At 66.0% G+C, this 55,803-nt stretch carries 53 protein-coding genes and 1 tRNA gene (2 of these 54 running past the window's edge); 25 read left to right on the top strand and 29 right to left on the bottom strand.

Going from position 1 to position 55,803, the window contains the following annotated elements; genetic code table 11:
* The 3 genes from hemN to aspT form a co-directional block, all read right to left on the bottom strand.
* A protein-coding gene (gene hemN, locus VGN82_RS23545; protein WP_327529508.1) for an oxygen-independent coproporphyrinogen III oxidase crosses the window boundary here: on the bottom strand, nt 1-63 show its 5' end (the start). Its footprint begins 1,287 nt before the window's first position; 63 of the gene's 1,350 nt are visible here — the first part of the coding sequence; the start codon lies at nt 61-63; its stop codon lies beyond the left edge, outside the window.
* A gap of 169 nt (nt 64-232) precedes the next feature.
* Complete coding sequence (locus VGN82_RS23540; RefSeq protein WP_327529507.1) at nt 233-1,885, bottom strand: bifunctional aspartate transaminase/aspartate 4-decarboxylase; 1,653 nt, start codon at nt 1,883-1,885, stop codon at nt 233-235.
* A 20-nt stretch (nt 1,886-1,905) separates the two neighbouring features.
* Complete coding sequence (gene aspT / locus VGN82_RS23535; RefSeq protein WP_327529506.1) at nt 1,906-3,594, bottom strand: aspartate-alanine antiporter; 1,689 nt, start codon at nt 3,592-3,594, stop codon at nt 1,906-1,908.
* 485 nt (nt 3,595-4,079) lie between these two features.
* Between aspT and VGN82_RS23530 the strand changes: the two genes are divergently transcribed.
* Complete coding sequence (locus tag VGN82_RS23530) at nt 4,080-5,240, top strand: efflux RND transporter periplasmic adaptor subunit (RefSeq protein ID WP_327529505.1); 1,161 nt, start codon at nt 4,080-4,082, stop codon at nt 5,238-5,240.
* Between the two features lie 6 nt (nt 5,241-5,246).
* On the top strand, nt 5,247-8,381 hold the full coding sequence (locus VGN82_RS23525) for an efflux RND transporter permease subunit (RefSeq protein WP_327529504.1): 3,135 nt from the start codon (nt 5,247-5,249) through the stop codon (nt 8,379-8,381).
* Between the two features lie 50 nt (nt 8,382-8,431).
* On the opposite strand, the gene fabI is transcribed toward VGN82_RS23525, so the two are convergent.
* The 5 genes from fabI to VGN82_RS23500 form a co-directional block, all read right to left on the bottom strand.
* Nucleotides 8,432-9,217, bottom strand: coding sequence for an enoyl-ACP reductase FabI (fabI, locus tag VGN82_RS23520; RefSeq protein ID WP_327529503.1), 786 nt, complete (start codon nt 9,215-9,217; stop codon nt 8,432-8,434).
* A 57-nt stretch (nt 9,218-9,274) separates the two neighbouring features.
* Nucleotides 9,275-11,479 (bottom strand): DUF3141 domain-containing protein, encoded by a 2,205-nt coding sequence (locus tag VGN82_RS23515; RefSeq protein ID WP_327529502.1) that lies wholly within the window; start codon nt 11,477-11,479, stop codon nt 9,275-9,277.
* A gap of 436 nt (nt 11,480-11,915) precedes the next feature.
* A tRNA-Ile gene (locus tag VGN82_RS23510) sits at nt 11,916-11,991 on the bottom strand.
* A gap of 130 nt (nt 11,992-12,121) precedes the next feature.
* Nucleotides 12,122-14,521, bottom strand: a complete 2,400-nt coding sequence (locus VGN82_RS23505) for a methyl-accepting chemotaxis protein (protein WP_327529501.1) — start codon at nt 14,519-14,521, stop codon at nt 12,122-12,124.
* A gap of 303 nt (nt 14,522-14,824) precedes the next feature.
* Nucleotides 14,825-15,235, bottom strand: a complete 411-nt coding sequence (locus VGN82_RS23500) for an acyl-CoA thioesterase (RefSeq protein WP_327529938.1) — start codon at nt 15,233-15,235, stop codon at nt 14,825-14,827.
* Between the two features lie 126 nt (nt 15,236-15,361).
* Here VGN82_RS23500 and VGN82_RS23495 point away from each other — a divergent pair, with 126 nt between their 5' ends.
* Nucleotides 15,362-15,790, top strand: a complete 429-nt coding sequence (locus VGN82_RS23495; protein ID WP_327529500.1) for a VOC family protein — start codon at nt 15,362-15,364, stop codon at nt 15,788-15,790.
* Nucleotides 15,791-15,850: 60 nt separating this feature from the next.
* Here the strand turns inward: VGN82_RS23495 and VGN82_RS23490 are convergent, their stop codons facing one another.
* Together VGN82_RS23490 and VGN82_RS23485 are read right to left on the bottom strand one after the other, a co-directional pair.
* Entirely contained in the window at nt 15,851-17,095 is a 1,245-nt protein-coding gene (locus VGN82_RS23490) for an MFS transporter (RefSeq protein WP_327529499.1), read from the bottom strand.
* A gap of 173 nt (nt 17,096-17,268) precedes the next feature.
* Nucleotides 17,269-17,556 (bottom strand): HlyU family transcriptional regulator, encoded by a 288-nt coding sequence (locus tag VGN82_RS23485; RefSeq protein ID WP_327529498.1) that lies wholly within the window; start codon nt 17,554-17,556, stop codon nt 17,269-17,271.
* A gap of 196 nt (nt 17,557-17,752) precedes the next feature.
* Between VGN82_RS23485 and VGN82_RS23480 the strand changes: the two genes are divergently transcribed.
* On the top strand, nt 17,753-18,070 hold the full coding sequence (locus VGN82_RS23480) for a hypothetical protein (RefSeq protein ID WP_327529497.1): 318 nt from the start codon (nt 17,753-17,755) through the stop codon (nt 18,068-18,070).
* An 18-nt stretch (nt 18,071-18,088) separates the two neighbouring features.
* Here the strand turns inward: VGN82_RS23480 and VGN82_RS23475 are convergent, their stop codons facing one another.
* Both VGN82_RS23475 and VGN82_RS23470 read right to left on the bottom strand, forming a co-directional pair.
* Entirely contained in the window at nt 18,089-18,514 is a 426-nt protein-coding gene (locus VGN82_RS23475) for a secondary thiamine-phosphate synthase enzyme YjbQ (RefSeq protein WP_327529496.1), read from the bottom strand.
* A gap of 10 nt (nt 18,515-18,524) precedes the next feature.
* Entirely contained in the window at nt 18,525-19,136 is a 612-nt protein-coding gene (locus VGN82_RS23470; RefSeq protein ID WP_327529495.1) for a LysE family translocator, read from the bottom strand.
* 143 nt (nt 19,137-19,279) lie between these two features.
* Here VGN82_RS23470 and VGN82_RS23465 point away from each other — a divergent pair, with 143 nt between their 5' ends.
* Both VGN82_RS23465 and VGN82_RS23460 read left to right on the top strand, forming a co-directional pair.
* Complete coding sequence (locus tag VGN82_RS23465; protein WP_327529494.1) at nt 19,280-19,624, top strand: ArsR/SmtB family transcription factor; 345 nt, start codon at nt 19,280-19,282, stop codon at nt 19,622-19,624.
* Nucleotides 19,621-20,103 carry an SRPBCC family protein gene (locus tag VGN82_RS23460; RefSeq protein WP_327529493.1) on the top strand — a complete coding sequence of 161 codons (483 nt, stop codon included), beginning with the start codon at nt 19,621-19,623 and terminating at the stop codon, nt 20,101-20,103. Before VGN82_RS23465 ends, VGN82_RS23460 begins: the two co-directional genes overlap by 4 nt.
* Nucleotides 20,104-20,187: 84 nt before the next feature.
* Here the strand turns inward: VGN82_RS23460 and VGN82_RS23455 are convergent, their stop codons facing one another.
* From VGN82_RS23455 to VGN82_RS23440, 4 genes are all read right to left on the bottom strand, one after another.
* A complete protein-coding gene (locus tag VGN82_RS23455) occupies nt 20,188-20,754 on the bottom strand; it encodes a T6SS effector amidase Tae4 family protein (RefSeq protein ID WP_327529492.1) in 567 nt (188 codons plus the stop codon).
* A gap of 227 nt (nt 20,755-20,981) precedes the next feature.
* The gene (rpoD, locus tag VGN82_RS23450; RefSeq protein ID WP_327529491.1) at nt 20,982-23,000 is read right to left on the bottom strand and encodes an RNA polymerase sigma factor RpoD; all 2,019 of its coding nucleotides are present in this window, start codon (nt 22,998-23,000) and stop codon (nt 20,982-20,984) included.
* A 203-nt stretch (nt 23,001-23,203) separates the two neighbouring features.
* On the bottom strand, nt 23,204-25,108 hold the full coding sequence (gene dnaG / locus VGN82_RS23445; protein ID WP_327529490.1) for a DNA primase: 1,905 nt from the start codon (nt 25,106-25,108) through the stop codon (nt 23,204-23,206).
* A gap of 111 nt (nt 25,109-25,219) precedes the next feature.
* Entirely contained in the window at nt 25,220-25,681 is a 462-nt protein-coding gene (locus VGN82_RS23440; RefSeq protein WP_327529489.1) for a GatB/YqeY domain-containing protein, read from the bottom strand.
* A 153-nt stretch (nt 25,682-25,834) separates the two neighbouring features.
* On the opposite strand from VGN82_RS23440, the gene carA reads away from it, so the two are divergent.
* From carA to VGN82_RS23415, 5 genes are all read left to right on the top strand, one after another.
* Nucleotides 25,835-27,043: a glutamine-hydrolyzing carbamoyl-phosphate synthase small subunit gene (gene carA / locus VGN82_RS23435; RefSeq protein WP_327529488.1), complete on the top strand. Its 1,209-nt coding sequence runs from the start codon at nt 25,835-25,837 to the stop codon at nt 27,041-27,043.
* Between the two features lie 41 nt (nt 27,044-27,084).
* Complete coding sequence (locus VGN82_RS23430) at nt 27,085-27,417, top strand: NIPSNAP family protein (RefSeq protein WP_327529487.1); 333 nt, start codon at nt 27,085-27,087, stop codon at nt 27,415-27,417.
* Nucleotides 27,418-27,589: 172 nt separating this feature from the next.
* Nucleotides 27,590-28,450 (top strand): prephenate dehydrogenase, encoded by an 861-nt coding sequence (locus tag VGN82_RS23425; protein ID WP_327529486.1) that lies wholly within the window; start codon nt 27,590-27,592, stop codon nt 28,448-28,450.
* Entirely contained in the window at nt 28,447-30,069 is a 1,623-nt protein-coding gene (locus tag VGN82_RS23420) for an ABC-F family ATP-binding cassette domain-containing protein (protein WP_327529485.1), read from the top strand. The genes VGN82_RS23425 and VGN82_RS23420 overlap by 4 nt, the downstream gene beginning before the upstream one ends.
* 113 nt (nt 30,070-30,182) lie before the next feature.
* Complete coding sequence (locus VGN82_RS23415; protein ID WP_327529484.1) at nt 30,183-30,611, top strand: group III truncated hemoglobin; 429 nt, start codon at nt 30,183-30,185, stop codon at nt 30,609-30,611.
* Nucleotides 30,612-30,614: 3 nt separating this feature from the next.
* Here VGN82_RS23415 and VGN82_RS23410 read toward each other — a convergent pair whose 3' ends face one another.
* Complete coding sequence (locus VGN82_RS23410; protein WP_327529483.1) at nt 30,615-31,547, bottom strand: LysR substrate-binding domain-containing protein; 933 nt, start codon at nt 31,545-31,547, stop codon at nt 30,615-30,617.
* An 89-nt stretch (nt 31,548-31,636) separates the two neighbouring features.
* Here VGN82_RS23410 and VGN82_RS23405 point away from each other — a divergent pair, with 89 nt between their 5' ends.
* Nucleotides 31,637-32,548 carry a DMT family transporter gene (locus VGN82_RS23405; protein WP_327529482.1) on the top strand — a complete coding sequence of 304 codons (912 nt, stop codon included), beginning with the start codon at nt 31,637-31,639 and terminating at the stop codon, nt 32,546-32,548.
* Between the two features lie 45 nt (nt 32,549-32,593).
* Nucleotides 32,594-33,148, top strand: a complete 555-nt coding sequence (locus VGN82_RS23400) for a DUF1697 domain-containing protein (protein WP_327529481.1) — start codon at nt 32,594-32,596, stop codon at nt 33,146-33,148.
* A gap of 25 nt (nt 33,149-33,173) precedes the next feature.
* On the opposite strand, the gene VGN82_RS23395 is transcribed toward VGN82_RS23400, so the two are convergent.
* Nucleotides 33,174-34,427, bottom strand: coding sequence for a cyclopropane-fatty-acyl-phospholipid synthase family protein (locus tag VGN82_RS23395; protein ID WP_327529480.1), 1,254 nt, complete (start codon nt 34,425-34,427; stop codon nt 33,174-33,176).
* 141 nt (nt 34,428-34,568) lie between these two features.
* On the opposite strand from VGN82_RS23395, the gene VGN82_RS23390 reads away from it, so the two are divergent.
* From VGN82_RS23390 to VGN82_RS23370, 5 genes are all read left to right on the top strand, one after another.
* Nucleotides 34,569-34,835, top strand: a complete 267-nt coding sequence (locus tag VGN82_RS23390; RefSeq protein ID WP_327529479.1) for a PilZ domain-containing protein — start codon at nt 34,569-34,571, stop codon at nt 34,833-34,835.
* A gap of 109 nt (nt 34,836-34,944) precedes the next feature.
* Nucleotides 34,945-35,178 (top strand): hypothetical protein, encoded by a 234-nt coding sequence (locus VGN82_RS23385; protein ID WP_327529478.1) that lies wholly within the window; start codon nt 34,945-34,947, stop codon nt 35,176-35,178.
* A 90-nt stretch (nt 35,179-35,268) separates the two neighbouring features.
* A complete protein-coding gene (locus VGN82_RS23380) occupies nt 35,269-35,961 on the top strand; it encodes a class I SAM-dependent methyltransferase (protein WP_327529477.1) in 693 nt (230 codons plus the stop codon).
* Between the two features lie 39 nt (nt 35,962-36,000).
* Nucleotides 36,001-36,696, top strand: coding sequence for an aspartate/glutamate racemase family protein (locus VGN82_RS23375; protein ID WP_327529476.1), 696 nt, complete (start codon nt 36,001-36,003; stop codon nt 36,694-36,696).
* A gap of 117 nt (nt 36,697-36,813) precedes the next feature.
* Entirely contained in the window at nt 36,814-37,698 is an 885-nt protein-coding gene (locus VGN82_RS23370; protein ID WP_327529475.1) for an Ivy family c-type lysozyme inhibitor, read from the top strand.
* 15 nt (nt 37,699-37,713) lie between these two features.
* Here the strand turns inward: VGN82_RS23370 and VGN82_RS23365 are convergent, their stop codons facing one another.
* The 4 genes from VGN82_RS23365 to VGN82_RS23350 form a co-directional block, all read right to left on the bottom strand.
* Nucleotides 37,714-38,121, bottom strand: a complete 408-nt coding sequence (locus VGN82_RS23365; RefSeq protein ID WP_327529474.1) for a GtrA family protein — start codon at nt 38,119-38,121, stop codon at nt 37,714-37,716.
* Between the two features lie 66 nt (nt 38,122-38,187).
* Complete coding sequence (locus tag VGN82_RS23360) at nt 38,188-39,363, bottom strand: hypothetical protein (protein ID WP_327529473.1); 1,176 nt, start codon at nt 39,361-39,363, stop codon at nt 38,188-38,190.
* A gap of 338 nt (nt 39,364-39,701) precedes the next feature.
* The gene (locus VGN82_RS23355) at nt 39,702-40,763 is read right to left on the bottom strand and encodes a class I SAM-dependent methyltransferase (protein WP_327529472.1); all 1,062 of its coding nucleotides are present in this window, start codon (nt 40,761-40,763) and stop codon (nt 39,702-39,704) included.
* 142 nt (nt 40,764-40,905) lie between these two features.
* A complete protein-coding gene (locus tag VGN82_RS23350) occupies nt 40,906-41,262 on the bottom strand; it encodes an ArsR/SmtB family transcription factor (RefSeq protein WP_327529937.1) in 357 nt (118 codons plus the stop codon).
* A gap of 158 nt (nt 41,263-41,420) precedes the next feature.
* Here VGN82_RS23350 and VGN82_RS23345 point away from each other — a divergent pair, with 158 nt between their 5' ends.
* The 3 genes from VGN82_RS23345 (at nt 41,421) to greA (ending at nt 46,727) form a co-directional block, all read left to right on the top strand.
* Nucleotides 41,421-42,638 (top strand): MFS transporter, encoded by a 1,218-nt coding sequence (locus tag VGN82_RS23345; RefSeq protein ID WP_327529471.1) that lies wholly within the window; start codon nt 41,421-41,423, stop codon nt 42,636-42,638.
* A gap of 148 nt (nt 42,639-42,786) precedes the next feature.
* Nucleotides 42,787-46,149, top strand: coding sequence for a carbamoyl-phosphate synthase large subunit (gene carB / locus VGN82_RS23340; RefSeq protein WP_327529470.1), 3,363 nt, complete (start codon nt 42,787-42,789; stop codon nt 46,147-46,149).
* A 101-nt stretch (nt 46,150-46,250) separates the two neighbouring features.
* On the top strand, nt 46,251-46,727 hold the full coding sequence (gene greA / locus VGN82_RS23335; RefSeq protein ID WP_327529469.1) for a transcription elongation factor GreA: 477 nt from the start codon (nt 46,251-46,253) through the stop codon (nt 46,725-46,727).
* 55 nt (nt 46,728-46,782) lie between these two features.
* Here greA and VGN82_RS23330 read toward each other — a convergent pair whose 3' ends face one another.
* Entirely contained in the window at nt 46,783-47,385 is a 603-nt protein-coding gene (locus VGN82_RS23330; RefSeq protein WP_327529468.1) for a MarC family protein, read from the bottom strand.
* 129 nt (nt 47,386-47,514) lie between these two features.
* Here VGN82_RS23330 and VGN82_RS23325 point away from each other — a divergent pair, with 129 nt between their 5' ends.
* Nucleotides 47,515-48,018, top strand: coding sequence for a hypothetical protein (locus VGN82_RS23325; protein ID WP_327529467.1), 504 nt, complete (start codon nt 47,515-47,517; stop codon nt 48,016-48,018).
* Here the strand turns inward: VGN82_RS23325 and VGN82_RS23320 are convergent.
* Nucleotides 48,003-48,479, bottom strand: coding sequence for a GNAT family N-acetyltransferase (locus VGN82_RS23320; RefSeq protein ID WP_327529466.1), 477 nt, complete (start codon nt 48,477-48,479; stop codon nt 48,003-48,005). The genes VGN82_RS23325 and VGN82_RS23320 overlap by 16 nt on opposite strands.
* A gap of 9 nt (nt 48,480-48,488) precedes the next feature.
* Nucleotides 48,489-48,953 carry an Lrp/AsnC family transcriptional regulator gene (locus tag VGN82_RS23315; RefSeq protein WP_327529465.1) on the bottom strand — a complete coding sequence of 155 codons (465 nt, stop codon included), beginning with the start codon at nt 48,951-48,953 and terminating at the stop codon, nt 48,489-48,491.
* A 104-nt stretch (nt 48,954-49,057) separates the two neighbouring features.
* Here VGN82_RS23315 and VGN82_RS23310 point away from each other — a divergent pair, with 104 nt between their 5' ends.
* From VGN82_RS23310 to VGN82_RS23300, 3 genes are all read left to right on the top strand, one after another.
* The gene (locus VGN82_RS23310; protein WP_327529464.1) at nt 49,058-50,047 is read left to right on the top strand and encodes a mitochondrial fission ELM1 family protein; all 990 of its coding nucleotides are present in this window, start codon (nt 49,058-49,060) and stop codon (nt 50,045-50,047) included.
* Nucleotides 50,048-50,117: 70 nt separating this feature from the next.
* Nucleotides 50,118-51,083 carry a thioredoxin-disulfide reductase gene (gene trxB, locus VGN82_RS23305; RefSeq protein WP_327529463.1) on the top strand — a complete coding sequence of 322 codons (966 nt, stop codon included), beginning with the start codon at nt 50,118-50,120 and terminating at the stop codon, nt 51,081-51,083.
* A gap of 144 nt (nt 51,084-51,227) precedes the next feature.
* Nucleotides 51,228-52,118, top strand: a complete 891-nt coding sequence (locus VGN82_RS23300) for a LysR family transcriptional regulator (RefSeq protein ID WP_327529462.1) — start codon at nt 51,228-51,230, stop codon at nt 52,116-52,118.
* Between the two features lie 496 nt (nt 52,119-52,614).
* Here the strand turns inward: VGN82_RS23300 and VGN82_RS23295 are convergent, their stop codons facing one another.
* From VGN82_RS23295 to leuB, 4 genes are all read right to left on the bottom strand, one after another.
* Complete coding sequence (locus VGN82_RS23295; RefSeq protein WP_327529461.1) at nt 52,615-53,172, bottom strand: NADPH-dependent FMN reductase; 558 nt, start codon at nt 53,170-53,172, stop codon at nt 52,615-52,617.
* A gap of 119 nt (nt 53,173-53,291) precedes the next feature.
* Nucleotides 53,292-53,861 (bottom strand): methylated-DNA--[protein]-cysteine S-methyltransferase, encoded by a 570-nt coding sequence (locus VGN82_RS23290; RefSeq protein WP_327529460.1) that lies wholly within the window; start codon nt 53,859-53,861, stop codon nt 53,292-53,294.
* A gap of 148 nt (nt 53,862-54,009) precedes the next feature.
* Nucleotides 54,010-54,966, bottom strand: coding sequence for a protein-methionine-sulfoxide reductase catalytic subunit MsrP (gene msrP, locus VGN82_RS23285; RefSeq protein WP_327529459.1), 957 nt, complete (start codon nt 54,964-54,966; stop codon nt 54,010-54,012).
* Between the two features lie 168 nt (nt 54,967-55,134).
* On the bottom strand, nt 55,135-55,803 hold the 3' portion of the coding sequence (gene leuB, locus VGN82_RS23280) for a 3-isopropylmalate dehydrogenase (protein WP_327529458.1). Its footprint extends 441 nt past the window's final position; 669 of the gene's 1,110 nt are visible here — the last part of the coding sequence; its start codon lies beyond the right edge, outside the window; it ends in the stop codon at nt 55,135-55,137.

The following is a 55,803-nucleotide window of genomic DNA, read 5'->3' as shown; positions in this document are numbered from 1 at the left end:
CGTCGGATAGCTCGTATAGCGCGGCAGGCGTTCGTCCAGATAAGGCGTCCTCTCGGCTTCCACGACCGATCCTCTCCACCGCCGGAACCCGGCTTTCGGTGGCAGCATAGGTGGGTAGCCGATAGCGTCTTTGAGCTAGAACAAGTCGCGGCAGCGCGATTGCGCGCGTGGCGGCAGCAGCATGGCTGGATCGTACGGCGCCGCCCGAACCCTGCCGAGCGGCGCCAGAGGGTCAGCCGCGCGGCTTCTTGCGTGCAGGTTTTCCGTTGCCCTTCTTGTCCTTCGGCGCCTTCGGTGCGCCGCCCTTCTCGAAGGTGCGATGGAACTCCTCGGCCATCCCGCGCAGCGACCGGCCGATATTGGCATATTGATACTCGTTCAGATTGGCGAGCGAGGCGCGCCCGGCCGGCTGGTGGGTACCGAAACCCCGACCGGGCAGCAGGACGATGCCGGTCTCGTCGGCGATCCGGAAGAGCAGCTCGTCCGGGTTGACGTTCTTCTTCACCCAGGCTGCAAACTCCGGTCCGTAGAGATCCCTGGCCACGGCCTCGAGATCGAGCAGCGTGTAGTAGTCGACCGAGTTCGGATCATCCTCCTGCGCCACGCCGAGTTCGCGATAGAGCGCAGCCTCGCGGCGGCGGATCAACTTCTTCAGCTCGGCCTTGTAGCCATCGGCCTCGTCCATCAGCGCAAACAGCGAGAACAGGACCATCTGGACCTGCTGAGGCGTCGAAAGCCCGGCGGTGTGGTTGAGCGCGACGGTGCGGCTGTCGGCGACCAGCCGGTCGATGAAGCGCAGCGAACTGACATCGGGCAGCAGCGAGCCATAGCGCTTGTCCAGCGCCGCCTTGGCGCTCTTAGGCAGATCGGCCAGCGCCTTGTCGAAGACGGAATGGTGATGCGTCGCGACGACGCCGAGGCGCCAGCCGGTGGCGCCGAAATATTTCGAGAAGGAGTAGACCAGCATCGTGTTGTGCGGGCAGATCGCGAACAGCGAGCGGAAATCGTCCGCGAAGGTGCCGTAGACGTCGTCGGTCAGGATGAAGAGGTCCGGGCGATGATCGCGGACGATGGCCGCGACCTTGTCCAGGCTGCGGTCATCCATCTTCACCGAAGGCGGATTGCTCGGATTGATGCAGAAGAAGATCTTGATCGCCGGATCCTTGAGCTTCTCAAGTTCGGAATCCGGATATTGCCAGCCCTTCTCGGGATCGGCATCGATCTTGACCTCGACCAGCCCGTATTCGTCGAGTTCCGGAATCTCGATATAGGGCGTGAACACGGGCATGCCGATCGCGACCTTGTCGCCGCGCTTGACCAGCCCGTTCTGCTTCAGAGTGTTGAAGATGTAGGTCATCGCGGCGGTGCCGCCCTCGACCGCGAAGAGATCGACGCTGCCCGGCGGAATGAAGCCGCCGATCATCTCCTTGACGATGTAGTGCCGGACGATCTCCTCGCTCAGCTTCAGCATCCGGGGCGGCACCGGGTAGTTACAGCCAAGGATGCCCTCGACCATCTCATGCAGGAATTCGGAGGCCGAGAGACCGAGCTGATCCCGGACATAGCTCAGGGCGCGTCCAAGGAAGACGACGCCCGGCATGCCCTGGTTCTCGGCGACGAACCGCTCGAACCGGCCCTCGATGCCCTCGATCTGCGGCAGGCCGCCGATGCCGTTGGGCATGTAGGAATAGGATAGCTCGGCCTCCGCCGTCGCGAACAGCCCGAGTCGGAAGAAGGCGCGGCGCGGCAGCGTCGCCAGGAAATTGGGGTTGCCGCGCCCGGCGTTCAGCATCAGGCGATTCTCGCGGCTCGAAGCGAGCTTGATCAGTTCGTCCTTGAGCTCGAACGGGCTGAGCTTCGCGTATCTGCTGTAGTCGGTCGCCATTATGCGTCTCCTCGATCAGATCAGGCAAAGGCCACGACGAGCGGGCCGAGCAGCGTCAGGAACACGTTCGCCAGGGCGTAAGTGATGGCGAAAGGGGTGGTCGGAATGGAGTTGCCGGCCTTGTCGAGCACCTCGCCGAAGGCGGGATTGGCACTGCGCGACCCGGAAAGAGCGCCTGCGAAGATGGCCGTGTTGTCGTAGTGCAGGATGTAGCGCCCCACGAGCATGGTAATGATCATCGGCAGGATCGTCACGACGACGCCGATCAGGAAGATCGACAGCCCGTGCTCGACGATGGTGGCGACGGCCTGGTGCCCGGACTGCAGGCCGACCACAGCGACGAAGCCTGCGAGACCGAGATCGCGCAGCAGGGTCGAGGCCGCAGTCGGCATGTTGCCGATGGCGAGGTTGCGGCTGCGGTACCAGCCGAAGGCCAAGCCCGAGAGCAGCGCGCCGCCGCCGGCGCCGAGCGTCAGCGGGATCGCGCCGATGCGCACGACCAGCAGGCCGATCAGCAGGCCGACGACGAGGCCGAGGCCATGGAAGACGAAATCCGTCTTGTCACTGGCGACGAGAAGCGTACCGACGACCTTGGCCACGCGCTGGACATCCTCGGCCGTTCCGTAGAGCGTCACGACGTCGCCGGCTTCGATGACGGTATCTGGCGCGAGCGGAAGCGGCTTTCCCGCCCGCTGCAACCCGGTCACATAAATGCCGTGACGCAGGGTGCCAGCAGTTTCGTCCCTGATCTGGCTTACGGTCTTGCCAATGAAATCACGGTTCGCCACGGCGACATCGCGGCTGAGCACGACCAGATCCATGCCCTCGGAGGATTGCAGTTCCGGACCGACCTGACTGGCCACGCTTACGACGCCCGCGCGTCTGCCGACGATGAGAACCGTGTCGCCGGCCATAAGCTTGAGGTCGGGCTCCACGCCAATCACCGAACCGGCGCGCTTCAAGCGCTCGATGGCGAAGGGCGACGCCCCGCCGAGTGCCTCGACCTCCGCGATCGAGCGGCCTGCGACGCCGTCCACCTTGAACAGGCGCCCGACCAGATCGGGCGCTGCCGGATGCTCACCGGCGCCATAGACGCGGATGCCGGCGAGCATCTCGGCTTCCGCCTTGATGGCGTCGTCGCGAATGCTGCGGCCCATCAGCCAGGGCAGGATGTTGACGCAGACGATGATCGCGCCGAAGGAACCGAAGATGTAGGTCACCGCATATCCGACGGCGACATTGCCCTGCAGGCGCTGCACCTCGTCGGCCGCGAGCCCCAGCTTGCCGATCGCCGCGCTGGCGGTGCCGATGATCGCCGACTGCGTCAGCCCACCGGCAGCGATGCCTGCCGCCAGCCCCTTGTCGAGGCCGAACATCTTGGCGAGGATGACGACCGTGGCGAGCCCGCTGAGCGCCAGGACCGCCGCCATCACGATCTCGCGGATCGATTGCCGCCCGAGCGACCGGAAGAACTGCGGCCCGCTCTCGAAGCCGACCGCGTAGATGAACAGCGCGAACAGCACCGACTTGATGCCGTTGTCGATGGTGACGCCGATCTGGCTGATCAGAACCGCGGCCAGGAGCGAGCCGGCGACGCCGCCGAGCTGGAATTTTCCGAACTGGAATTTCCCGATCCAGTAGCCGGCCGCCAGAGACAGAAACAGGGCGATTTCGGGTGATTGATGCAATATCGACGATAGCGCCGCCACGACTTGCCTCCCAGTTAGCGGAAATCACCCGAGAATGACGACCGACGACGCACCCAATGCAAGACAAAAACTTACGAATTTCAGACAGTTTTCTATACGGAAACCACAGATTTCATTGTCACAAGATAAAAAGCTTTCGATTGCCATCGACAATGAAAGAAACAAATCCGAATATATAAAAATACTAATTGTATAGAAATATTTTAACAGAATTATGAAATTAGAAATTCTATAATTTCGATTTATTTAGTTTTGAATAAAGGGGAATTTTCTAAACACGACACCCCGATTCGACAAGGACACTTCCATAATCATAGCGCTGAACAAACGCCATCAGCACCGGCATCGCCCAAGCTCCTGCTGCGGAATGAGGCAAGCGTGCAATAATACTGTAGCCTTCACAAGCGAAAACGCACAGTATCGACCCATGCTGCTTCCGCGCGCTCCTGCAGATCGCCGCGGCGCAGCCATGCAGGGGAAATGCGATGCCTGAGCTTGGCCGGCCGAAGACGACGATCACGCGGCCCGTTTCTTCGTGCCTGCGCATCCTCACTTTGGCCGGTTTGCTGTCGCTCGAGCCCTGCTCCCTCGTTTTCGCCCAGCAGCAGGCTCCCACCGCGATCCCGGTCGGCACGGTCGCCGCCGAGAAGCGCGCCATCGGCAGGTCGGCCGATTTCGTCGGACGCATCGAGGCCGTCAACCGCGTCGAGGTCCGGGCACGCGTCACCGGCTATCTCGAGGCCGTGCTGTTCCGGGACGGCGAGAACGTCAAGGAGGGCACCCCTCTCTTCCGCATCGAGCGAGCGCCGTTCGAGGCCGCCGTCGAGCAGGCGCAAGGCGCCCTCGAGCGCGCCCAGGGCACCCTCCAGAACGCCAAGGTGCAGTTGCAGCGCGCCGAGGAACTCCTCAAAACCAATGCCGGCTCGGTCGCGGTGCGTGACCAGCGCATTGCCGAGGAGAAGGGTGCCGAGGGCGACCAGACCACCGCCGAGGCCAATCTGAAGACCGCGCAGATCAATCTCGGCTACACCGAGATCACGGCGCCGATTACCGGCCGGATCGGCCGCACCAAGGTGACCAAGGGCAATGTCGTCGGCCCCGACAGCGGCGTGTTGGCCCAGATCGTCAGCAGCGACCCGATGTACGTCTCCTTCCCGGTCAGCCAACGCGAGTTCCTGACGATCAAGGCCGGCGCCGTGCCCCAGGACGGCAGCGCCCCGCTCGTCAGCCTGAAATTCGCGGATGGCTCGACCTATGACCAGAAGGGCCGCGTCGATTTCGTCGACGTCTCGGTCGAGCGCACGACCGATACGGTGCTGGTGCGCGCCACGCTGCCCAACCCGGCCGGCAAGCTCATCGACGGCGCGCTCGTTCGGGTTGTCGTGCAGAGCGAGCAGACCGAGGAGAAGGTGGTGATCCCGCAATCGGCACTGATCGCCGACCAGCAGGGTGCCTACGTCTTCGCGGTCGAGGGCGGCAAGGCAGCCGTCAAGCGCGTCAAGGTAGGCAACGAACTCGGCGCCTACGTCACCATCGACCAGGGCCTTGTCGGCAACGAGCAGATCGTCGTCGAGGGGCTGCAGAACCTGCGGCCCGGAATCCCGGTCCTGGCTTCGCCCGTGACGCCGCCGGCCGGCCGGAGCTGAAGCCCGATGATCAGCTCCGTCTTCGTCGACCGGCCTCGGCTGGCCATCGTCATCGCGCTCGTTACCACGATCGCCGGCCTCCTCTCGCTCTTTGCGATCCCGGTCGCGCAATATCCCGATATCGTGCCGCCACAGGTCTCGGTGACCACATCCTATCCCGGCGCCTCGGCGGCGGTGGTCGAGCAGACGGTGGCGCAGCCGATCGAGGCGCAGATCGTCGGCACCGACAAGATGATCTACATGAAGAGCGTCAGCGGCAATGACGGCAGCTATTCGCTGCTGGTCTCGTTCGAGCTCGGCACCAATCCGGACATCAACAGCGTCAACGTCAACAACCGGGTTCAGATCGCACTGTCGAAGCTGCCGCAGGAGGCACAGCGCCAGGGCGTCACCGTCAAGAAGAAGTCGTCGGCCCTGCTCGGCGTCATCGCCGTCTACGCGCCGACCAACGCCTATGACACGCTGTTCGTCTCGAACTACGCCACGATCAACCTGCTCGATGCGATCCGCTCCACGCCCGGCGTCGGCGACGCGGCCCTGTTCGGCGCGCAGGACTATTCGATGCGGGCCTGGGTCAAGACCGACAGCCTGACCGGCCTGAACCTCACCACCGGCGACATCATCAGCGCGATCCAGGCGCAGAACGCCCAGGCCGCCGTCGGGCGTATCGGGGCGCGGCCGATCTCCGACGACCAGCAATTACAGCTCAACATCCAGACCAAGGGCCGCCTCAGCACACCCGAGGAGTTCGGCAAGATCGTGCTCCGGACCAATCCCGACGGTTCGGTGCTGCGGCTATCGGATGTCGCGCGCCTCGAACTCGGCGCAGCCAATCTCGACCGCGACACCCGGCTGAATGGCGGCCCCGCCGTACTGATCGGCATCTACCAGTCGCCAGGCGCCAATGCGATCGCCGCGCTCGACGAGGTCAAGAAGACGGTCGGCGACCTCGCGAAATCCTTCCCCGAAGGACTCGCATGGAAGGTCACCTATGATCCCACAGCCTTCGTCACCGCGACGATCCACGAGGTCCAGAAGACCTTGATCGAGGCCTTCGTCCTCGTCGTGCTCGTCGTCTTCCTGTTCCTCGGCAACTTCCGCGCCACGCTGATTCCGACGGTCGCCGTGCCGGTCAGCCTGATCGGCGCCTTCGTCGTGCTCAACGCTATCGGCTATTCCGCCAACACGGTGTCGCTGCTCGCCGTCGTGCTCGCCATCGGCATTGTCGTCGACGACGCGATCGTCGTCATCGAAAACGTCGAGCGCGTAATGGAGGAGCATCCGGAGCTGACCCCGGCCGAGGCGACCAAGAAGGCGATGGGCGAGATCGTCGCGCCGATCGTCGCGATCACGCTGGTCCTGCTCTCGGTCTTCGTGCCGGTCGCCTTCATCCCCGGCATTTCCGGCGAGCTCTTCCGGCAGTTCGCCGTCACCGTCGCGGTTGCGATGGTCCTGTCCGCAATCAATGCGCTGACGCTCTCGCCGGCGCTCTGCGCCGTGCTGCTGAAGCCGCATCACGGGCCGCGGCGCGGACCGATCGGCCGCATCATGGCCGGCATCGACTGGACGCGGGACCGCTATGGCTCGGCTGTGGCGCGGCTCGTGCGCGTCGCCTTCGTCAGCCTGGCGCTGACGGCTGCCTTCGGTGCCGGCATTTACGGCATGGGTCGGATCACGCCGACCGGCTTCCTGCCGGAGGATGACCAGGGCGCCTTCTTCGTGGTGACGCAGCTGCCCGACGGGGCCTCGATCGGGCGGACATCGGCGGCGATGAAGCAAGTCGAGGAGATCATCAAGACCGAAAAGGCCGTCGCCGACTACTCGACGATCATCGGCCTCAACTTCATCGACAACTACTCCCAGCCCAACTCCGGCTTCTTCCTCGTCTCGCTGAAGCCGTTCGAGGAGCGCACCAGCAGGGAGGACAGCGCGCCCGCCATCATCGCGCGGCTGGCGCAGAAATTCCGGGCGGTGCGCGAGGGCAATGTCGTGCCGATCGCCCCGCCCCCCATCATCGGGCTCGGCAGCGGCGGTGGTTTCACCCATGTTGTGATGGATATGGGCGGCTCCGACCCCAAGGCGCTCGGGCGCACCCTGCGCGGTCTCGTCATCGCCGCCAACCAGGACCCGCAATTACGGCGCGTCTTCACGACCTTCTCGGATTCGACGCCCTCGATCTATCTCGACATCGACCGCGACAAGGTCCAGATTCTCGGAGTCGAGCTCAACAGCGTCTTCCAGGCCCTGCAGGCCTCGCTCGGCGGCTACTACGTCAACGACATGAACCTGTTCGGCCGAACCTGGCAGGTTCAGGTCCAGGCCGAGAGCACGGACCGCGCCTCGATCGACGACATCTACCGCATCAATGTCCGCAGCCGCGCCGGCGAGATGATCCCGCTGCGCTCATTCGTCGAGGCGCGGGTCGTGGTCGGCCCCCAGGCGCTGATCCGCTACAACAACCGCCTCGCAGCGACGGTACAGGGCTCGCCCGCTCCCGGCGTCTCCTCCGGCCAGGCGCTTGCCGCCATGGAGGCGGTCTCGGCGAAGACGCTGCCGGCCACCTATCGCGGCGCCTGGACCGACGTTTCATTCCAGGAGAAGCGAGCCGAAGGCCAGACCGGCATGATCCTCGCCTTCGCCCTGCTCTTCGCATACCTCTTCCTCGTCGCGCTCTATGAAAGTTGGACGATCCCTGTGCCGGTGCTGCTCTCGGTGGCGGTCGGCATCCTCGGTGCCTTCGCGGCGATCGTCATCGCCGGATTGACGCTCGACCTCTACGCCCAGATCGGTATCGTCGTGCTGATCGGCCTCGCGGCCAAGAACGGCATCCTGATCGTCGAATTCGCCAAGGAATTGCGGGAAAAGGGGCATCCGCTGCTGCATGCCGCGACCGAGGGCGCTCGCCTGCGCTTCCGGCCGGTGATGATGACCTCCTTCGCCTTCATCCTCGGCCTGCTGCCGCTGGTTATCGCCGAAGGGCCCTCCAAGCTCGCGCGGCGCAATGTCGGCACGCCTGTCTTCGGCGGCATGCTGGCGGCCGCCTTCATCGGAATCTTCGTGATCCCGGCGCTGTACGTCGTCTTCCAGAGCTTGCGCGAACGCCTGCGCCCCTCGACCAGGCCCAAGGAAACGCAGGTCTAGTTCATCGGCCCACACACCGCGTTCGTCCGCTGATCCAGACCTGCATCAGGTCAATCGATGATGTGATAACCGCCATCGACGTACAGCACCTGGCCGGTGATCAGCCTCGCCGCGTCATGCGCGAGAAAGGCCGTCGCGGCGCCGACATCGTCGATCGAAACCAGCTCGCGCGCGGGCGCCTTCCGCTTGGCCTTGTCCAGCAGGGCATCGAATTCCGGAATGCCCGAGGCTGCGCGGGTCGCCAGCGGGCCCGGGGAGATCGCATGGACGCGAATGCCCTTCGGGCCCAGTTCGGCGGCCATGTAGCGGACCGCGGATTCGAGGGCAGCCTTCGCCACCCCCATGATGTTGTAGTTCTCCACCACCATCTGTGAGCCGTAATAGGTCATGGTGAAGAGCGTGCCGCCGTTCTTCATCAGCGGTTCCGCCAGCTGCGCCATCCGGATGAACGACCAGCACGAGACCTCCATCGACTTCAGGAAGCCGTCGAGCGGTGCGTCGGTGACGCGTCCGGCCAGGGTGTCGCGTGGGGCGAAGGCGATGGAGTGGACGAGAAAATCGAGCTCGCCCCAAGTCGCGGCAATGCGCTCGAAGACGGCCTCGACCTGCCCTGGCACGGTCACGTCCAGCGGCATGATGATCGGCGCCTCAACCTCCCGGGCGAGCGGCTCGACATAGGGTCGCGCCTTCTCGCTGAGATAGGTAATCGCCAGTTCGGCGCCGAACGCGCGGAAGGCCCGGGCACAGCCCCAGGCGATCGAGCTGTCATTCGCAATCCCGACGATCAGACCCTTCTTGCCCTCCAGCAACTTGGCTTTGACGCTGGGAATGGTCATTGCGGCCTCTTTCAGTCAGCAGTGGTATAAGGACGAAGTTCGGGAGCGGGGGCGTCGCTAGCGCCCCTGCCTCGTCGCCACACGCAGCTTGCCGTGGGGAGAGGCATCGAGCGGTGATGCGGAGTCGAACAGGCGCCTCACCTCATCGAGCCTGCCGGCTGCCGGTCCCGAAAGAGGGCCCCGTGCCGTAACGGCCTGCTCGATCAGCGCAAGGGCCGCCCCCTTGAGGCCAGGGTCAGGCGGCAGCAGGTCTGACAGGGTCCGCAGCGCCTCCTCCTGATCAATCAGAAGCATGAAGAACTGCTCGCGCGTCAACGCCTTGAATTCGGCGAGTGTCAGCTTGCGGGCATGCTCGCCCTGCTTGCGCAGCCGCCGGATCGCCTCGAAGCCGCGCTCATCGGCGCTTTCCTTGGCCATGCCGACATACAACAGCGCGCGCACGCAGGCATGGAGCAGCCCGCCCCGCGCGAAGCCGCTGCGCAACTCCTCGATCCGCTTCGCGACCAGCTCGGCGTGGAGCTTGCTCTTGGCAGCGCTGCGCGGGCGGCGTGGCGAGCTGCTGTCGATCCCGACGGCGGATTGCAGGAGCGGCGAGCTGTAGACGGTGCGGAACGCCTGTTCGGAGACGCGCTCGACCATGATGCGCCAGTTGTCGAGAGCGTTGACGATCTGAGCCGAGACGACTTCCTGCGCCTTCAGGAAGGGATTGTCGTCGGCGATGGCCTGGCGGCCCTGGCGCGCTTCCGACGCAGCCGTATCGAGCCAGGACATGAAGGGATTCTGCGAGCCGAACAGCTCGTATTGCAGCCGCAGCGGATGCAGCTTCCGCATCGCCTGCGCGACGGCAGGGCTGGCCGACGCCTGGATCCAGGGCTGCACCAGCGCGCGGTAGAGCGACAGGTTAATCTCCGAGACGCGAGCCGCCGTCGCGAACCGACGTTCATCCTCGAGGTCGTTGCCGCCCAATGCGCGGATGTCGTCGAGGGTGCGGGCCTCGCAACGCAACACCCAGTCGCCTGTCACCAGATCCTGATTGTCTGCCGCCGAGGCCTTCGGCTCGAAGACCGCCTCGTAGAGGCCGGGCGGCAGCATGTCGATGAAGTCGATATTGGAGGCGAACTCGTCGTGCTCCTTCCGGGCGACGCCCGCCGACACGAAGATGCCGAGATGCCCGATCTTGTCGTGAATGGCGTAGACGATCGTCTGCCCATAGGCTCGGATCTCGTCGACACTGCCATAAAGGTCGAGGATCCAGTCGAGAGCCTGCTGCGGCGGAGTGATATTGTCGCCCTTCGAGCAGAAGACCACGATCGGCGACCGGATGTTGCGAAGGTCTATCGACGTTCCGTCCGCGGTTCGGATTTCCCCGCAGGCCAGCTTGTTGCCGATGAAGAGCTCGTCGACGATGAACTGGATCTCTTCGGCATTCAGCGTGACGTGCCCACCCCACCATTTCTCGAAGGCGAGGTAGCGTTCCGCTTCGGTGTCGATCTTCGAGTAGAGATTGTACTGCTTGGTCCAGAGCGTGTTTGCCGGGTTCTGGTTCTCGAAATTCTGCACCAGCCAAGCACCATCGAACGTACCGGCGCCGAGATCGCTGGTGAGCGCCGTCAGCCAGCTTCCTCCGAGCAAGCCGCCCGAATAGCGCATCGGGTTCTGGCCGGACACGCCCGCCCAATAGGACAGGGGCGATCCGGCCAGGATGATCGGTCCGAACAGCTCCGGCCTCAGCGCTGCGAGGATCATGACGGCCCAGCCGGCCTGGCAATTACCGATCACGCAAGGCTTGCCTTCGGCCTTCGGGTGGCGGGCAATGACGCGTTCGAGGAAAGTGGCCTCCGCAAGGGCGATGTCTGCAATGGTCTGGCCGGGCACTGGATCCGGCAGGAAACCGACGAAATAGCAGGGATGCCCGGCCTTCATGGCAACGCCGATCTCGCTGTCCGCCTTGAACCCGCCGATGCCCGGCCCGTGCCCGGCGCGTGGATCGACGATGACGAACGGGCGCTTGAGCTCGTCGATGACGACGTCCGGAGGCGGCACGATGTGCGCCAGGATGTAGTTCACCGGCCGGGCGAGCTGGCGCCCGTCGCAGACGAGTTCGGCATCATAGTCCAGAACATGCGGCGCGAGCTTCGCCAGATGCTCTTCGTACTGAAGGCCGCGCTGTCTCAGCGCATCGAGAAACAGCGTCAGTCGCTGCCCGGCATCGATCGAATAGGAGATTGCATCAACGAAGACATCTGCTGGGTCGTTCGCCATGGCCGTGCTCCGAATTTTCACAAACCTCGAACCGTCAGCCGCACCGGAGCTGCGACGCTTCTGTTTCGATCACATCGCGAAAGCTCGGCAGAGCTCGATCGCCGCATCGGGAGGGCCAATTCCAGCATGCCCGTCCCGTCGACATCCCTGCTGCATCGCGGCAGAAGCGCCGCTGCATGTGCTCACACACCAGCACAAAGGACGAGGCTGGCGTATTGTCCTCAGGGACAGCTTGCGCCCGGATTCGCATGCGACCTATTCGCGCGCGCTCCGGCCTTAGCGGAGGCCGGCTCCAGCGGCGACCGCCTGCATGGGGCAGCCGTCCCAGGTGCGCACGAAGACGTCGGACTGCATTGTCCGCCGTGACGCGCCCGGCTTGGCAAACGTTACGTCGCTGGGCGGATAAAGTCGTAGGCCGTGGATGGCACCACGAAGATGGTGGGCCGGGCCGGACTCGAACCGGCACCGGCGCTGTTATGAGCAGCGAGCTCTAACCATTGAGCTACCGGCCCGCACCCGGCCTAGCATCGCCGCCATGGCTCGGGCAAGGCTTCCGGCGACCGAAACGAAAAACCCCACCGTCACGTGACGGTGGGGTTGGATTGGAAGGCCCGGTACTCAGAGAAATGCGCTGTGCCGGCCTCAGGCCGCCTTCGCCGCCGGCTGCTCGACGCCGTGCCCCTCGCGGAAGCGGAAGCGGGCGATGTGCTCGCTGAGCGCCCGGGTCTGTTCGTCCGTCAGCGCGAGCGCGGCATTGGTCTCCTCGACCAGCGCGGCGTTCTGATGCGCCATGGTGCCGATGCCGTCGATCTCGTTGTTGATCGCCGAGACGTCGCTCGCCTGGTTCTTCGCGGTCTGCGAAATCCCGTTCATCAGCCCGGTCAGGTCGTTGACCGAGGCGACGATGGCCTCGAACATCTGCGCCGTCTCCTCGACGAGGCCGACGCCGACCTTGACGTCGCCATGGGCCGCCTCGACCAGCTTCTTGACGTCGTTGGAGGCATCGGCCGAGCGCTTGGCGAGGCTGCGCACCTCGGTGGCGACGACAGCGAAGCCGCGGCCGCTATCGCCGGCCCGGGCGGCCTCGACGGCCGCGTTCAGCGCCAGCAGATTGGTCTGGAAGGCGATCTCGTCGATCATCGCGATGACCTCGGAGATCTTGTTCGAGGAGGTGCGGATGCGCTGCATGGCCTCGAGCGCGGACGCGACCACCTTCTCGCCCTGCTGGGCCTGGCTCTCGGCACCTTCGGCCATGCCGGTCGCCTGGGCGGCTTCCGAGGCGGTCTTCTTGACCGTGCCGGCAAAGGCCCCGAGCTGGTTCGTCGCCATCGAGACGGCGTTGCTCTCCTCGCTGGTGCGCTCGGCGAGATCCGTCACGCCGTCGAGGATTTCGGTCGTCGCGCTGCGCACGGCGGCGACAGTCTCGGAGAGCTTGGCCAGCGTGCTCTCGAATTCCTCGGCGAGGCCGTTGGTGCCCTGCTTCAGCTCGGCGAAGGCGCCCTGGTAGAGGCCCTCGATGCGGGTCGAGAGATGCCCGGCCGAAAGCTCGGCCAGAACGTGGCAGGTCTCGGTGAGGCCGCCATGCACGGTCTCGAGCAGTTCGTTGACCGAGCCGGCGAGCGCATTCAGCTCGGGATCGGCGAAGTTCGCCTGGACGCGGCGGCTGAAATCGCCCGCGGCAGCGGCCGCGACGACCTCGCCAAAGGCCGCTCCCAGCTCCTGCATCATCTCGCGGCGGCGGCTCTGGGCCAGCGCCTCGTCCTCGAGCTTGGCGGCCTCTGCGGCACGCAACGCCACGGCGTTGTCGCGGAACAGCAGCACGCTCTTCGAGATGTCGGAGATCTCGTCATTGCCCTTGGTGTCGACCACGGTTTCCAGCGCACCGTCGGCGATGGCGCGCGTGGCGGTCCACAACCGGTTCAGGCGCCCGATGATCATCGGGCGGACATAGGCCACCGACAGCAGGACAGCGATCAGCAGCGAGCCGATACCGAGGGCACCGAGCCACATCTTGCTCTGCTCGATCAGCGTCGCCGTCGAGGCGCTGGCCGCCACGGCCTCGCCGCGTGCGCCCAAGACGAGCTTTTCGACCTGCCCGCGCAGCGTCGCGGCGGCGCGATCGACATCCTTCAGCGTGCCCGAGATCTGGGCGAGCGTAGCGAGATCGCGCTGGCGCATCTCGACGATGCCGGAGCTCCCCTCGCCGATTGCGATGACGGACTCGACGGTCTGGTTGCGGAACGGGTTCGGCGAGGCGCTCTCGGCTGCAGTCAGCTCCATGCGGATGCGCATGACGGTCGCATTGAAGCGATCGCGGGCCAGCTCGAGTCGGGCCTTGTCGGGCGACTGAGCGGTCTCGCGCATCATTCCCATGAGCTCGTTGACCTGTGCTTCGAGCTTGCGCGCGAAATCGAAGATCGGGAAATCGCGGTCGTTCAAGGTCTTCATCGCGGCATCCAGCTGCTCGCCGGAAAGCCCCTTGATGCTCTCGATCCCCATCGTGACGTTGAAGCGCGACTCGTCGGCTTCCGAGCCGACCACGCCGCCGAACACCCGGCCGACCTTGGTCAGGTTCTCCAGCAATGCCGCGATCGCGGCCGCATTGCGAATCCTGGCGCCGGTCAGGTCGTTGATCTCGTTGATCGTCCGCGACAGCTCGTCCACCGCCGTCTGGGTTGGCTTCATGTCGATGCCGCTCAGGGCCGTGATCCGCCGGATGAGGTCGAACTGGCGGGCCTCGATCCGGTCCAGCTCGTTGGTCAACGCGGCGCGTTGCTGGACGTTCTCGACATCCATGAAGCGGGGCGCGAGCGCCGTCGACAGCGTCGCCGCCTGGGACAGTTCTAGGGCGAGCTCGACCATCGGCATCTTCTGCCCGGCCAGCTCCTGAACGGTCGCGTCGATCCGGCCATAGGAGAGCCATGCCACCGTCGATCCCACGATCGTCAGGCCCGTCATCAGCCCCAGCGACGCATAGATCCGTGCGGCGATGCCGATGCGCGTGCTCTTGCGCTGGCGGGCGGGCTTGCTGGCCTTCGTCATCGATCGCTCTCCGAATGCAACGCGACACGGTGGAGGGCGAAGCTGGCGCGAGGCCTGCGCGCCGGCATTTCAGGGCCGGCCACAACAAAGCCCGCCATCGGGCCGCGACTGCGGAAACCGACGGGCAAGCCCCCCGAACCGGCCTGCGCCGCGACCTGTCGGTGGGCGAAATGCTTGTTCGCGCCCAAGATCGATCAAATGCGCTTAAAGAACGCTTAAGCGGGCGGATTCTTCTGAATCACTGCGCGTGAGCGCTGCGTCATGTCTTGTTAGGAATTTGGACGCGCCTTGCAGTGGCAAGTCTCAGCTCTCGGGCAGCTTGGGAACGGGCCGCGGCTTCCCCTCCTCGTCGATCGCCACGAAGGTGAAGGTCGCATCGGTCACCTTCTCATGGATCGAGGTATGAAAGCGCCTCGCCCAGGCCTCGACATGGATCTTCATCGAGGTCCGGCCGACCGCCTCGACCTCCGTGTAAACGCTGAGCACGTCGCCGACCTTCACCGGCCGGATGAAGGTCATCGCATCGACGGCGACGGTGACGACACGTCCCTGCGCCCGGTCGACGCCGGCGATACCGCCGGCCGCGTCCATGCGCGACATCACCCAGCCGCCGAAGATGTCGCCATTGGCATTGGTGTCGGCCGGCATCGCGTTGATGCGGACCGTCAGATTGCCGCGCGGCTCTTCTTCTGGCGTCAGGCCGGGTTCAATCATCATGGCGTCGTCCCTGTTCGAGGTGGAAGGAATCGGCCCGCCCATGCTTCGCGGCCGTGGGGGTTGCTCCGAGTTCTGACGCGACGCAGGCTGGCGTCAAGCTCAACCCGGCTGGAGGAGGCCTCGATGAACCCCACGCCCCCCATGATCTGCGTGTCGCTTCGCTACGCCGATGCCGTGAAGATGTATGACTGGCTGATCGACGCCTTCGGCTTCGAGAAGCACGCAGCCTATTACTCCGAGGACGGCCGGACGCTGCTGCATGGCGAACTGCGCATGGGCACAAGCTTCATCATGCTCGGCTCGGCGGAAGGCAATGAGTTCGGCAAGCTCGTCTCGTGCCCGGCCGAACTCGGCGGCACCACCGCGTCACCGTACATCGCGACCGACGACATCGACGCGCGCTGTGAGCGGGCTCGCGCCGCGGGAGCGGATATCTGCATGGAGCCGACCGACCAGCCCTATGGCAGCCGCGACTTCATCGCCAAGGACCTGGAAGGCCATGTCTGGTGCTTCGGCACGTATCGGCCTGACCTTCGCGCACCGGCCTCCTAGTCCGACACCTCGGATCACCGCCCGACCGAAATCGTTTGGGGTTCGCTCCGCCCCGCCGTGTCAGACGGCCGTCTCGGCAGCGCGGGCGGGCGTCCGCCGCCGCCCTCGCATCATCAGCCAGCACACCACGCTCAGATTGACGAAGTTCCAGGCGAGACCGTTGAGGAAGGCCATCCGGTAGGAGCTGAAATAATCGAAGATCACCCCGGAGAGGTAGCCGCCGAAGGCCATCCCGAGCACCGTCATCGACATGACCAGGCCGATGCGGATGCCGGCCTGCTTGGCGGGCAGGTATTCGCGGGTGATGACGGCGTACATCGGCACGATGCCGCCCTGGAACAGGCCGAAGATGCCGCTGACGACGTAGAGCGACTGCAGCCCGTCGAACCAGAGATAGAGAAAGAGCGCCACGCCCTGCATCAGCGAACCGAGCGCGAGCGTCGCGACCCCGCCGATCCGGTCCGCGACGAAGCCCGATCCGATGCGGCTGACGATGCCGAGCAGCATCATCAGGGAGAGCATCTCCGCGCCGCGCGCGACGCCATAGCCGAGATCGGCGCAATAGGCGACGATATGGACCTGCGGCATCGCCATGGCGACGCAGCAGGCAAAACCGGCAACGCAGAGCAGGAGCTGGAGTTGGCCTGCGGACAGGCCGAGGTCACCGCGCGCACCGGCGCTGCTGGCTTCGGCGGCGGCCATCGTCGCGGCGGCAGGTTGACGCCGGAAGAACGGCGCCAGCGGCAGCATCACCACCAGCGTCGCGACCGCGATGCCGAAATGGGTCGCGCGCCAGCCATGATGCTCCATGCCCCAGGTGATGATCTGCGGCCAGAACACCCCGGCGAGATAGCTGCCGGAGGCGCCAAAGACGACGGCAAGCCCGCGATGGCGCCGGAACCAATGCGACAGGTCCGAGATCAGCGGCGAGAAGCCGGCCGCGCTGCCCATCCCGATCAGAAGCCCGTGCGCGAGTGCGAACTGCCAGAGCGACTGCGACATCCCCGCGGCGACATAGCCGGCAGCGAGCAGCAGCGCTCCCATCACGATCGGCACCATGATGCCGTAGCGATCGGCGATCCGGCCCATCACGATGTTGCCGACGCCGAAGCCGATCATCGCGCAGGTATAGGGCAACGCGGCGCCGGCCCGCATCGTCTCGAACTCGCCCTGCATCGCCGGCAGCACGACGACCACCGACCAGGAGCCGACGCAGGCCATCGTTCCGATCAGCAGCGCGACCGCCAGTCGGAGCCAGGCATAGGATGAATCGGGCGCGTAGCGCCCCGGGTCCTGGATGGGCATGTTTCCTCGGTCCGGCCGCTTTCAGGGCGCAGCCTCTCATTCTGGCGACGAGGATTAGGCGCCGGCACGCGATGCGACAAGCGCGTGCCGCGCAACGGGACCCGGCGATACGCGCCACCCGGCATCGGTCGGGCCAGCTGGGGCCCGACGCAGTCCGCAGCCGAAATGCAGCGCTAGCGGAAGATCGACTCGCCCTGCTGGTCGACGAGCTGCTGTCCCTTTACCAGGGTGAAGTCAGTCGCCTCAGCCACGCCGGGAAAGCGGTCGGCGCGGACGAAGCGGTGGCTCTTCAGCTCGCCGTCGATCGTCTTCTCCACGACGCCGCAAAGCTGCCACTGGCCGCCCTCCTGATAGGGCGTCGCATGGATGGTGAAGCCGTTGTGCTCGATGCTCTTCAGGGGGCCAGCCGGCTTGTCCTCCGCCGCCTTGCGGCCGCCGAACAGGGATTTCAGGAACGACATGCAACCTCCGAAGTCTCGATGCCCTCTTATAGGGCAGGATCGTCGCCGGGGGGAGCCAGCTTCCCGCTCGTTGCCTGTCTTCCCTCTGCCTTGAAGCCAGGCCGCAGAATCCCCAGATTCAAGCTGTCCAGGGCGACCGCATCGCCCCTCGACGCCCGTTTCGCCTCTCGCGGCCGCCCTCGACAGGGAGGTCGTCATGAGACTCATCAAACTCCTTTCGATCATTTGGCTGGCCCTGGTCGGTCTCGGCCTGTCCGGCACCGCGCACTCCCAGGCGCCGCGGGGCCCGCCCTGTGCCGACCGCACGCAAGTGATCGTCCAGCTGAACACGTTCTTCGGCGAAAGGGCGGTCGGCAGCGGCCTCGCCGATGGCGGCTTCGTTCTCGAACTCTTCGTCAGCCGCAGGGGCACCTGGACGCTGTTCGCCACCACGCCGCAAGGCCTGAGCTGCTTCGTCGCCTCGGGCCAGGCCTGGGAGCCGGTGCCGGCGCCTGACATTTTCGCCAGGCGTTGAGGCGCGGCACGCCAGCGCCTACGCGGCAAGATGCAGCACGACTTCGCGCCGGTGCGGCCTCGCCCGGTGCTCGAAGAGATAGATGCCCTGCCAGGTGCCGAGCACGAGACGCCCATTCATCACCGGGACCGATAATGAGACCGGCATCAGCGCCGCCTTGATATGGGCCGGCATGTCGTCGGGGCCTTCGTCGCGATGGACCAGATAGGCCATCGCCGGATCATCCGCGGGTGGCACCAGCCGTCGGAAGAAAGCGTCGAGATCAAGACGCACATCCGGATCGGCATTCTCCTGGATCAGGAGCGAGCAGGAGGTATGCCGCACGAACAGCGTGAGCAGCCCGGCGCCGATTCCGGCTTGCTCGACGAAGGCTCGGGCGCGGGCCGTGAACTCGTAGAGCCCCGGCCCTTTCGTCTCGATCGACAGGACGCTTTGGCTGGGCACCGGCCCGCCTCTAGCGCTCGGTGGCCGCGAGCTTCGCCCCCAGCGCCACGAAGGCTGCGGCGAAACCGCGGCGCAGCCACGCCATCACCACCGGTCGGCTGACGACCTTGTCGCGCATCGCGGCAGCGAACAGCCCATAGAGCGCGAAGACAATGAAGGTCATCGCCATGAAGATGCTGGAGAGTTCCAGCATGCGCGCCAGAGGCGACGGCTCCCCAACGGCAATGAACTGCGGCAGGAAGGCGACAAAGAAGATCGAGAGCTTCGGATTGAGCACATTGATCGCGACGCCGTCGCGCAGCACGCGCCAGGCCGAGCGCCGATCCGCCTTCGTCTCGACCTTGAGCGCTCCATGCTCCTGCAGCGTCTGCCAGGCCATGAACAGCAGATACGCGACACCAGCATATTTCACGATTGCGAAGGCGAGCGCGCTCGCATGCAGCAGCGCCGCGAGACCAAGCATGGCAGCAAGCAGATGCGGAACGATGCCGAGGGTGCAGGCCAAGGCCGCCAGGATGCTGGCTTGCGAACCACGCGTCAGCCCGGCGGCGATGGTGTAGAGCGCCCCGGTTCCGGGCGAGGCCACCACGATCAGCGAGGTCAGCAGGAACTCCGGGGACATCTCGTCGGCCTCCATGCGGGCGGTACGCCAGAAGGGCGCAGGCCGGGCGCAATAGCAAGGCCCTGCCCCGCCGGAGCGCGGTGAACGGCACACACAAACACTTAGGTATTGACCTAAGTATTATCCTACTGCTAGATCGCCCCATGCTCGCAACCCAGCCAACCCTCGACGACACCTTCCGCGCCCTGGCCGATCCGACGCGCCGCGCCGTGGTTCAGGCGCTCGGCCGGGGGCCGGCTTCGGTCAGCGAGTTGGCCAAGCCCTTCGAGATGGCCCTGCCGAGTTTCCTCCAGCATCTGAAGGTGTTGGAGGATTCAGGGCTGGTGACCACGGCCAAGACCGGCCGGGTCCGCACCTGCACCTTGCAGGCGGAACCGCTGGCCGCCGCCGAACATTGGCTGGAGGCGCAGCGCTCGCTCTGGACCAGGCGTCTCGACCAACTCGACCGGCTGGTGCTGCAACTGAAAGACCAGGAGGAAAACGGATGACCGATACGCATGCGACCGTCTTCGATCCCGCGCTCGACCTCGAGCTGAAGCGCGAGGTCGAGGTGCCGCCGCGCCTGATCTGGCGGGCCTGGACGGAGCCGAAGCTGCTGATGCAATGGTTCTGCCCTCTGCCGTGGAAGACCACGGAATGCGAGCTCGACCTGCGCCCCGGCGGCAAGTTCCGTACCGTGATGGAAGGCCCCAATGGCGAGAGGCACGACAACACCGGCTGCGTGCTTGCGGTGATCCCGGAGACCTTCCTCGCCTTCACCGATGCGCTCGGGCCGGGCTATCGCCCGCTCGGTGGCGGTTTCATGACCGGATCGGTCTCGATCGCCCCCTCAGCCAAGGGCACGCTCTATATCGCCCGCGCCATTCACAAGGACGTCGACGGCAAGAAGCAACATGAGGAGATGGGCTTCCACCAGGGCTGGGCCACGGCGCTCGATCAGTTGGTGGCGCTGGCAAAAACGCTCTAGGACTCGCTCCTCCGCCATAGGAAACGGAACAAAGGGCGCCGCAGGCGCCCTTTGTTGCTGCGCTCAACAAGGCAAGCTGCGACCCTACCGCGCCTGCCAGAAGTAGAGCTGGCCCGTATGGCTGTTGCCGGCGAGCATGAGCCCTTCGGCGACCATGCCGATTCCGTTGAACAGGTCCCAATGGTCGCCGGTCGTCATCTGGAAAAAGAGAAACGACTTATCGATGTCACCGGGCGTCTGGTAGCAATTCTCCAGATAGATGACGCCCTTCTTGCCGAGCACCGACCTGTAGATATCCTTCGAGACACCCTGGATATCGGGCTTGCCGAAGCTGCGCTGCACGCGCGGCAGCAGTTCGGCGGCGCGGATGAAGAACTGCTGGCTCGGCGCACGCGCCGGCAAGCCGGAGCCGGGCACGGCGCCGATGGCGGGAGCCCCCGGCAGACGCGGCGCCGCGAGGAAAGAGGCCCGGACTGCAGGATGCTTCGCCGTCAGCGCTTGGATCGTTGCATCGTCCTGAGACGGCGTCAGCTTCAGCGTGTAGCCCATGCAGATGGCGCAGCGATTGGCGACGTCTCCGATCGCAGTCTTCGCCCAAGGACGAACCGTCGCGAAGCGCTCTTCGAGCGCGGCGTATTGGTACGGCAGCATCGGCATCTCCGGATCACACGCCAAGGATGGGATCGCGGCCGGACGCCTCGCCCCCTGCGAGACTGGCCCGGATCCGGCCGATCCCCATCCTTCATTCGAAGGAGAGGCCCTGTGCGCATGATCGAGACGGTCATGCCCGCCGCCAAAAGCAGAACGCCCGCCTCCGTTGCTCGGTCAGGCGGGCGTTCGATCTTGATCAAAGGGGGCGAGCCAGGAAGCTCCGTCTCCTAGTTATCCAGGAAGCTCCGGAGCTTCCGGCTGCGGCTCGGATGCTTCAGCTTCCTGAGCGCCTTCGCCTCGATCTGGCGGATACGCTCGCGGGTCACGCTGAACTGCTGGCCGACCTCCTCGAGAGTGTGGTCGGTGTTCATGCCGATGCCGAAGCGCATGCGCAGCACACGCTCCTCGCGCGGCGTCAGCGAGGCCAGCACGCGGGTCGTCGTCTCGCGCAGGTTGGACTGAATCGCAGCGTCGATCGGCAGGATCGCGTTCTTGTCCTCGATGAAGTCACCGAGATGCGAATCCTCTTCGTCGCCGATCGGCGTTTCGAGCGAGATCGGCTCCTTGGCGATCTTCAGGACCTTGCGCACCTTCTCCAGCGGCATGGCCAGCTTCTCGGCCAGTTCCTCCGGAGTCGGCTCGCGGCCGATCTCGTGCAGCATCTGGCGCGAGGTCCGGACGATCTTGTTGATCGTCTCGATCATGTGCACCGGAATACGGATCGTGCGGGCCTGGTCGGCGATCGAGCGGGTGATCGCCTGCCGGATCCACCAGGTGGCGTAGGTCGAGAACTTGTAGCCGCGGCGGTACTCGAACTTGTCGACCGCCTTCATCAGGCCGATATTGCCTTCCTGGATCAGGTCGAGGAACTGCAGGCCGCGGTTCGTGTACTTCTTGGCGATCGAGATCACGAGGCGCAGATTGGCCTCGATCATCTCCTTCTTCGCCTGCCTGGCCTCGCGCTCGCCCTTCTGGACCATCAGCACGATCTTGCGGAATTCCTGGATCTCCAGGCCGGTCTCGGTGGCGAGCGTATGGATCTCGTCACGCAGGCCCTTGATCCGCTCCAGCTCCGCAGCGACGAAATCCTTCCAGCCGCGCGAACCGAGCTTGGAGACGCGCAGGACCCATTTCGGGTCGAGCTCGCCGCCGACATGCTGCTTGAGGAAGTCCTCGCGACCGACGCCGTAGCTCTCGGCGAGACGCAGCAGGCGCGTCTCGTGGCCGATCAGGCGCTTGTTGATGTCGTAGAGCTGCTCGACCAGCGCCTCGATGCGGTTGTTGTTCAGCGAGAGCGACTTCACCGCTGTGATGATGTCGTCCTTGAGCTTCTTGTATTTGCGGTCCTGCGACGGCGAGAGCTTGGTGTTCTCCAGCCGGTTGGCGATGTCCTGGTCCTGCAGGCGGCGCAGCTTGGTGTAGTTCGACGCGATCGAGTCGAAGGTCTCGAGCACGCGCGGCTTGAGTTCGGCCTCCATGGCCGAGAGCGACACGTTATTCTCCATGTCGTCTTCGTCCATCTCCGGCGGAGCTTCGCCCTCCGGAGTCTCTGCCTGCTCGCCTTCCTCGGCGCCCTCCTCGCCCGCCATCCCGGTCGGGTTCTTGCCGTCGGGGCCGGCATAGGTCGCCTCGAGGTCGATGATGTCGCGCAGCAGGACCTTGGCTTCGTTGAGCTCGTCGCGCCAGATGATGATCGCCTGGAAGGTCAGCGGGCTCTCGCAGAGACCTGCGATCATCGCCTCGCGGCCGGCCTCGATGCGCTTGGCAATCGCGATTTCGCCCTCGCGAGAGAGCAGCTCGACCGAGCCCATCTCACGCAGATACATGCGCACCGGATCGTCGGTCCGCTCGGTCGGCTCGAGATTGCGCTTGACCTCGACGGGCAGGGCCGAGCGCGAGGCATCGACCAGATCGCCGCCCTCGGCCTCTTCCTCATCGGCGCCGTTGGCACCGGTGCGCGCCGCAGCGCGCTCCTCGCCGGAGGCCTCCGGATCCTCGTTGTCGACGACGTTGATGCCCTGCTCGCTGAGCTGGCCGAGCACGTCCTCGATCTGCTCGGAGGTGAACTCCTCCGACGGCAGGACCTCGTTCAGTTCATCATAGGTGACATAGCCGCGCTTCTTCGCGAGCTTGATCATCCGCCTTACGGCCTGATCGGTCAGATCGAGCAACGGTCCATCGGAGGTCGGGGGGGCTTCCGGCGCGACCTGATCGGTCTTGTCCCGTTCGCTCACTTTCGTCGCCATATATCAGCGCTCCGCACTCTCGCGCTGCCACGGCCCCGAAAAGCCATGTGCAGACGCATAAAAGGGCGGCGCGGCCGCAGGTCCGGCGCGCTCACCCCACCCAAATCACGTTCGGCAAGATGGCACTGCTCATCGTTGATGAACGGTAAACCACCCTCGTACCGCCGCGCATGCCGAAACGAGGACCACCGGGCATTCTGCCTTCAGTCCCCGGACATCGCCTCCGTCCCCTCGATCGTCTCGAGGCGAGCCTTGACGTCCTTGATCCAGGCGAAATTGGCTTCGGTCGCTTCGTCAGCCAATGCGCGCTCGGCTGCCTTCAACTCGCTATGTAGCGTCCGCGCGCGATGATGCAAGACAATAGCCTGCCGAATTGAGTCGAAAACCGATTCAGGATCAGCTGCTTGTGCGAGTTTCAGACGCTCGGCCGGCCCGGTGACCGCCATCAGATGGCCATGTGCCTCCCGGACGCGCGGCTGTTCGAGCCGGTTGGCCAGCGCCTCCTCATCGAGAACGCCCTCCATCGCCGCATCGAGCAGCGCCTGCCGGAAGCGCTCGGCCGCAGCGCCGTCGAGCGCGAGCTCCGCGATCTCGTCGACGCAGCGCAGGATCAGGCCGGGATGGCTGGCGAGCGCCAGCAGGATGAAGGCCTCCCGCACATCCTCGCCACGCCCCTGCGCCAGGATCTTGGAGCGGGCGAGCTGGCTCGACGCCTTCAGCGGCCCCACCGCCCATGGCGAGACATTCGGCCGGAAGCCGCCGCGACCGCCTCCTCCGCCCTGCCCGCGGCCGCGCTGATAGCCGCCGTCGCGACCACGCTCGGCCCGCACCGGAGCCGCGCTGGCGAAAAGCTGGGCGAGGCGCTCGTCGATCTCGTGGCGATAGTGCTTGCGGGTCGTCTCGTCGCGGATCTGGCCGAGCGGCTCCTTCAGCCGGCGCTCGAAGGCGGCCCGGCGCTCGGGTGTGTCGAGCGGTCCGGCCTCGACCTCCCGCGTCCACAGCATGTCGACGAGCGGACGAGCTGCGCCCAACACATCGGCGATCGCGGCCTTGCCGCCGGAGCGCGCCAGATCGTCGGGGTCCTGCCCGTCCGGCAGGAGCGCGAAGGACAGCGACTTGCCCGGCTCCAGCAGCGGCAGGGCGATGTCGATGGCGCGGCTCGCCGCCTTGCGGCCGGCCTTGTCGCCATCGAGGCAGATCACCGGCTCGTCCGCCATCCGCCAGAGCAGCGTCAGTTGGTCCTCGGTCAGCGCCGTGCCGAGCGGTGCCACCGTCTGCGGAAAGCCTGCGAGCGACATTGCGATCACGTCGACATAGCCTTCGACGACGATCGCCTGGCCGGTGTCATGCGCGGCCTTGCGCGCGTTGTGGTGATTGAACAGCAACGAGCCCTTGTGGAAGAGCGGCGTCTCCGGGGAGTTCAGATACTTGGCCGACACCTCGGCACTCATCGCCCGCCCGCCAAAGGCGATCGGGCGCCCGCGCGAGTCATGGATCGGGAACATGATGCGATCGCGGAACCGGTCATAGGGCACGGCGATCTCGTCGCCATGCACGAGCAGCCCGGCCTCCATCATCAGTTCGGCCGGAACGCCCTTGCCGGCGAGATGGTCGCGCAGGGCGAAGCGGTCGGCAGGGCCGTAACCCAGCCGGAAGCGCGTGCGCGCCTCGCCATCGAGCCCGCGCGAGGCGAGATAGCGCCGCGCCGCTCCTCCGCGCTCGCCCATCAGCTCGGCCTCGAAGAAGCGCGCCGCCAGCTCGACGACCTCGTGCAGCCCCTTGCGCCGCTCCTCCTGGACCTGCGCCTCATGTGTGACCTTCGGCAGCATGACGCCGGCCTCGGAGGCCAGCTTTTCGACGGCTTCAGGGAACGACAGCCCTTCCGTCTCCATCACGAATTTGAAGATGTCGCCGTTCTTGCCCGACGAGAAATCGAAGAAGGAGCCCTTCTGGTCGTTGACGAAGAAGGACGGCGTCTTCTCCGCGTTGAAGGGCGAGAGCCCTTTCCACTCGCGTCCGGCCTTGGCGAGGCGCACGCGCTTGCCCACGACCGCCGAAATCGGCAGCCGCGCCTTGATCTCCTCAAGGACGGAGGGCGGGAATTTCATCGAGCTTATGTGGACCTGCAAAAGCCGAAAGCCAACCGCCGACAGCATCGGCGGCTGGCTTTCACCCGTGATTCACAGGGGACGTGCGGGGATAGTGTTGCTCCGGCGGGATCAGCCGCCGAGCGCCGCCTTCACCATCGGGCTGACCTTGCCGAAATCCATCTGGCCGGCATAGGCGCCGCGCAGCACGCCGATGACCTTGCCCATGTCCTTCACCGCGGCGGCGCCGGTCTCGGCGATAGCCTTGTCGATCGCGGCCTTCACCTCAGCGTCGGACATCTGCTTCGGCAGGTAGGATGAGATCACCTCGACCTCGCCCTTTTCGCCGGCGGCGAGCTCAGGACGGCCATTGGCCTCGTAGATCGAAATCGATTCCTGACGCTGCTTGATCATCTTCTGCAGCAATCCGAGGATGTCCTCGTCCGAGGCCTCGCCCTTGCCGGCGCCGCGCGCCTCGATGTCCTTTTCCTTCAGCGCGGCGATGATCAGGCGGATCGCGGCGACCTTCTCCTTCTCACCGGCCTTCATCGCCTCCTTCATATCGGGCATGAAGCGCTCGCGCAGGCTGGTCATGTGGGTATTCCCTTTTTGTGTCGCGGGTTTGCGCCCGCATCGATTGACGGCATGGAAGCGCGTCTTTAAGGCTCGCGCTCCAGACGACGCTCAGCGAAACCCGCTGTCGCCCATGCATTGCCGCGCTCTCGCGGCCTGGACCGAGACATAGACATGACCGCACCCGAAGGAAACCCCGCCGCAGGCGGCTGGAGCGAACCGCGCGCGACCGCGCTCCTCGTGCTGGCGGACGGCACGGTGCTGGAGGGCTTCGGCCTCGGCGCCACCGGCGAAGCGCCGGGCGAAGTCTGCTTCAACACGGCGATGACCGGCTATCAGGAAATCCTGACCGACCCGTCCTATGCCGGGCAGATCGTCACCTTCACCTTCCCGCATGTCGGCAATGTCGGCGTCAATGACGACGACACCGAGACGGTCAATGCCGCCGCCTCCTCGGGCGTGCGCGGCGTCGTGCTGCATGCCGCCGTCACCGAGCCATCCAACTGGCGCGCCGGCCGGCATTTCGATGCCTGGCTCAAGGCGCGCAATATCGTCGGCATCTGCGGCATCGACACCCGCGCGCTCACCGCCCTGATCCGCGACAACGGCATGCCGAACGCGATCCTGGCCCATGCGCCGGACGGCGTCTTCGACGTCCCGCGCCTCAAGAAGCTCGCTGCCGAGCTGCCGGACATGGCAGGGCTCGACCTCGTGCCGCTCGTCACCTCGGCCCAGCGCTATGAGTGGGATGAGACGCCGTGGCAGTGGCCCACCGGCTACGGCAAGCGCGAGAGCGTCGCCCACAAGGTCGTCGCCATCGACTACGGCGTGAAGCGCAACATCCTGCGCCTCCTCGCCAAGGCCGGCTGCGACGTCACCGTCGTGCCCTCGACCGCGAGCGCCGACGATATCATGGCGCTGAAGCCGGACGGCATCTTCCTCTCCAACGGTCCGGGCGACCCGGCCGCGACCGGCGAATACGCCGTCCCTGTCATCAAGGCGCTGCTGGAGAAGAAGGTCCCGACCTTCGGCATCTGCCTCGGCCACCAGATGATGGCGCTCGCCATCGGCGGCCAAACTATGAAGATGAAGCAGGGCCATCACGGCGCCAACCATCCGGTGCAGGACAAGACCACCGGCAAGGTCGAGATCGTCTCGATGAACCATGGCTTCGCGGTCGACCCGGCCTCACTGCCGGCGCATGCGGTCGAGACGCATGTCTCGCTCTTCGACGGCTCGAACAGCGGCATCGCCCTGACCGACCGCCCTGCCTTCAGCGTCCAGCACCACCCGGAAGCCTCGCCCGGCCCGCAGGACAGCCACTACCTGTTCCAGCGCTTCGTCGAGCTGATGGACAAGGAAAAGGCGAAGACGGCAGGCTGAATCCCCGCGACGCGGCGAGCTTGTGCGCGAGAGAGCATGGCATGATCCACCAGTTGCGCATCTACGAGATCTTCGAGCGCAACAAGGCGGCCTTTCACGCCCGCTTCCGCGATCATGCCGCGCGGATCATGGCGCGGCACGGCTTCAAGATCATCGCCATGTGGGAGACGGCCAGCGCCGGGCGCACCGAATTCGCCTACATTCTCGCCTGGCCTGACGCCACGACCAAGGCCAGCGCCTGGAAGAGCTTCATGGCCGATCCGGAATGGATCGAGATCAAGCGCGTTACCTCGATCGAGCATGGCGACATGGTCGGCGCGATCGAGAACCGGCATATGGCGCTGACCGACTATTCGCCGCCCCTCCCGCATTGACAGCGCGCCTCGCCTGCGCTTCAAGCAGCCCATGATCCAGGCCATCTGCCTCGCCCGGAACTATTACGCCCCGTCCTCATAAGGCGGGTCGCATTCTCATGCTTCAACCGCCGCGCTGGCGGTTGAATTCAGGCAGTCACCCGGCATCGCGGCCCTCTCAGGGAACCAGACGATGCCGACCACCAAGAAATCCTTCCACTCCATCGGGCTGATGGGCTTCGGCGCCTTCGGACAGCTGATGGCGCGCCACCTCCAGCCGCATCTGCCGCTGGTGGTGTTCGATCCTGAACGCCCCGCCACGGCCGACACGGCCGGCCGCGGCCTCGTGCCCGGCGGCATCGCCGAGGTCGCGGCTTGCGACATCGTCATCCTCGCCGTCCCCGTCGATATCCTGACTGACGCCATTGCGAGCCTGCGCCCGCATCTGCGCGCCGGGACGATCGTGCTCGATGTCGGCTCGGTGAAGATCGAGCCCGCCCGCCAGCTGCTCGCCGGCCTGCCCGACCAGGTCGAGATCATCGGCTCGCACCCACTGTTCGGCCCGCAAAGCGCGCGTAACGGCATCGCCGGGCTCAAGATCGCGCTCTGCCCGATCAGGAGCGGCAACGCGGGGCGGATCGCGGCCTTCCTGCGCCACAGGCTGAAGCTCGACGTCATCCTGACGACGCCGGACGCGCATGACCGCGACATGGCGATGGTCCAGGGCCTGACCCACCTCGTCGCAAAGATCCTCGTCGGGATGGGGCCGCTGCCGCGCCGGATGACGACGCGCAGCTTCGAACTGCTGATGCAGGCGACGGAGATGGTCCGTCATGACGCACCGGCCGTCTTTCATGCGATCGAACGCGCCAACCCGCATGCAAGGGCGGTGCGAGAGCGCTTCTTCGCCCATGCCCACGAGATCACCGCAGCGCTGGATGCGGCGCACGATGGGCCGGGGCCCGCTGCCGCGAGCGCTCCTCACCCTTCCAACACGGCCCTTCCTGGCTTATTGCAGCGCAACATCACGCAGGAAGCCCACGCGGAACCATGATTCGTCTCGAAAGCATCGGCAAGCAGAACGGCCAGCAGATCGTCTTCATCGAAGCCTCGGCCGCGATCCAGCGCGGCGAGAAGGTCGGCCTCGTCGGCCCCAACGGCGCCGGCAAGACCACTTTGTTCCGCATGATCACCGGCGAGGAACAACCCGACGAGGGCCAGGTCCAGGTCGATCGCGGCGTCACCATCGGCTATTTCAGCCAGGATGTCGGCGACATGGCGGGCGTCAGCGCGGTCTCGGCCGTGATGGACGGCGCCGGCCCGGTCAGCAGCGTAGCTGCCGAGCTGCGCGAACTCGAAGCCGCAATGGGCGATCCCGACCGCGCCGACGAGATGGACGAGATCATCACCCGCTATGGCGAGGTTCAGGGCCGCTTCGAGGAGCTCGACGGCTATGCCCTCGACGGGCGCGCCCGCGAGGTGCTCGACGGGCTCGGCTTCAGCGCGGAGATGATGGACGGCGATGTCGGCGCGCTTTCGGGCGGCTGGAAGATGCGTGTCGCCCTTGCCCGCATCCTGCTGATGCGCCCCGACGCGATGCTGCTCGACGAGCCGTCGAACCATCTCGATCTCGAAAGCCTGATCTGGCTGGAATCCTTCCTCAAGGGCTATGACGGCGCCCTGCTGATGACCTCGCATGATCGCGAGTTCATGAACCGCATCGTCGGCAAGATCGTCGAGATCGATGCCGGCGCGCTGACCAGCTATTCCGGCAATTACGAATTCTACCAGCAGCAGCGCGCGCTGTCGGAGAAGCAGCAGCAGGCGCAGTTCGAGCGCCAGCAGGCGATGCTCGCCAAGGAGATCGCCTTCATCGAGCGCTTCAAGGCCCGCGCCTCGCACGCCGCGCAGGTGCAGAGTCGCGTCAAGAAGCTCGACAAGATCGAGAAGGTCGAGCCGCCCAAGCGCCGCCAGACCATCGCCTTCGACTTCCCGCCCGCGCCTCGGTCGGGCGAGGACGTCGTTACGCTCAAGGGCGTGCACAAGCGCTATGGCAGCCGCTCGATCTATGAGGGGCTGGACTTCCAGGTCCGTCGCAAGGAGCGCTGGTGCGTCATGGGCATCAACGGCGCCGGCAAGTCGACGCTGCTCAAGCTGGTGACGGGCTCCACGGAACCGGACGGCGGCACGGTCACGCTCGGCGGCTCGATCAAGCTCGGCTATTTCGCCCAGCACGCCATGGAGATCCTCGACGGCGACCGCACCATCTTCCAGGCGCTGGAAGACCGCTTCCCGCAGGCCGGCCAGGGCTCGCTGCGCGCGCTCGCCGGCTGCTTCGGCTTCTCCGGCGACGATGTCGAGAAGCGCTGCCGCGTGCTGTCGGGCGGTGAGAAGGCCCGTCTCGTCATGGCGACGATGCTGTACGATCCGCCGAATTTCCTCGTGCTGGACGAGCCGACCAACCATCTCGACATCGCCACCAAGGAGATGCTGATCAACGCGCTCGCGCAGTATGAGGGCACGATGCTCTTCGTCAGCCACGACCGCCATTTCCTGGCGGCACTATCGAACCGTACGTTGGAACTGACCCCCGAGGGCGTCCATGCCTATGGCGGCGGCTACACCGAATATGTCGCACGCACCGGCCAGGAAGCGCCGGGGCTGCGGAGCTGAACGCAGTCATGCGGGCTTGTGGTCCCGGCGGGCGCATCTGACATAGCGCAATGTCCGGGACCGGCCCTCCGGTTAGCGTGCCGGCCCCGAGACGGAACCGCGACCGACAGAACATGACCGACGATCCCCTGACCAAGCCGGGCGCCGCCCATCCCGCGATCACCGATGCGATGATCGCGACGCTCGTGCAGCGCTTCTATGAGCGGGCGCGCGAGGATGCGCTGATCGGGCCGATCTTCATGGGCGCAGTGCATGACTGGGACGAGCACATCGCCAACATCACCGACTTCTGGAGTTCGGTGATGCTACGCACCGGCCGCTATCAGGGCCGGCCGATGCGCCCGCATCTGATCCTGCCGCTTGAACCCTGGCATTTCGACCGCTGGCTGGTGCTGTTCGAGGCGACGGCGCGTTCCGTCTGCGCCGATGATGACATTGCGGACGCCTTCATCATCCGCGCCAGGCGCATCGCCGACAGCTTCGAGATGGCGCGCGCCAGCCACCGCGGCGAAATCGCCCGCCCACGCCACAGCCTCGGATAGCCCTCAACTCGCCCGCGCCTCTGCCTCGAGGAAGGCAGCGATCGTCTCGGGCGTCACGCCGGCCTCGCTCGCGATCCGCCTCGACAGCGTCTCTGCGGCGGGACGCGGAGCGCCCATCGGCCGGTCGAGCCAGTAGGCCACGGGATTGAGCGCCGTCCGTTCATCGACACGCACCAGCCGGCCGCTCGCGACCTGTTCCTGGGCCAGCGGCGGCCGGGCCAGAGCGACGCCGAGCCCATGCGCCGCCGCATCCAGCACGATGTTGTAGTCGTCGAAGCGGCGATCCTGCGGACGCGGCCGATAGTCGAGCCCCTGCGCAGAAAACCAGGCGCGCCAGCCCGCGGCGTCGGAATCATGGATCAGCGGATGCGCCAGCAGCCTCTCCGGCGCGCCCTCCCGGACGAGCGCGGCGAGCTTCGGGGAAGCGATCGGGAAGCACCATTCCTCGAACAGTTTCAGCGAGATCCGACCCGGCGCGCCGCCGCGGCCGCAGCGGATGCCAAGATCCACCCCTTCCTCCTCGAAATCGACCCGGCGATGCTCCGCTTGCAGCACGATGCGCAACATCGGCTCCGGGCCTTCCAGCGCCTCAAGACGCGGCATCAGCCAGAGCGAACAGATCGAGGGCGGCGCGCTGACGCGCACCACGGCCGCACCGCGCTGCTCGCGCCAGCGATCCGAGGTGTCGGCGATCAGAGCGAAGGCCTCTTGCGTGCGCTGGAGCAGATGCTGCCCTTCGGAGGTCAGCGCGACGCCTCGTGCCTGCCGCTGGAAGACGCGCAGGCCCAGCCAGTGCTCCAGCCGCGCCACCTGCCGGCTGACCGCACCATGGGTCAGGTTCAGCGAAGCAGCGGCCGCCGAGAAGCTGCCGGTCCGCGCAGCAGCCTCGAAGGCCCGCAGGGACTCGAGCGGCGGCAAGGTCGAACTGTGATCCATACTCACAGCTCATGCGCGAATTGGTCGTTTGTCAATCAGCTCGGCGAGGTATCTATCAGCGGGGTCGCAAGCTTCGACGGAACCCCGCCATGTCGACCGCCACCACCTCCGCCACTACCTGCCCCGCACCTTCGCAATCGACGCCCCTCAGCGGCGTGCTGCTCTTCACTATTCCCTTCACGGTCACGGCCTGGGCGTCCTCCTTCCCGGCGATCCGGGCGGGCCTCGAGGGCTTCGGCCCGGCCGAGATGGCCTCGTTGCGCTTCGCGCTCGCAGGTGGCGCCGCTGCGCTCTTCCTCGTCGCGACGCGCGCCAAGTTGCCAGAGCGCGCCGACATCTGGCGCTTCCTCGTCGGCGGCGTGATCTTCATCGCGGCCTACGCCGTGTTGCTGAATTTCGGTCAGCGCATCGTGCCGGCGGGGCCGGCGAGCTTCATCATCAACACCAACCCCATCATGACCGCCGTGCTGGCGATGATGCTCCTCGGCGAGCGCTTCAGCCTGACCGCCTGGCTCGGCACGGCGGTTTCCTTCGCCGGCATCGGCCTGATCGCGCTCGGCAAGGGCCTCGACGTCGAGATCGGCCTGTCCGTGCTGCTGATCCTCGGCGCCGCCTTCTGCAACGCCATCACCACGGTGGTGCAGAAGCCGCTCTTCGCCCGCTACAAGCCGCTCTCGGTCGCGGCCTGGAACCAGGCAATCGGTGGCTTCGTGCTGCTGCCTTTCCTGCCCGCAGCCATTGCCCAGGCGCAGATCGCGCCGGCCGTCTCCTTCTGGTCGGTGGTTTATCTCGCGGTGGTGCCGAGCCTGATCGCCTATGGCACCTGGGCGATCACGCTGTCGCGCCTGCCGGCCGCCCGGGCCGCAAACTTCCAGTACTGCGTGCCGCCGATGGCGACGCTGATGGGTTTCCTCTGGCTCGGCGAAATCCCGACCCTGTTTGGCATCATCGGCGGCGCGATGGCGCTGGGCGGCGTCGTGATCGTCAATCTGAAGCGCTGAGCGGCGGACTTCCAACACCAGTGGCGCCCTGCGATAGTCGGGGCCATGCCCGTGACGATCTTTCTGCTGCGCGCCGTCAATGTCGGCGGCGCGACGACCATGAAGATGGAAGCCCTGCGTGACATCGCCGAGGCGCTGGGCTTCCGCCATGCCACGACACTCCTGCAGAGCGGCAATCTCGTCGCCGCGCATGACGGCGACGCCGGCGAAGCAGTCGCCCGGCTCGAGGCTGCCCTGGCGCGGGACTTCCCCTATGCACCCGGCGTGATCGGGCGCAGTCGCAACGAGCTCGACAGGGCCGTTGCCGACAATCCGCTGCCGCTATCGGCCGGGCAGGATCCGAAGTTCCTGCAATACGTCGCGCTGGCTTCGACGCCCGAGCCCGCCGCGCTCGAAAGCCTCACGTCGACCTATGCCGGCCCTGAGACCATTGCACTGCGCGGCGCCGATCTGTTCGTCTACTATGCCGAGGGCGTCGGCCGCTCGAAGCTGACCAATGCCCTGATCGAGCGCCGCCTCGGCGTGAAAGGCACCGCTCGCAACTGGAACACGGTGACGAAACTCGCCGCGCTCGCCGGAGAGATCGCGGCGCGCGGCTGACAACGCGGCCGGCGACGCCCCGACCTCAGAAGCCTCGCGCCTCCAGATCCTTCTCTCCATCCGTGATGTAGTCGCGGATGATCGGCACGGCGCTCTTGTGCGGGCCGAGCAGGAGCTGGAACACCATGTCGCCGCCGATGTCGAAGGAGATCGAGCAGGCGCAGAGGTAGAACTCCCACATCCGCGCGAAGCGCTCGCCCATCATCGCGACGACCTCCGGGCGATGGGCCATGAAGCGCTCGCGCCAGGCTTCCAGCGTCCAGTGATAGTGCCGGCGCCAGAACTCGCAGTCCGATGACCACAACCCGGTCTGTTCGACCGCCGCAAAGACCTCCGACAGCGCTGGGGCATAGCCGCCGGGGAAGATGTACTTGTCGAAGAACGGCCCGGTGAAGCCCGGCGGGCCGACGCGGCCGATGCAATGCACCATCGCGATCCCGTCCGGTGTCAGCAGGTCGCGGATCTTCTCGAAATATTCGAGGTAATGCGCGACGCCGACATGCTCCATCATGCCCACGGAGACGACCCGGTCGAAACGGCCGGTCAGCTCGCGATAATCCTTGTTGATGAAGGTGACCCCGTCGCCGACGCCGGCGGCCTCGGCCCGCTTCTGCGCCGCCGCCATCTGGTCGGGCGAGACGTTGAGGCCGGTCACCTTCGCGCCGCAGGCCTTGGCGAGATAGATCGCGAGCTGCCCCCAGCCCGAGCCAATGTCGAGCACGGTCATCCCCGGCTCGATCTTCAGCTTGGCCGCGATGTGCCGGAGCTTCGCCTGCTGCGCGGCTTCCAGCCCGACTTCGGGGCTGTGCCAGTAGGCGCAGGAATAGGTCATCGTCTCGTCGAGCCAGAGTTTGTAGAACTCGGTCGGGATGTCGTAGTGGTGCTTGACCTTCTTGCCGGCGACGCCGAGCGGGTTGTGCATCCGCCAGCGCCTGATCCGGAACCGGACATTGCGGATCGCCTTCTGCAGCGGGTGCTTGCGCAATTCCTTGCGCTGCAACCAGAACAGCGTCAGCAGGTCGTGGATCGAGCCTTCCTCGAAATCGATCCGCCCATCCATGTAGCCTTCGGCCAGCGCCAGCTCGGGATTGAGGAAGAGTTCGCGCTCGATCCTGTCGTCATGGAAGCGCACCGTCACGGCAGGCGCCGTCTTGACGACACCTGCGAAGGGCAACTCGCCCGGCCCGGGGCCGAAGACATGGCGCTTGTCGTCGGGGGTGATCACGGTCAGGCGCCCCTGCCTGACGAAGTTCTTGAGCAAACGCGGTAGCAGGAACATCTCAGCCCTCTGAATCCCGACTTACCTTAGAGCATGTTTCTCCGCCGTGGGAACCATCGCCGCCAGCCCCGCTCCATCCTCGCCGCCTAGGGTACCCTGACGGCAGGCCCATTCGGCAAGCCATGGTGAGAGTGCGACGGGATGGATCAGCGAACATCGAAGCGGTGGCGTTCGCATCTGCGGATGGCAAAGCTGCTCGACCGTTCGAACCGCTTCCTGGTCGAATGCCGCATTCTCGACCTGTCCGCGACCGGCGCGAGGCTGAAGCCGCAGAGCGACCGTCCCCTCCCCCTCGATGTGCACCTCCATGACGAGGACATGGAGTTTTTCACCCCCGCCACCATCGTCTGGATCGGCAAGGGCGAAATCGGCATCCGCTTCGCGGGCGAGCCCGACACCGCAGCGTGAGCAGCTGACCGGCAGCGATGCGCCGGCGGACTTGAGCATGAACAGCGGAGAGACAGGGAACCATCGCCCGGCATCCGCGTTTAGGCGCTGCACCAAGCCGGAGCCTGCGATGGAAGACGAGAGAATCACCCGGATTGCCCGGGCCCTGTGCCGCTCAGCTAGGATCGATCCCGACAGCATTCTGACGAGTGGCGCTCTCGACGCCGAGCCAGCAAAACAGGCAGGAAATCCCACGACCGCGGATGAACTCGCAGATCAACCGGTGCCCGCCTGGACGATGTTCCGCGGCGCGGCTCTGACCTTCATCCACAGCCATGGCGAGCGCATCATATCGCCGCTTTGAGGCGCCCAAGCTTGCTAAGGGGCTCGCCGGCGGCATAGTGCTCGGCCCTGCGCCGACGATCCCGGCGCGCTCCTGCGGAATGGCGAGACGATGTCCTGGCGCGACTTCTGGAACGGCGAGCATGCGATCTATGTCTCGCAGCGCCACAAGACCCTGCATTACCGCGGCATCGCGACCGACCTGATTGGTCACATCCCAGCGCCGGACGCGGTCGTCCTTGATCATGGCTGCGGCGAAGCCCTCGACGCAGGCCGAGTCGCGGGCGCCTGCGGCAAGCTCTATCTTTGCGAGGCGGCGCCGAACGTGCGCGAGAAACTGCGCGCCATGCTGGGCGCCAAGGCCAATGTCGCGGTCGTCTCGCCGGAAGAAGTCGAGGCGTTGCCCGAGGCCAGCCTTGATCTCGTCGTCGCCAATTCGCTCATCCAGTATCTTTCCAGGGTCGAGCTGGAGGCGCTGTTCGCCATCTGGCTGCGCAAGCTCAAGCCCGGCGGCAAGCTCGTCGTCGCCGATGTGATCCCGCCCGATGTCAGCCCCCTGACGGACGCCTCGCAGTTGCTCGCCTTCGCCTGGCGTGGTGGCTTCCTCGGCGCGGCCCTCGCCGGGCTCGTCCGCACCGCCTTCTCCGACTACCGCAAGCTGAGGGCCCAGTATGGGCTCTCGACCTATCGCGAGGACGAGATCACAGCGCTGATGAGCAAAGCGGGCTACGCCCCGGTGACGCGCTCGGCGAATTTCGGGCACAACCCGCATCGGATGACCTTCGAGGGGACGAAACCCGCCTGAGCGGCCTTCACCCTCGCTGCATCTCTGAGGAATGACCCAATGCATATCGGCTTGATTGGCGGCATAGGTGTCGCGGCGACGGTCGTCTACTACCAGCGTCTCGCCGCAGCCGCGGCCGAACGCGGAGTCGCGAAGCTCGAGCTCACCATCGTCCATGGCGACATCCAGGAGCTGATCCGTAACAACCTCGCCGATAGGCGAGCCGAGCAGGCGCAGGCCTTACTTCCCCTGGTCGAGCGCCTGCAAGCGGCAGGCTGCGACTGCGTCGCCCTGTCGTCCCTCGGCGCGCATTTCTGCCTGGACGAGCTGACCGCCTTGTCGCCATTGCCCATCGTCTCGGCGGTTGCGCCGCTCGATGCCTATTTCGTCGAGCAGGGGATCAGGCAGGTCGGGCTGCTCGGAACCCGCGTGGTGATGCGCACACGCCTTTACGGCCAGCTCGCCCGCACCAAGGCCATGGCGCTGGATGACGAAATCGAGCTTCTCGGCCAGACCTATCAGGATGTCGCCGTGGCCGGCATGTGCTCGTCAGAGCAGCGTGCACTCTTCCTGGATGCGGGACGGCGCATGAGCGCGGCGGGAGCCGACGCGATCGTCCTTGCAGGCACCGATCTCAATCTCGCCTTCGACGGCCAAAACCCGGGCTACCGGGTGATCGACGCCCTCGACGTCCATGTCGGGCTGCTTGCCGATCTGGCAGCGGGACGCAAATCACTGAGCCAGATCCGCGCATAACTTTCGGCCACGCCGCTTATCGCATGACGCTCGAGGGACGCGACCCCGCTTGAACCACCGGCCCAGCCATCGATACTTACCCTAGGGGAAGGTTGAAACCGGTGGGAGACAAGGGTGATGAAGGCTTGGCGATCCGCAGCAACCGCGATCATGGTCTCGCTGCTGGCCGCAGCCCCCGCGGCCGCGCAGGAGCATCCGCAGGACCTGCTCAAGGAAGCCTGGATCAAGGCGGCCTGGACCGAGGCCCTCAAGGGTGAACGCTTCGCCCGCGAGGATTCCTGGATCCCGCGCCTCGGCGGCGTCGCCTCGTCGCCGCAGAAGCAGCGTGATGCCGGCGGCAGGGAATGGACGGTCGCCGAACTCTGCCAGCCGCACAACTGCGGCGACAACAAGCTGGTCGTGCTGATCGACCAGACCGGCCAAACGGTTTCCGCGATGCAGAAGGCGGCCTGGCCGACACGCGAGCGCTTCTTCGGGCGTCCGGACGCCAATACGCAGGCCCTGCTGCGCGCCGCTCTGGCCGGAAATCTCTCCCGCGCATCGCTGCCGGCAACCCCGGCCGCCCCGACATCCCCGGCCGCAAGCTCTGCAGGAGCCGGCGCACCGACGCTGACCCTGTCGCCCTCGCCGGTTCAGGAGGCGGCCGCAACGCCGGCACCTTCCGGCCCGAACGGCTCCGTCGAGGGCGAACTCTCCTATCCGAGCGACTACATCCCAGCCGACATGCAAATCTGCGGCGAGGAGATCGGCACCAAACGCCTGACCTGCACGTCCCGGAAGATCAACCAGCGCAACCGCACGCGCTATGTCCTGTCGTTGCCCCCGGGCGAGTACCACATCTTCGCGCAGACGAAGGATGCGCCCGGCCAGCGCGCCTATTACTCGGAATTCGTCACCTGCGGCCTCGATGCCGCCTGCAAATCCCATAAGCCGATCGCGGTCGCTCTGCCGCCGGGCATGGCCCGCAAGGGCATCAACCCGCAGGACTGGTACGCGCGCTGAACGCCAGCGGCACCCTCAGCCGGCAGGCCGATCCGCGAACGAGAAGAACTTGTGCCCCAGGAACGAGAACACCATCACGATGCAGGTGGTGACGAGCTGCATCGGGAGATAGGGCAGACCCGCCCGCGTCACGAACAGATGCATCAGGATGCCGGTCAGCACGAAGCCCCCGGCCGCTATGAGTGCGAAGCGCCAGGTCGCCTGGCCATGACTGCGGGTCGCCTCGAATGTCATCCTGCGGTTGAGCGTGTAGGACACGATCGAGCCCACCCCGAACCCTGCCAGCGTCGCCGGAACCGGATCGGCCTTGGCAAGCTCGACCAGCCCGATCAGCACGGCGTAATGCGCGACGGCAGTGATGCCGCCGGCGAGAACGAAGGCAGCAAGCTGGCGAGCCTGACGGGAATGGCGGCGAAACTCCATCCGCGATTCCTAGATCATCGAAAGCGCGGGGCGAACGGATTTTTTCGCCCCGCACCGTGCTCAGACTCAGCCGGCGTCGCTGCCCGCGAGATTGGCTGGCACGCCGCCGACCGGCAGGTCGAGCCCCTGCTTCAGCGTGTCGAGATGGTATTCGCGGATGCGCCCGTTCGTCGGGTCGCTGACGAAGGCGCCGTTGCCGGTCACGGCAAGGCCTGGTGTCGGCGTCTTCGCGCCATAGGCACAGTCGAAGGCGGGCACCGCGTCGAACGAGGCGAGCTCCTTCCAGGCAGGAGCGACCGCGTAGATCCTCAGCTTGCCGTCCGGCGTCAGGTTGGCGAGCCTGTCACCATTGCCACTCAGCTCGAACTGGCATGCCGCCTGCCCGCCTGGTACCGGCAGCACATCTTCGGCCACAAGCGACCTGGCCTCAGGATCGATCCGAAGCAACGCGTCGTAAGGTGCCTTCAGCCCGTAATTCCCGACGAGATGGCGTCCGCCCTCGCGCGACCTGAGCGCGCTGACGCGGCGCTCGTCGGGATAGGCGAGTTTGCGCGCGCTCCACCCAGCCGTCTTCCCCTTGCCCGTTGCGGACAGCACGAGCAGCCCGCCGCCCTCACCCTCGGCGCAACCGAAGACATGCCGCCCGCCGCGCGCCGGCGCATAGCCGTGATAGAGCTTGCAGGAAGCATCCGCCCGCGCCGGGTCGTTGAAGCTGGCCAGCCGCCTCCAGCCGTCCGCCTTCTGCGACGGCTTGCCCCGCTCCAGGACCTCGAAGCCATTTGGCCGCGACGAGGCGCTGCGGTCGTCCCCCTTGGCGTAGGCCGGGTTGGGCACCGAGATCAGCCATTGCCGCGCGCTCAGCGGCACCGCGATGCCGTGCTGCGGCGCCGGGCTCGACCAGACGGTACTCTGAGGCGTGGGCGTGGCCAGGCTGTCGATCGCGACCATGACGGCCCTGGGCTCGCTCTTGCCCTCCCAGGGGCGCAGGCCGTCGTAAAACAGCGCAAGCTGCCCCTGCCCCGACACGACATGCGCCGGCCTGTCCCCCGTCGTCTGGAAGTCGATGAGCTTTGGCTCTGCCTTGGCGAGATCGACATGGTCGCCGTGCGATTCCGCGATGAGCCCGGTGTCGAGAATGCGCAGCGTGCCGGCTTCGTCTCCGGTCTTCACGACGACATAGCGCCCGCCCGAGACCCCGGCGAAACCAGGGTTGGGCTTCGGCACGGGGAAGCTGTGCGTCACCTCGCCACTGTCCAGGTCGAGGATACGGATCAGCGGCTTTTCATGGTCCGCAAAGACGAGCCGCCCTCGGAGCGGTGCGTGATCATGCGCAAGAGCGGTGGCAGCGAGGAGGCAACCGGCGAGGCAGAAGCCGGTGGCTTGAGGAAGGATTGATGGCACTGGAAGGCCCCGCGACGGGATGAGAAGAGAAATGATATAACATTACCTTCTTTCCGATTGCTCAACCCCCTAGTTTCTCCCGCGCTGTGGACAGAGCGCAGATGCCCCAGTGACGGCACTTCAGTGCACCGCGCGACCGGCCGTCACTCCACGCCCCGGATTGATCGGTCGCCGCCGGCTCAGGCCCGCGCCTCGAAGACCATGTTGAACGGCGTCTCGGTCGCCCGCCGGAAATGCGAGAAACCCGCGTCGTGCGCGACCTTGCGCAGTCGCATTTCGCCGGCCTGGGCGCCGAGACACAGCCCGACCTCCTGCGATTGCGAGGCCGGCGTGCAGATCATCGTCGACGCCCCGTAGAAGATCCGCCCGACCGGATTGAGATTGTCCTTCAGGCTGTCATGCGCGAAAGGCTCGACGATCATCCAGATGCCGTCCTTGCCGAGCGTCGCCCGGACATGGCGGCCGGCACCGACGGGGTCGCCCATATCGTGCAGACAGTCGAACATCGCGACGAGGTCGTATTGCTTCGCCGGGAAGTCCTTGGCGGAGGCGCGCTCGAAGACGATGCGGTCGCCCACGCCGGCCTTCTGCGCCTCCTCGCGCGCCCGTTCGATAGAGGCGCCGTGATAGTCGAAGCCGAAGAAGCGGGCCTTCGGATAGGCCTTCGCCATCAGGATGGTCGATGCGCCATGCCCGCAACCGACATCGGCGACTGTCGCGCCCTCCTTGAGCTTGGCCTCGACCCCATCCAGCGCCGGGATCCAGTTCTCCGTCAGGTTGGCGTTGTAACCGGGCCGGAAGAAGCGCTCGGTGCCGCGGAACAGGCATTTGCTGTGCTCGTGCCAGCCGAGCCCCGCCCCGCTGCGGAACGCGGTCTCGACCTTTGGCTCGTCGACCCACATCGACTGGACGATCTCGAAGGCGCCAGCAAAGAAGGCCGGGCTGTCTTCCTCAGCGAAGGCCAGCGCCTGCTCGGGCGAGAGGCTGAACCGGTCGGTCTCGGCATCGTAATCGATATACCCGGCCGCAGCCTGCCCCGAGAGCCATTCGCGGATATAGCGCTCCCTGAACCCGGTCTTCGCAGCGAGTTCCTGAGACGTCACCGGCTTGCCGTCGGCCATCGCCTTGTAGAGGCCGAGCTGGTCTCCGAGGACGACCAGCGCCCCCGTGATTGCAACCCCGATATCTCCGACGAGACGCCCGACCAGTGCATTGAGTTTTTGAGGGTCTGCTGCGCGCATGGCCATGCTCCTCGGGTTCGGGGCGCGGCCGGCCTGACGCGATCCGGCTCGACACCATCGCGAAGAGTCCGAGGGTATACCCTAGGGTAAGCGCGTCAAAGCAGCGAAGTCGGACCCCGTGCCGGTGGTCCGGGAGGCCCTCTCAGGCCCGGCAGAGCTGGCCGTCGGGAATGCGCGGCAGGTTCGGATCACGTCGCGCCGCCTCGATCACGCTGTCGAGCAGGCCGGGAAAGCGACGGTCGAACTCTTCGCGGCGCAGGCTGATCAGGCGCGACGTCCCCTCGACCCGCGCCCGCGTCACACCGGCCTCGCGCAGCTTGGTGAAGTGGTAGGTCAGCAGCGACGGCGAGGCGAGCTCGTTGAAGCTGCCGCAACGGGCCTCGACCTCGGCGCCATCGGCCAGCGCCACGACGATGCCCAGCCTGATCGGATCAGCCAGCGCAGCAAAGACCGCGGCCGGCTCGACGGCATCCATATCGGGGTGGAAGACCGGTTTCATCCGCAACCAGATAGGAGATCGCCGCGCTCCTGACAATATTCAACATTCATTGAAATTAGCCTTGACGGAAAGGCGCCTCGCCCTAAATTCAACGATCATTGAAATTAATCGAGGCGCCGCCCGACCCGCGCCTTCGCCCGGGAAGCAAGGACATTGCCATGGATACCCGTCTCCTCTGGCTTGCCGGCGGCGCCTTCGCCATCGGCACGGGCACGCTGATCATAACCGGCATCCTGCCCGCCATCTCGACGGGCCTGCGGGTCTCGATCGACATGGCGGGCCTGCTGATCACGATCTTCGCCCTGGCCTATGCGGTCGGCTCGCCCGTGCTCTCGACGGTCTTCGGCAACATCGACCGGAAGACCGTGCTGGCCGGCGCGATGGCGGTCTTCGGCCTCGCCAATCTCGGCGCCGCCCTGGCGAACGACTTCACGCTGGTCATGGCGGCCCGCGTCGTCATGGCATTGGCAGCCGGCGTCTATATGCCGGCCGCCAATGCGGTCGCGGTCGCGCTGGTCCCGCCCGAGCGGCGCGGCCGGGCGATCGCGCTGGTCACCGGCGGCATGACGGTCGCACTGATTCTCGGCGTGCCCTTTGGGACGGCAGTGGTCGGCTTCGGCGGCTGGCACCTCGCCTTCCTGCTGGTCGCGCTGTTCAGTGCGCTCGCGCTGGCCGGCCTGCTGGCGAAGCTGCCGTCCGGCCTGCCGCGCGGCACCAACTCGCTGCGCGAGCGGCTGGCCGTCGCCCGCCGAGGCGACATCCTGCTGGCACTCGCCACGACCATGCTTTGGACCACCGGCGCGTTCACGCTCTACACCTATATCGCGCCCTTCCTGGCCGCCCATGCCGGCATCGCCGGCCCCTGGCTGGGGGCGGCGCTGGTCATCTCCGGCATCGGCTCGGCGCTCGGCAACCAGATCGGCGGCGTCGCCAGCGACCGTTTCGGTCCGGAACGGACCCTCGTCGTCGTGCTGAGCGTGCTGGCGCTCGCGCTCTTCGGCGCTTCGCTCGCTGCCGTCACGCTGCCGCCCGCGACCGCGATCTTCGTCATCCCCGTCGTGATGCTGGTCTGGAGCGGAGCGGGTTGGGCCGGCCACCCCTCGCAGATGTCGAGGCTCGCCGCGATGGCCCCCGACGCGACGGTCGTGGCGCTCTCGCTCAACGCCTCCGCGCTCTATCTCGGCATCGCCGCCGGCGCGGCGCTGGGCCAGCAGACCTTGCGCAATGGCGGCACCTGGCCGCTGGGCTTTGTCGGCGCCGCCTGCGAGATCGCCGCGCTCGCCGTCCTCGTCATCGCCATGCGCCGGCGCCGGCAGCCCGCCCGTCGTGCGTTGGAGATCGAGCCGATGGAACAGACCGCGCAGCCTGTGCGCTGAGATCGGTGGCGAGCGGTTTTAGCTTTCCCCGGCCGCTGCTCCCCTCTATAGCGAGCGCCTAGCATTCATTTCAGGCGCTCGCACCGGCCCGCTCGCATGATCGGACGGCAGGTGGTGCGCGCCCTTGCCCGAGACAGAGCCGAGCCCCATGCCCAAGCGCACAGACATCAAAACCATCCTGATCATCGGCGCGGGCCCCATCATCATCGGCCAGGCCTGCGAATTCGATTATTCCGGCACCCAGGCCTGCAAGACCCTGAAGGCCGAGGGTTATCGCATCGTGCTGGTCAACTCGAACCCGGCCACGATCATGACCGATCCGGACCTGGCCGATGCGACTTATGTCGAGCCGATCACGCCCGAGATCGTCGCCAAGATCATCGAGAAGGAGCGCAACGTCCTGCCCGGCGGCTTCGCCCTGCTGCCGACCATGGGCGGCCAGACCGCGCTCAACTGCGCGCTCTCGCTCAACAAGAAGAGCCTGACCGACGCGAACGGCAAGAAGATCAGCGTGCTCGAGAAGTTCGACGTCGAGATGATCGGCGCCACCGCCGAGGCCATCGACAAGGCCGAGGACCGCGAGCTCTTCCGCGAGGCGATGACCAAGATCGGCCTTTCGACGCCCCGCTCGCACCACGTCAAGAATCTCGGCCAGGCGCTCGAGGCGCTGGACGATATCGGCCTGCCGGCGATCATCCGCCCGTCCTTCACCATGGGCGGCACCGGTGGCGGCATCGCCTACAACAAGGGCGAGTTCATCGAGATCTGCGAGCGCGGCTTCGACGCCTCCCCGACCAGCGAGATCCTCATCGAGGAGAGCGTGCTCGGCTGGAAGGAATACGAGATGGAGGTGGTCCGCGACAAAAAGGACAACTGCATCATCGTCTGCTCGATCGAGAACATCGATCCGATGGGCGTCCACACCGGCGATTCGATCACCGTCGCCCCGGCGCTGACGCTGACCGACAAGGAATACCAGATCATGCGCGACGCCTCGCTGGCGGTGCTGCGCGAGATCGGCGTCGAAACCGGCGGCTCGAACGTCCAGTTCGCGGTCGACCCCGAGACCGGCCGGATGATCGTCATCGAGATGAACCCGCGCGTCTCGCGCTCGTCGGCTCTCGCCTCGAAGGCGACCGGTTTCCCGATCGCCAAGGTCGCGGCGCGCCTCGCCATCGGCTACACGCTCGACGAGATCGAGAACGACATCACCGGCGGTGCAACCCCGGCCTCCTTCGAGCCGACGATCGACTATGTCGTCACCAAGATCCCGCGCTTCGCCTTCGAGAAGTTCCCGGGCGCCGAGCCGACCCTGACCACAGCGATGAAGTCGGTCGGCGAGGCGATGGCGATCGGCCGCACCTTCCAGGAGAGCTTGCAGAAGGTGCTGCGCTCGCTGGAAACCGGGCTCGACGGCCTCGACGAGATCGAGGTCGAGGGCATGGGCAAGGGTGACGACAAGAACGCGATCAAGGCCGCGCTCTCGACGCCGACGCCGGACCGCATCCTCCAGGTCGCTCAGGCGATGCGCTTCGGCTTCACCGACGAGCAGATCCATGAGAGCTGCAAGATCGACCCCTGGTTCCTCGAGCAGATGCGCCAGATCGTCGACACCGAGGAGAAGGTCCGCAAGTTCGGCCTGCCGCAGACGCCGGGCGCCTTCCGCCAGGTCAAGGCGATGGGCTTCTCCGACAAGCGCCTCGCCGCCGTCGCCGGAAAGACCGAGGCCGAGGTCAAGGCGCTGCGGCGCTCGCTCGACGTCCGCCCGGTGTTCAAGCGCATCGACACCTGCGCCGCCGAGTTCGCCTCGCCGACGGCCTACATGTACTCGACCTACGCCATGCCCTTCGCCGGCAAGGCGGCCGACGAGGCCAACCCGTCCGACCGCAAGAAGGTCGTCATCCTCGGCGGCGGCCCGAACCGCATCGGCCAGGGCATCGAGTTCGACTACTGCTGCTGCCACGCCTGCTACGCGCTCCGCGACGCCGGCTACGAGACCATCATGGTCAACTGCAACCCGGAGACTGTCTCGACCGACTACGACACCTCGGACCGGCTCTATTTCGAGCCGCTGACCGCCGAGGACGTGCTTGAGATCCTCGAGACCGAGAAGCAGAAGGGCACGCTGCACGGCGTCATCGTCCAGTTCGGCGGCCAGACGCCGCTGAAGCTCGCCAACGCCCTGGAGCAGGCCGGTATCCCGATCCTCGGCACTTCGCCGGACGCGATCGACCTCGCCGAGGACCGCGACCGCTTCAAGCGCCTGCTCGACAAGCTGCAGCTCAAGCAGCCCAAGAACGGCATCGCCTATTCCGTCGAGCAGTCGCGCATGATCGCGGCCGAGCTCGGCCTGCCCTTCGTCGTGCGGCCTTCCTATGTGCTCGGCGGCCGCGCCATGGCGATCATCCGCGACGAGGCGATGTTCGAGGATTACCTGCTCGGCACCCTGCCCTCGCTGATCCCCTCCGAGGTCAAGGCCAAGTACCCGAACGACAAGACCGGTCAGATCAACACGGTTCTCGGCAAGAACCCGCTGCTGTTCGACCGCTATCTGTCGGACGCGATCGAGGTCGATGTCGACTGCCTTGCCGACGGCAAGGACGCCTTCATCGCCGGCATCATGGAGCATATCGAGGAGGCCGGCATCCATTCGGGCGACTCGGCCTGCTCGCTGCCGCCGCGCTCGCTCTCGCTGGCGACCATCGCCGAGCTGGAGCGCCAGACCAAGGCGATGGCGCTGGCGCTCGATGTCGGCGGGCTGATGAACGTCCAGTACGCGATCAAGGACGGCGAGATCTATGTCCTGGAAGTCAATCCGCGCGCCTCGCGCACGGTGCCCTTCGTCGCCAAGGTCATCGGCCAGCCGATCGCCAAGATCGCAGCCCGGATCATGGCCGGCGAGAGCCTGGCGAGCTTCGGCCTGAAGCCGGCAGCGCTCGGTCATGTCGGCGTCAAGGAGGCGGTCTTCCCCTTCGCGCGCTTCCCCGGCGTCGACGTGCTGCTCGGCCCGGAGATGCGCTCGACCGGCGAGGTCATCGGCCTCGACCGCTCCTTCGACATCGCCTTCGCCAAGAGCCAGCTGGGCGCCGGTTCCAAGGTTCCGGTGAAGGGCACGGTCTTCGTCTCGGTCCGTGACGAGGACAAGCCGCGCATCGTCGAGAGCGTCCGCATGCTCGCCGATCTCGGCTTCCGCGTGCTCGCGACCGGCGGAACGCTGCGCCTGCTCCAGGACGAAGGCATTCCCGCCACCAAGATCAACAAGGTCCTGGAAGGCCGCCCGCACGTCGTCGACGCCATCAAGAACGGCGAGATCCAGCTCGTCTTCAACACCACGGACGGCCCGCAGGCGCTGGCAGATTCCCGTTCGTTGCGCCGGACGGCCCTCTTGCACAAGGTGCCCTATTATACCACCTTGGCCGGAGCGATCGCGGCGGCGGAAGGCATCAAGGCCTATTGCAGCGGCGATCTCGAGGTACGGTCGCTGCAATCCTACTTCGTGCGCGCAGCCTGAAAATCGGCGGGCCGGCGAAGTTCTACAAATGACAGGAAGCGGGGCGCCGGCGGCAAAACAGCTGCTGGCGGGTCCCCGCTTTCGGATAATGGGACGAGACGATGGAAAAGGTTCCGATGACCGCCGGTGGCTTCGCTGCCCTGGAGGCCGAGCTCAAGGATCGCCAGCAGGTGCAGCGTCAGCGCATCATCCAGGCGATTTCCGAGGCACGCGCCCTCGGCGACCTCTCGGAGAACGCCGAGTATCACGCGGCGAAGGAAGCCCAGTCGCTCAACGAGGGCCGCATCCAGGAGCTTGAATCGCTGATCGGCCGGGCCGACATCATCGACATTGCCAAGCTCGCCGGCGGCGACACGATCAAGTTCGGCGCGACGGTCAAGCTGATCGACGACGATACCGAGGAAGAGAAGAGCTACCAGATCGTCGGCGAACCCGAATCGGACGTGAAGTCCGGCAAGGTCTCGATCGGCTCCCCGATCGCGCGCGCCCTGATCGGCAAGAAGGTCGGCGACTCCGTGCAGGTCAGCACGCCGGGCGGCGGCAAGTCCTACGAGGTCGTCAGCATCGTCTTCCGCTGATCGGCGAGCGCCATGGTCGGGCCTGTCCCGACCATGACGGATGCAGGCGAAATCCCTACCCCACGATCACCGTACGAAGCGCCTTGACGATGCCGTCGACCGCGACGCTCGCCAGGATCAACCCCATCACCCGGCTGATGACGCTGGCGCCGGCATTGCCGATCAGCGCGATGATGCGGGAGGCTCCGAGCATCAGGACCAGGGTGATCGCCAGGATGCCCGCGACCTGGAGCACCGTCTCCGCCTGTTCGCGCAGGCTGAAGCGGGAATTGTCCGTCACCGTCATGACGGTCAGCATGGCGCCGGGGCTGGCGATGCTGGGGATCGCCAGGGGATAGACGGCCCGCTCCAGATCGGAGGTCCGCAACAGCTTCTCGTCCTCCTCCAGCTTCGACTCGCCAAAGATCATCGTCAGCGCGAACAGGAAGAGCACGATGTTGCCGGCGATCTCGAACGAGGTCAGCGCGATCTCCATCGCCGTCAGCAGCACCTGCCCACCGACGACGAAGAACACCAGCACGCCGAAGGCGACGAGCGTTCCGCGGATGGCCACGGCCCGCGCCGCTGCCGCACTCAAGCCGGCCGTGACGGCAAGAAAGACCGGCAGCGTGCCGATCGGATCGATCACGACCCAGAGCTTGACGATTTCCGTGAACATCTGCGCGACTTCCCCCTCTTCCGGCGCGCATTAAGCACGCCTATAGCCCCAACCCAATCCGGCGAATCGGCGCCTTGGACAATCGTCGCGCAAGGATTACATCTTCCGCATCATCGCTGGAGAAAACCGATGACAACGCGTCGAAACCTCCTCTCGCTCGGATTGATGGGCGCAGCCTTCGCCCTCGCTCCGCTCTCCGCCGCCAATGCGCAGGTGCGTGCGATCGGAAAGATCCGCGTCGATACCTCCCGCATCGCCCAGCAGGGCTGGGGCGAGAACGCCGAGCGCATCCGCATCGCCATGGAGCGCCAGCTCGCCGCGGCGCTGGGGCCGCTCTACCAGCGTGGCGCCGGCACCACCCTGCATGTCACGGTCAAGGGTGTCTGGCTGACGATGTATGCCGGCGGCAGCGGCGGCAGCAAGCCGAAGGGCGGCGGTGGCAGCAGCGACAATTTCGACAGTGACATCACGGTCCTCGGCCCGCGCGGCGAAGTGCTTCAGACATTTCCCGTGCTGTCGGTGATCGATCCGAGCTCCGGCGGCGCCTGGTACCTGCCCGATGTCGACCAGCGCCGGGTGGTGGCCCTGATCGAGAACAACGTAGCCTGGATCAAGCGCTATCTCGGCGCCTGAGCGCGGCCCTGTTGCCCTGGCGGGCGCCTGATCTGAAAGGCGGTCTTGTCGCTGACGAAGCCACAGGCCCGGTAGAAGCCGAGCACGGCCGGGTCCGAGCGGCCGGTCATCAGCATCACCTTGTAGCATCCCGCCGCCCAGGCGTGATCGATGGCGGCCTTGACGACGCGCTTGCCGAAGCCGCGCCCACGGAAGCGCGCGTCGCTCACGACATTCTCGATCATCGCGAACGGCCTCTGGCTCCGGGTCAGGTTCGGCACCACGACAAGCACGCATGTCGCGACCAGTTCACCGTCACAAACTCCGGCATGGACGGACATCATGTCGCTGTCGAGGATGCGTCGCCAGGTCGCCTCCGCTTCGGCGGGGCTGGGCAGATCATCGCCGGGGCTCAACTGCGTGTAGAGTGACAGCATGGCCGGCAGGTCGTCCGGACCGGCGAGGCGCAGGACGAGGCTCATCCGGTCGTCTCAGGCGAACGGGACGATCGGCTCGTCCTTGACCCGGTCGAGCGCCAGCGCGGTGCGGACATTGCGCACATTGGGCAGGCTCGTCAGCTCACCGACAAAATCCTGGAAGGCCTTGAGATCGGGCGCGACGCATTTCAGCACGAAATCGATGTCGCCGGAGAGCGTCCAGCACTCGCGCACCGCGGGCCAGGCGCGGATGCGTGTCTGGAACGCCTCGAGGTCAGCCTCGGCCTGGCTCGCCAGATGCACGAAGGCGAAGCAGACGACGTCGAAGCCGAGCTTGCTCTCGTCGAGCTGGGCCCGGTAGCCGGTGATCAGCCCGGCCTCTTCGAGCGCCCGCACCCGACGCAGGCAGGGCGGCGGCGAGATGCCGACGCGGCTCGCCAACTCGACATTGGTGATGCGCCCGTCTGCCTGCAGTTCGCGCAGGATGCGCAGGTCGATATCGTCGAGTTTGGATCGCACAAGGGGCCCCGGAGAAAGGTCGCGCTGGTGTAGACGCAGCGTCGGGGCGATACAAGGCGCGAGCCACGACGAAAATCCGCGTCGCCCGCCGGAAGGAGCCTGCCTTGCCCGCCGAACCAACCCCGACCGTCTGGGTCCTGAGCGACGGCAAGGCCGGAGACGAGGTGCAATGCCTCGGCGTCGCCGAGCGGCTGGGCGTCACCCCGGAGATCCGGCGCATCGCGCCGCGCAAGCCCTATGCCTGGCTCATGCCGCGCGGTCCGATCGACCCCGCCGAGAGTCCCGATCGCCCCGGCAGCCCGATCCGCCCGCCCTTCCCCGACATCCTGATCGCGTCTGGTCGGCGCTCGATCCCCTATGTCCGCGCCGTCAGGAAGGCTTCCAACGGCGCCACCTTCACGGTGATCCTGAAGGATCCCCGCACCGGCGCAGGCAGCGCCGACCTGATCTGGGTTGCCGGCCATGACAGGCTGCGCGGCGAAAACGTGCTGGTGACCACCACCTCGCCACATCGGCTCGCGCCGGATCGGCTCGCACAGGCGCGCCTGGCCCCGCCAGCACCGATTGCGGCCCTGCCCTCTCCTCGCGCCGCGGTGCTGGTCGGCGGAGACAGCCGGCACCACACCTTCCGGCAGCAGGACATCACCCGCTTTGTCGAGGGCCTCGACGCGCTGGCGCGCTCTGGTGTCGCGCTGATGGGCTCGCGCTCGCGCCGCACCACGCCCGATCTCGACAAGGCCGTCGGCGCCGTCTTTGCCCGCCATGGCGGCTGGTGGTGGGACGGCTCGGGCGAAAACCCCTATGTCGCGCTGCTCGCCAATGCCGATGCCGTCGTCACCACCGCCGATTCGACCAACATGATCGGCGAGGCCACCGCGACGGGTGTGCCGATTCTCGTCTTCGAGCCGCATGGCGGCCATGGCAAGCTGGCGAAGTTCCTCGAGGCGCTGAAGAGCGAAGGTGCGGTCCACCACTTCGAGGGACGACTGGAGGGCGCCCGCTACGAGCCGGTCGATTCGACGCAGGCCATCGCCGATGCCGTGCGCCAGGGCTGGCTTATGCACAGGCAGCAGCTCGGAATCACCCGATCATGAGAGCCCGTGCGCTTGCATCGGCGCCGAGGCATCGTATGTGACGAAGTTCGCAGGAACAGGAACCCAGACCATGGCCCACACCCATGCCCGCGTGATGATCGTCGGTTCGGGCCCGGCCGGCTACACCGCCGCGATCTATGCCGCCCGCGCCATGCTGGAGCCGGTGCTGATCTCAGGCATGCAGGCCGGCGGCCAGCTCATGATCACGACCGATGTCGAGAACTATCCCGGCTTCGCCGACGTCATCCAGGGTCCGTGGCTGATGGAGCAGATGCGCGCCCAGGCCGAGCATATGGGCACGCGCATGGTTTCCGACCACATCGCCCGCGTCGACCTCTCGCAGCGCCCCTTCCGGCTCTGGGGCGATGGCGGCGAGACCTATTCCTGCGACGCGCTGATCATTGCCACCGGCGCGCAGGCCAAATGGCTCGGCCTGCCTTCGGAGCAGACATTCCAGGGCTTCGGCGTCTCGGCCTGCGCGACCTGCGACGGCTTCTTCTTCCGCAACAAGGAGGTCGTGGTCGTCGGCGGCGGCAACACCGCCGTCGAGGAGGCGCTCTATCTCGCCAATCTCGCCAGCAAGGTCACGCTGGTCCATCGCCGCGACGGACTGCGCGCCGAGAAGGTGATGCAGGAGCGCCTGTTCAAGCACCCGAAGATCGAGGTCGTCTGGGACAGCGAGATCGCGGAGATCTGCGGCGGCACCCAGCCGCCCAACGTCACGCATCTGCGCCTGCGCAACCTCAAATCCGGCGCCGAGACGGAGCTGAAGACGGATGGCGTCTTCATCGCCATCGGCCACAAGCCGGCGACGGAACTCTTCGTCGGCCAGCTCGACATGAACGAATCCGGCTATCTCGACGTCACCCCGGGCACCAGCAACACGAACGTGCCCGGCGTCTTCGCCGCAGGCGACGTCACAGACGAGCATTACCGCCAGGCGGTGACTGCTGCCGGCATGGGCTGCATGGCAGCCCTTGATGCAGAGCGCTGGTTGCAGGCCACCGAGCTGGAACAACTCAAGGCGGCTGAATAACGTACAAAGCGGCAATCCATCACAGAAATTGATCGCTTTCGTAACCAGATTCAGTGTGAAAAGAACACTGTCTTGCTACGCAGACGTTGACGTTCAACGTTTTTAACCCCCAACATGCGCCAAACGCATAACGGGGGAAACGCGGTGGATTGGGACCGCATCAGGATTTTTTATACCGTCGCCGAGTCCGGCAGCTTCACCAAAGCTGGCGATGTTCTCGGCCTCAGTCAATCCGCCGTCAGCCGCCAGATCGGCGCGCTGGAGCGCGAATTGCGGGCACCGCTGTTTCATCGCCATACGCGCGGTCTGATCCTGACCGAGCAGGGTGAACTGCTGTGGCGGGCGGCGCGCGAGATGACGCAGCGCCTCGAACGGACGCGCTCACAGCTGTCGGAGACGCGCGAGCACCCGTCTGGCGAACTCAAGGTCACCGCCACTCGCGGTCTCGGCGGGCATTGGCTGACGCCGCGCCTGGCCGAGTTCCTCGATCTCTATCCCGACATCAAGGTCGACCTGATCCTCACCGACGAGGAACTCGACCTGTCGATGCGCGAGGCCGACATCGCCATCCGCCTGCGCCAGCCGCAGCAGCCGGACCTGATCCAGCGCAAGCTCTTCACGGTGCACTTCCACGTCTACGGGTCACCCGCTTACGTGAAGCGCTTCGGCGAACCCAAGACCCATGAGGATCTCGACAACCACCGGATCCTCTCCTTCGGCGGTACTTCGCCTTCCTATCTGACGGCGGTGCACTGGCTCGGCTCGCTCGGCCGCGACCAGCGCAATCCGCGGCCGATCCACCTGACCGTGAACAACATCACGGCGATGAAGCGCGCGGTCGATTCAGGCGCCGGCATCGCGGTACTGCCCGACTACCTCATCGAGACGGGCTCCCCGCTCGTGCAGCTGATGCGCGAGACCGAGATGCCGCAGCTCGAGAGCTATCTGGTCTATCCGGAAGAGATGAAGTCGGTCGCCCGCGTGCAGGTCTTCCGCGACTTCCTGATCCAGAAGGCGCAGCGCTGGACCTACTGACCGGCGGCCGAACGCCACCGTCTCACGAATCAAAATTCGATTCGAGGCATGCCGCCTGGCAGCATTTGCAGCCGGCGGCATCCTTCATTTGCATGATACGACGGCAACAGCGGCCCGGGACTGCTTCACAACGCGGCAAAGCTTAACGATCTCGCCGGTCGGCACGACGTCGCGGCTGCGTTCTGTGCATATTTATCAACAATTTAGAACCAAATCGCGCCAATTGACCGCAGTTCATGCAATTTCCGCATGGCGGACCCAAGCAATGCTGCATTGCAAAAAGGCAGCTGCTGCCCGATATAGCAATCACGGTTGTTCGGAACGGGCTCTGCTATCTCCTCCCGGCATCGAGTTCGTTTCAGCCGTTCCCCTCTGAGATGTTTGGCGTTTGAGCCGGATGTTTCAAACTTTCAAGGCCGGCTCCCTCACGGGACGCCGGCCCTTTTTTTGGCTCTTCGCGGGCGAGCCCGATGCGCGGGGTCGATCCCAGCCTGCCTCAGGATGCGAATTTCCGCGCCACTCCTGCAAACTGGTCGATGAAACCCTGCAGGAACTTGCGGGTCTTCTCATCGGTGATCTCGTGCCGGTCGTCGATCAGCCCTTCCTTGAAGGTCACGAAGACCTGCCCGCCCAGCACGGCGCCCGCAAGATTCGTCATGATCATGCGCAGATGCTGCTGCGCCACCGCCGTGCCGATCGCCCCGCCGCTGGTTCCCGTGACGGCGATCAGCTTGCCGGCCCAGGCGTTCTTGCCGTGGGGCCGCGAGGCGAAGTCGATCGCGTTCTTCAGCGCCGCGGGGATCGAACGGTTGTGCTCCGGCGTCACGATCAGAATGGCGTCCGCCGCCGCGATCTCGCCCTTGAGCCGGTCCGCCTGCGCCGGCCAGGAGCCCTCCGCTTCGAGATCCTGGCTGTAGAGCGGCAGATCGTCGATCCGAACGAAGCTGGTCTCGAACGCCTCGGCGCCGAGCTTGGCCAGCGCTTCCGCCAGCTTGCGGTTGATCGAGTCGCGTCGGTTGCTACCGACGACGATGGCGAGCTTCGGTTTGGCCATGGAGGTCCTCTAGGCATGGGGGTCTAGAGCGGAAGCTAGGCGCTCCGCGCGGCATCGTGCAAGCCGCCGACACCGTCTGCCAAAGCAACCTCGTCCGTCCTCTCGGGTTCCCTGCCCGCTCAGCCCGCCTTCGGCCGCGCCGCCAGCGGCAAGGCATCGAACAGGCCCGGAAGCGGGCTGGTCCGCGCCTTCTCGATCGTCAGCATCCGAAGCTTCGTCTCGACGCCGCCATCCGCCGAGAAGCCGCCGGTCTTGCCGCCGGCGGCAAGGACGCGATGGCAGGGAACAATCGGCGCGAACGGGTTCTGCCCCAGCGCGACGCCGACCGCCCGTGCGGCGCCGGGCTCTCCGATCCGGGCGGCGACTTCGCCATAGGTCAGCGTCTCGCCGGGCGGAATGGCGAGCGCCACCTCATAGACCCTGCGGTTGAACGCCGGCACGCTGGCGAGATCGATCGGGAGATGCGAGAGGTCGCGCGGCTCGCCGGCGAGCAGCGCCGTGATGTCGGCGATGGCGGCTTCGGCGAAATCGGGAGGCGGGGCCTCGCTCGCCTGCGGGAAGCGCCGTGTCAGACGCTGTCGCGCGGTCTCCTCGTCCTTCTCGGGAAGCTGCGCCCCGATGATCCGCCCGCCCTGCCAGACCAGCGCGCAACTGCCGATGGCGGTGTCGAAGAGGCGGAAGTGCTGCATGGCTTCACCTTAGGCCAGCACGCATGGACGCGTCACCCTCGTCATTGCGAACGCCGCGAAGGAATCCAGGGGCGGCAGCGCCATCTACGCCGTCCTGGATCGCTTCGTCGCTTCGCTCCTCGCAGTCACGCCTGGGCCCCACGGGCGCTCACATGAAGAGCTTCTCGCCCTCGAGCCCCTTGTAGAGGTCTGCGACCTGCTCGCCATAACCGTTGAACAGCAGCGTCGGCTTGCGGTCGCGCGTGCCCAGCACCTGCTCGCTCGCCTGGCTCCAGCGCGGATGGTGGACCTGCGGGTTCACATTGGCCCAGAAGCCGTATTCCGAGGATTGCAGCCCCTCCCAGAACGTCTTCGGCCGCTCGGCGACGAAGCTGATCTTGGTGATCGATTTGACCGATTTGAACCCGTACTTCCAGGGCACGATCAGTCGGATCGGCGCACCATGCTGCGTCGGGATCGGCTTGCCGTAGATGCCGGTGACGAGCAGCGGCAGTTCGTTGGTTGCCTCCGCGATGGTCAACCCCTCGGTGTAGGGCCAGGGATACCAGCGTTGCGATTGGCCGGGCGCCACGCGCGGATTCAGGAAGGTCTCGAAGCGGATGTACTTCGCGCCAGAGAGCGGCTTGGCGAATTCGACGAACGCCTTCAGCGGAATGCCGGTCCACGGGACGGCCATCGACCAGGCCTCGACGCAGCGGAAGCGATACAGACGCTCCTCCAGCGGCAGCTTTCGGACGAGGTCGTCGAAGCCGATCTCGAGCGACTTCTCGACCAGGCCGTCGATCGCGATCGTCCAGGGCCGTGTCACCAGTCGCTTGGACGAGGCGACGATGTCCTTGGAGGTTCCGAACTCGTAGAAGTTGTTGTAGTTCGCCGCGTCCTCCTCTTCCGTCAGTGGTCGGTCGAGCGTGTAGGCGGCATTTCTCTTGGCCGGGTACAGGTCGGCGGTCGGATCCGGCCCCTGCGCCAACGCTCCCAGAGGCAGGGCTGACCCGGCGATCAGCCCGGCGCCGCCCGCCAGGAAGCTGCGGCGGTTCAGGAAAGCGGCTTCCGGCGTGGCCTGGCTCTCGGGCAGTTCCCAGCCGGCACGGTGTTTGATCAGCATCGACGGACATGCTCCGTTTGAGATGCCGGGACACTGCGCCCGCCTCCCTGAACGCGCAAGTCACGAGCGGGAGAGGTGGCGACGCGTCATGGTCGGCCTTGAGCCGACCATCTCGTACCACTCCGCGACCTAGCTGCTCGGGCTGAGCCCGAGCATGACGGAACAGGCTCAGCCGCGCGCTTCGAGCGCCTTGACGATCGCCTGGCCCATCTCGGTGGTCGAGACGGCGTTGGCGCCGGGGGCGGCGATGTCCTTGGTGCGGGTGCCGGAGCCTAGCACATCGGCAATCGCGCCCTCGAGCCGGTCGGCCGCCTCGCCAGCGCCGAAGGAATAGCGCAGCGCCATCGCAAAGGAGCCGATCATCGCGATCGGGTTCGCCAGCCCCCTGCCGGCGATGTCGGGCGCCGAGCCGTGGACGGGCTCGTAGAGCGCCTTGCGCTTGCCGGTGGCCGGGTCCTCTGCGCCGAGCGAGGCGGAGGGCAGCATGCCGAGCGAACCGGTCAGCATCGCCGCGATGTCGGACAGGATGTCGCCGAACAGGTTGTCGGTGACGATGACGTCATACTGCTTCGGCCAGCGCACGAGCTGCATGGCGCAGTTGTCGGCGAGCACATGCTCGAGCTCGACATCCGCATATTCCTTCGCATGCAGCGCCGTGACCGTCTGCTTCCAGAGCACGCCGGTCTTCATGACGTTGTGCTTCTCGGATGAGGAAACCTTGTTGCGGCGGGTGCGCGCCAGCTCGAAGGCGACGCGGCAGATCCGCTCGATCTCCGGCGTCGTGTAAAGCTGCGTGTCGATGCCGCGCTTGGAGCCGTCCTCGAGCGTCACGATCTC

It is taken from the genome of Allobosea sp., from assembly GCF_035999205.1.
Classification (GTDB): Bacteria; Pseudomonadota; Alphaproteobacteria; order Rhizobiales; family Beijerinckiaceae; genus Allobosea.
The sequence above is the reverse complement of the archived record's forward strand: the minus strand, read 5'-3'. Positions and strand labels throughout refer to the sequence as shown.

Excerpts from the sequence above, each read along its gene's own strand:
- VGN82_RS23480 (WP_327529497.1), top strand. The coding sequence starts at position 17,753 with ATGAGACTCATCAAACTCCTTTCGATCATTTGGCTGGCCCTGGTCGGT.
- fabI (WP_327529503.1), bottom strand. The coding sequence starts at position 9,217 with ATGACCATTCCCAGCGTCAAAGCCAAGTTGCTGGAGGGCAAGAAGGGT.
- VGN82_RS23390 (WP_327529479.1), top strand. The coding sequence starts at position 34,569 with ATGGATCAGCGAACATCGAAGCGGTGGCGTTCGCATCTGCGGATGGCA.
- VGN82_RS23490 (WP_327529499.1), bottom strand. The coding sequence starts at position 17,095 with ATGCCCATCCAGGACCCGGGGCGCTACGCGCCCGATTCATCCTATGCC.
- VGN82_RS23370 (WP_327529475.1), top strand. The coding sequence starts at position 36,814 with ATGAAGGCTTGGCGATCCGCAGCAACCGCGATCATGGTCTCGCTGCTG.
- VGN82_RS23460 (WP_327529493.1), top strand. The coding sequence starts at position 19,621 with ATGACCGATACGCATGCGACCGTCTTCGATCCCGCGCTCGACCTCGAG.
- VGN82_RS23455 (WP_327529492.1), bottom strand. The coding sequence starts at position 20,754 with ATGCTGCCGTACCAATACGCCGCGCTCGAAGAGCGCTTCGCGACGGTT.
- VGN82_RS23365 (WP_327529474.1), bottom strand. The coding sequence starts at position 38,121 with ATGGAGTTTCGCCGCCATTCCCGTCAGGCTCGCCAGCTTGCTGCCTTC.
- VGN82_RS23500 (WP_327529938.1), bottom strand. The coding sequence starts at position 15,235 with ATGATTGAACCCGGCCTGACGCCAGAAGAAGAGCCGCGCGGCAATCTG.
- VGN82_RS23320 (WP_327529466.1), bottom strand. The coding sequence starts at position 48,479 with ATGAGCCTCGTCCTGCGCCTCGCCGGTCCGGACGACCTGCCGGCCATG.
- msrP (WP_327529459.1), bottom strand. The coding sequence starts at position 54,966 with ATGCTGATCAAACACCGTGCCGGCTGGGAACTGCCCGAGAGCCAGGCC.
- VGN82_RS23405 (WP_327529482.1), top strand. The coding sequence starts at position 31,637 with ATGTCGACCGCCACCACCTCCGCCACTACCTGCCCCGCACCTTCGCAA.
- VGN82_RS23350 (WP_327529937.1), bottom strand. The coding sequence starts at position 41,262 with ATGAAACCGGTCTTCCACCCCGATATGGATGCCGTCGAGCCGGCCGCG.
- trxB (WP_327529463.1), top strand. The coding sequence starts at position 50,118 with ATGGCCCACACCCATGCCCGCGTGATGATCGTCGGTTCGGGCCCGGCC.
- VGN82_RS23345 (WP_327529471.1), top strand. The coding sequence starts at position 41,421 with ATGGATACCCGTCTCCTCTGGCTTGCCGGCGGCGCCTTCGCCATCGGC.
- VGN82_RS23410 (WP_327529483.1), bottom strand. The coding sequence starts at position 31,547 with ATGGATCACAGTTCGACCTTGCCGCCGCTCGAGTCCCTGCGGGCCTTC.
- VGN82_RS23355 (WP_327529472.1), bottom strand. The coding sequence starts at position 40,763 with ATGCGCGCAGCAGACCCTCAAAAACTCAATGCACTGGTCGGGCGTCTC.
- VGN82_RS23385 (WP_327529478.1), top strand. The coding sequence starts at position 34,945 with ATGGAAGACGAGAGAATCACCCGGATTGCCCGGGCCCTGTGCCGCTCA.
- VGN82_RS23330 (WP_327529468.1), bottom strand. The coding sequence starts at position 47,385 with ATGTTCACGGAAATCGTCAAGCTCTGGGTCGTGATCGATCCGATCGGC.
- VGN82_RS23420 (WP_327529485.1), top strand. The coding sequence starts at position 28,447 with ATGATTCGTCTCGAAAGCATCGGCAAGCAGAACGGCCAGCAGATCGTC.
- VGN82_RS23470 (WP_327529495.1), bottom strand. The coding sequence starts at position 19,136 with ATGTCCCCGGAGTTCCTGCTGACCTCGCTGATCGTGGTGGCCTCGCCC.
- VGN82_RS23375 (WP_327529476.1), top strand. The coding sequence starts at position 36,001 with ATGCATATCGGCTTGATTGGCGGCATAGGTGTCGCGGCGACGGTCGTC.
- rpoD (WP_327529491.1), bottom strand. The coding sequence starts at position 23,000 with ATGGCGACGAAAGTGAGCGAACGGGACAAGACCGATCAGGTCGCGCCG.
- VGN82_RS23380 (WP_327529477.1), top strand. The coding sequence starts at position 35,269 with ATGTCCTGGCGCGACTTCTGGAACGGCGAGCATGCGATCTATGTCTCG.
- VGN82_RS23430 (WP_327529487.1), top strand. The coding sequence starts at position 27,085 with ATGATCCACCAGTTGCGCATCTACGAGATCTTCGAGCGCAACAAGGCG.
- VGN82_RS23515 (WP_327529502.1), bottom strand. The coding sequence starts at position 11,479 with ATGGCGAACGACCCAGCAGATGTCTTCGTTGATGCAATCTCCTATTCG.
- VGN82_RS23495 (WP_327529500.1), top strand. The coding sequence starts at position 15,362 with ATGAACCCCACGCCCCCCATGATCTGCGTGTCGCTTCGCTACGCCGAT.
- VGN82_RS23295 (WP_327529461.1), bottom strand. The coding sequence starts at position 53,172 with ATGGCCAAACCGAAGCTCGCCATCGTCGTCGGTAGCAACCGACGCGAC.
- VGN82_RS23415 (WP_327529484.1), top strand. The coding sequence starts at position 30,183 with ATGACCGACGATCCCCTGACCAAGCCGGGCGCCGCCCATCCCGCGATC.
- VGN82_RS23525 (WP_327529504.1), top strand. The coding sequence starts at position 5,247 with ATGATCAGCTCCGTCTTCGTCGACCGGCCTCGGCTGGCCATCGTCATC.
- carA (WP_327529488.1), top strand. The coding sequence starts at position 25,835 with ATGACCGCACCCGAAGGAAACCCCGCCGCAGGCGGCTGGAGCGAACCG.
- VGN82_RS23505 (WP_327529501.1), bottom strand. The coding sequence starts at position 14,521 with ATGACGAAGGCCAGCAAGCCCGCCCGCCAGCGCAAGAGCACGCGCATC.
- VGN82_RS23290 (WP_327529460.1), bottom strand. The coding sequence starts at position 53,861 with ATGCAGCACTTCCGCCTCTTCGACACCGCCATCGGCAGTTGCGCGCTG.
- VGN82_RS23530 (WP_327529505.1), top strand. The coding sequence starts at position 4,080 with ATGCCTGAGCTTGGCCGGCCGAAGACGACGATCACGCGGCCCGTTTCT.
- VGN82_RS23400 (WP_327529481.1), top strand. The coding sequence starts at position 32,594 with ATGCCCGTGACGATCTTTCTGCTGCGCGCCGTCAATGTCGGCGGCGCG.
- VGN82_RS23440 (WP_327529489.1), bottom strand. The coding sequence starts at position 25,681 with ATGACCAGCCTGCGCGAGCGCTTCATGCCCGATATGAAGGAGGCGATG.
- VGN82_RS23425 (WP_327529486.1), top strand. The coding sequence starts at position 27,590 with ATGCCGACCACCAAGAAATCCTTCCACTCCATCGGGCTGATGGGCTTC.
- VGN82_RS23485 (WP_327529498.1), bottom strand. The coding sequence starts at position 17,556 with ATGTCGTTCCTGAAATCCCTGTTCGGCGGCCGCAAGGCGGCGGAGGAC.
- dnaG (WP_327529490.1), bottom strand. The coding sequence starts at position 25,108 with ATGAAATTCCCGCCCTCCGTCCTTGAGGAGATCAAGGCGCGGCTGCCG.
- carB (WP_327529470.1), top strand. The coding sequence starts at position 42,787 with ATGCCCAAGCGCACAGACATCAAAACCATCCTGATCATCGGCGCGGGC.
- VGN82_RS23540 (WP_327529507.1), bottom strand. The coding sequence starts at position 1,885 with ATGGCGACCGACTACAGCAGATACGCGAAGCTCAGCCCGTTCGAGCTC.
- VGN82_RS23325 (WP_327529467.1), top strand. The coding sequence starts at position 47,515 with ATGACAACGCGTCGAAACCTCCTCTCGCTCGGATTGATGGGCGCAGCC.
- VGN82_RS23395 (WP_327529480.1), bottom strand. The coding sequence starts at position 34,427 with ATGTTCCTGCTACCGCGTTTGCTCAAGAACTTCGTCAGGCAGGGGCGC.
- VGN82_RS23465 (WP_327529494.1), top strand. The coding sequence starts at position 19,280 with ATGCTCGCAACCCAGCCAACCCTCGACGACACCTTCCGCGCCCTGGCC.
- greA (WP_327529469.1), top strand. The coding sequence starts at position 46,251 with ATGGAAAAGGTTCCGATGACCGCCGGTGGCTTCGCTGCCCTGGAGGCC.